This window comes from Variovorax sp. AC103 (assembly GCF_979254005.1).
In genome coordinates this window covers 53,909-109,202 of the sequence record NZ_CEEDFC010000004.1, presented here as the reverse complement: position 1 = coordinate 109,202, position 55,294 = coordinate 53,909, and the positions used below count along the sequence as shown (strand labels likewise).

Here is a 55,294-nt window from a genome sequence, read left to right as displayed (position 1 = left end):
GACGGCCTTGGGCAGGTCGTCGATCCACAGGCCCACATGGTTCAGCGGCGTCGTGTGAACGGCGGGCTTCTTTTCGGGGTCCAGCGGCTGCATCAGGTCGACCTCGACCTTGAACGGACCCACGCCCATCGTGCAGATGTCCTCGTCGACGTTCTCGCGCTCGCTCCTGAACGTGCCCGTCACCTCGAGCCCCAGCATGTCGACCCACAGCTTCTGCAGCCGCAGCTTGTCAGTACCGCCGATGGCGATCTGCTGAATGCCCAGCACCTTGAAAGGACGTGTGACGGCGGTCATGCGGCGCATCCCTCTTCGCTTGTTGCCTGAACCTGGCGGGCCTGCAGGCCAAGCCTGCGCAGCAGCACCGTGTCGGCCTCGACGTCGGGGTTGCCGGTGACCAGCAGCTTGTCGCCGTAGAAGATCGAGTTCGCGCCGGCCATGAAGCACAGCGCCTGCACCGCGTCGCCCATCTGCTGGCGCCCCGCCGACAGCCGCACGCGCGCGGTCGGCATGGTGATGCGCGCAACCGCGATCATGCGCACGAAGTCGAAGGGGTCGACCGGCTCCGAATCGGCCAGCGGCGTGCCCGGCACGCGCACCAGGCTGTTGATGGGCACCGACTCCGGGTAGGGGTTCAGGTTGGCCAGTTGCGCGATGAGCCCGGCGCGGTGCACCGGCGCCTCGCCCATGCCCACGATGCCGCCGCAGCACACGCTGATGCCGGCGCTGCGCACGTGGGCCAGCGTGTCGAGCCGGTCCTGGTAGGTGCGCGTGTCGACCACGTCGGTGTAGTACTCGGGCGCCGTGTCGAGGTTGTGGTTGTAGTAGTCCAGGCCCGCGGCCTTAAGCTGGTGCGCATGATGCGGCTCCAGCATGCCCAACGTGGCGCATGTCTGCAGGCCCAGGCCCTTGACGGCCTCGACCAGCACGGCGACCTTCTCCACGTCGCGGTCCTTGGGCGCGCGCCAGGCAGCGCCCATGCAGAAGCGCGTGGCGCCGGCGTCCTTGGCGGCCTGCGCGGCGCGCACCACCTCGTCGACCTCCATGAGTTTCTGCGCCTTCACGCCGGTGTCGAACTCGGCCGACTGCGGGCAGTAGCCGCAGTTCTCGGGGCAGCCGCCGGTCTTCACCGACAGCAGCGTGGCCAGCTCGATGTCGCCGGCGGGAAAGTGCGCGCGGTGCACGGTTTGCGCCTCGAACAGCAGGTCCATCAGCGGCTTGTCGAGCAGCGCCTGGATGGCCTCGACGGACCAGCGTACGTCAGCCATCGGTGCCGTGGCCTTCGACGGCCGGTGCAGCGTGATCGCCTGTTGCAGGTCGTTGGCACCCATCAGTTGAACTCCATGATGATCTGGTCTACCGCGAGCGACTCGCCCTTGTTCGCGGAAATCTTGCCCACCACGCCGTCCTGTGTGGCGAACAGCACGTTCTCCATCTTCATCGCCTCGATCACCGCGAGCTTCTCGCCGGCCTGCACCTGCTGCCCCGGCTGCACCGCCACCTCGACCAGCAGGCCCGGCATCGGCGACATCAGGAACTTGCTCAGGTCCGGCGGCGCCTTGTAGGGCATCAGTTCGAGCAGGCGCGCGCCCAGCGGCGACAGCACCATCGCCTCGATCTGCGTGCCGTCGTGCGACACGCGCAGTGCCAGCGGGTTCTTGCCAGCGCCGCGCTCCACCTGCGCGGTGAAGGGCTTGTCGTTGACGATGCCCGTCACGCGAATCGCACCCAGCGCAAAGCTGCTGTCGATCTTGTAGCTCTTGCCGGCCACGGACACCGCGCTCGCGCCGGTCTTGCCCTGGAAGTCGCTGACCGACACCGGGTGGTGCACGTGCTTGCCTTCGGGCCCCATTTCGACCACCACGAACTGCTCGCCCACCTTCACGCCATGGCCTTCGAGCTGACCGCTGATGCCCGAGGCACGCGCACGATAGCGGCGGTGCACGTAGGCAGCCAGCGCCACCAGGAACGAGGGATCGGTGTGCGGCACGTCTTCCGCATGGAAGCCCTTGCCGTAGTGCTCGGCGATGAAGCCGGTGTTGAAGTCGCCCGCCACGAACTTCGGATGCGCCAGCAGCGCCGCCTGGAACGGAATGTTGCTGCTCACGCCGCGGATCACGAAGCCGTTGAGCGCCTCGCGCATGCGGGCAATCGCATGCTGGCGGTCCTTGCCGTGCACGATGAGCTTGGCGATCATCGAGTCGTAGTACATCGGGATCTCACCGCCGTCGTACACGCCGGTGTCCACGCGCACGCCCTGCAGGTGTTCGGTGTCGCTGGCGAACATGGTCTGCGCCGGCGGCTGGAACTTCACCAAGCGCCCGGTCGAGGGCAGGAAGTTGCGGAACGGGTCTTCGGCGTTGATGCGGCACTCGATGGCCCAGCCGTCGCGCTTCACCTGCTCCTGCGCAAGCGGCAGCTTCTCGCCGGCCGCCACGCGGATCATCAACTCGACCAGGTCCAGCCCGGTGATGCATTCCGTCACCGGATGCTCCACCTGCAGCCGCGTGTTCATCTCCAGGAAGAAAAAGCTCTGGTCCTTGCCGACCACGAACTCCACCGTGCCCGCGCTCTGGTAGTTCACCGCCTTGGCCAGCTGAACGGCCTGTGCGCCCATCGCCTTGCGCGTCTCGTCGCTGATGAAGGGCGAAGGCGCCTCCTCGATCACCTTCTGGTGCCGCCGCTGGATGGAGCATTCGCGCTCGTTCAGATAAATGACGTTGCCGTGCGAATCGCCCAGCACCTGGATCTCGATGTGGCGCGGCTCCTCGACGAACTTCTCGACGAACACGCGGTCGTCGCCGAAGCTGTTGCGCGCCTCGTTGCGGCACGAGGTGAAGCCCTCGAAGGCCTCCTTGTCGTTGAAGGCCACGCGCAGGCCCTTGCCGCCGCCGCCGGCCGAGGCCTTGATCATCACCGGGTAGCCGATGCCCTGCGCAATTTCGACGGCGCGCTCGGCCGTCTCGATGGCGTCGTTCCAGCCCGGAATGGTGTTGACCTTGGCTTCATTGGCGAGCTTCTTCGAAGCGATCTTGTCGCCCATCGCCGCGATCGAGTGGTGCTTGGGCCCAATGAAGACGATGCCCTCTTCCTCGACCTTGCGCGCGAAGGCTTCGTTCTCCGACAGGAAGCCGTAGCCGGGGTGCACCGCCTCGGCGCCGGTCTGCTTGCAGGCCGCGATGATGCGGTCGGCCTGCAGATAGCTCTCGCGGCTGGGCGCGGCGCCGATGTGCACGGCCTCGTCGGCCATCTCGACGTGACGGGCTTCCTTGTCGGCGTCGGAGTACACGGCGACGGTGAGGATGCCCATCTTCTTGGCCGTCTGGATGACGCGGCAGGCGATTTCGCCGCGGTTGGCGATCAGGATCTTCTTGAACATGTTCTTCTTCTCCGCGCTCACAGGGGGATGTTGCCGTGCTTGCGCCACGGGTTCTCGAGCTTCTTCTCGCGCAGCATCACCAGCGAGCGGCAGATGCGCTTGCGCGTCTCGTGCGGCAGGATCACGTCGTCGATGTAGCCGCGTGCGCTCGCCACATACGGGTTGGCAAAACGCGCCTTGTATTCGGCTTCGCGCGCAGCCAGCTTCTCGGGGTCGTTCTTGTCCTCGCGGAAGATGATTTCCACCGCGCCCTTGGCGCCCATCACCGCGATCTCGGCGCGCGGCCAGGCCAGGTTGACGTCGCCGCGCAAATGCTTGGAGGCCATCACGTCGTAGGCGCCGCCGTAGGCCTTGCGCGTGATGACGGTGATCTTGGGCACCGTGCACTCCGCGTAGGCGTAGAGCAGCTTGGCGCCGTGCTTGATGATGCCGCCGTACTCCTGGCCGGTACCAGGCATGAAGCCGGGCACGTCGACGAAGGTGACCACCGGAATGTTGAAGGCGTCGCAGAAGCGCACGAAGCGCGCGGCCTTGATGCTGCTCTTGATGTCCAGGCAGCCCGCCAGCACCAGCGGCTGGTTGGCCACGATGCCGATGGTCTGGCCTTCCATGCGCGCAAAGCCGATCACGATGTTCTTCGCATAGTCGGGCTGCAGCTCGAAGAAGTCGCCGTCGTCCACCACCTTCAGGATCAGTTCCTTGATGTCGTAGGGCTTGTTCGGGTTGTCGGGCACCAGCGTATCGAGCGAATAGTCGGGCCGGTCGGCAGGGTCGCCCTGGCCGTTGTTGCCCAGCCGCACCGGCGGCTTCTCGCGGTTGTTCAGCGGCAGGTAGTTGTACAGGCGGCGCAGCATCATGAGCGCCTCGACGTCGTTCTCGAACGCCATGTCGGCTACGCCGCTGCGCGTGGTGTGGGTGACGGCGCCGCCGAGCTCTTCGGCGGTCACGCTCTCGTGCGTCACGGTCTTCACCACCTCGGGGCCGGTGACGAACATGTAGCTCGAGTCCTTCACCATGAAGATGAAGTCGGTCATGGCGGGCGAATACACCGCGCCGCCCGCGCACGGGCCCATCACCATGCTGATCTGCGGCACCACGCCCGAGGCCATCACGTTGCGCTGGAACACGTCGGCATAGCCGCCCAGCGACGCCACGCCTTCCTGGATGCGCGCGCCGCCCGAGTCGTTCAGGCCGATGACCGGTGCGCCGACCTTCATGGCCTGGTCCATCACCTTGCAGATCTTCTCGGCATGGGCTTCGCTGAGCGCGCCGCCGAACACGGTGAAGTCCTGGCTGAACACGAACACGAGGCGCCCGTTGATCATTCCGTAGCCCGTGACCACGCCGTCGCCGGGGATCTTCTGTTCGGCCATGCCGAAGTCGACCGAGCGGTGCTCGACGAACATGTCCCACTCTTCGAAGGTGTTGTCGTCCAGCAGCAGCTCGATGCGCTCGCGCGCGGTGAGCTTGCCCTTGGCATGCTGCGCGTCGATGCGCTTCTGCCCGCCGCCGAGGCGCGCCTTGGCGCGGCGCTGTTCGAGTTGTTCAATCAGTTCTTGCATGGTGTGTTCCGAAGCTGTGGTCCTGAATTTCTCTGCGATGTGCGATGTGATCTGCAGCCGTCAAAGGCGCGCAGTGATGGCCGCCGCCGCGAGCAGGCTGCGCGCCGCCGTGGAGGCCGGCAAGGTGCCCTGCGCCACCTGTTGTGTGAGTTGCGGCAGCAGCTCGCGCACCTGAGGGTGGTGTTTGAAAGCCTGCTTCAGCCCGGCGTCGATGCGCTCCCACATCCACGCAGTGGCCTGCTTTTCGCGGCGCCGGGCGAGCTTGCCGTTGGCGGTCTGCAGTTGCCTGAACTGGGCGACCGCGTCCCAGAACGCGTCGACGCCCGTGCCCGCGAGTGCGCTGAGCTGCAGCACCTTGGGCAGCCAGAAGCGCACTTCGGCGCCGCTGTGCGCGTCGTGCACCGCATGCGCGTGGTCCGGGTTGCCCTGGTGGCCGAAGAGGCGCAGCGCCGAGGTGATCTGCGCCTGCGCGCGCGTGGCGGCATCCTTGTCGATGTCGGCCTTGTTGATGACCACGAGGTCGGCGATTTCCATCACGCCCTTCTTGATCGCCTGCAGGTCGTCGCCGGCGTTGGGCAGTTGCATCAGCACGAACATGTCGGTCATGCCCGACACCGCCGTCTCGCTCTGGCCCACGCCCACGGTCTCGACGATGACCACGTCGTAGCCCGCGGCCTCGCACACCAGCATGGCCTCGCGCGTCTTCTCGGCCACGCCGCCCAGCGTGCCGCTCGACGGGCTGGGCCGGATGTACGCGCGCTCGTGCACCGACAGGCGCTCCATGCGCGTCTTGTCGCCGAGGATGGAGCCGCCCGACACGGTGGAAGAAGGATCGATGGTGAGCACCGCCACGCGGTGGCCCTTGTCGATCAGCAGCAGCCCCAGCGTTTCGATGAAGGTCGACTTGCCGACACCGGGCACGCCCGAAATGCCGAGGCGAAACGACTGCCCGGTGCGAGGCAGCAGCGCGGTGAGCAGTTCATCGGCCTGCGCGCGATGGTCGGTGCGCGTGGATTCGAGCAGCGTGATGGCCTTGGCGATGGCACGGCGTTGGGCCATGCCCGGCGAACCGGTGACGGCACCTTCCAGCGCCTGCACGGTGTTCAGCACGCCGCCTCCGACGCCACGCGCCAGCGGTAGTGCAGGTCGACGCCCTCCTCGCCTTCGAGCACGAAGCCGTGCCGCAGGTAGAAGCGGTTGGCGTCGCTCTCCACCAGCGCGGTGAGCGCGATGTCGCGCTGCTGTTCGCGCGCCTGCGACTTGGCCCAGTGCAGCACCCACTCGCCGATGCCCAGGCCCTGGAAACCGGTGCGCAGGTAGAGATGGTCCAGGCGCAGCGCATCGGCGCCTTCGGGCTTGAGCGTGACGAAGCCCACGCGCTGGTCGCCGTCGAGCACGATGTGGTGCATGAAAGGCACCACGAAGCCCGCGCTCAGGCGCTCGCGCGAACGCTCGGGGTCGAAGCGGCCCACGCGTTCCAGGCTGGGGCGCATCGCATCGACACGCAAGGCCAGCATGGCCTCGAAATCGCTGGAATCGACCGGCTGCAGCGACAGCCGCGACAAGAGATCGCTCACGTCGGTGCTTTTCTTCAGGCCGCGACGGCCGCGCGAATCTGCTCCAGCACGTCCTTCGCGCTGGCCGGAATGGGCGTGCCCGGTCCGTAGATGCCCTTGACGCCGGCCTCGTACAGAAAGTCGTAGTCCTGCCGCGGAATCACGCCGCCGACGAACACGATGATGTCGTCCGCGCCCTGCTTCTTCAGTTCTTCGATGATGGCCGGCACCAGCGTCTTGTGGCCGGCCGCGAGCGTGCTCACGCCCACGGCATGCACGTCGTTCTCGATGGCCTGGCGCGCGCATTCCTCGGGCGTCTGGAAGAGCGGGCCCATGTCCACGTCGAAGCCCAGGTCGGCGAACGCCGTGGCCACCACCTTGGCGCCGCGGTCGTGCCCGTCCTGGCCGAGCTTGGAGATCATCACGCGCGGGCGGCGGCCCTGTTCTTCTGCGAAGGCGTTGATCTCGGTCTTCAGTGCTTCCCAGCCTTCGGCCGAGTCGTAGGCGGCTGCGTACACACCGGTCACCTTCTGCGTGTCGGCCCGATGGCGGCCGAAGATCTTTTCGAGCGCGTCCGAAATCTCGCCCACCGTGGCGCGCAGGCGCACGGCGTCGATGCTCAGCGCCAGCAGGTTGCCGGTGCCGTTCTCGGCGGCGTCGGTCAGCGCATCGAGCGCGGCCTGCACCTTGGCGGTGTCGCGCGAGGCGCGAATGGTCTGCAGCCGCGCCACCTGCTGGTCGCGCACCTTCACGTTGTCGATCGACAGGCTGTCGATCGCGTCCTCGGTCTTCAGCTTGTACTTGTTGACGCCCACGATCACGTCCTTGCCGGAGTCGATGCGCGCCTGCTTCTCGGCCGCGGCCGCCTCGATCTTGAGCTTGGCCCAGCCGCTGTCGACCGCACGGGTCATGCCACCCATGGCCTCGACCTCTTCGATGATGGTCCAGGCCGCATCGGCCATGTCCTGCGTGAGCTTTTCCATCATGTAGCTGCCGGCCCAGGGGTCGATCACGTTGGTGATGTGGGTCTCTTCCTGGATGATCAGCTGCGTGTTGCGCGCGATGCGCGAGCTGAACTCGGTGGGCAGCGCAATGGCTTCGTCCAGCGCGTTGGTGTGCAGGCTCTGCGTGCCGCCGAACACCGCGGCCATCGCCTCGATGGTGGTACGCACCACGTTGTTGTACGGGTCCTGCTCGGTGAGGCTCCAGCCCGACGTCTGGCAGTGCGTGCGCAGCATCAGGCTCTTGGGGTTCTTGGGCTCGAACTCCTTCATGATCCGGCACCACAAGAGGCGCGCGGCGCGCATCTTGGCCACTTCGAGGTAGAAGTTCATGCCGATGGCCCAGAAGAAGCTCAGGCGCCCGGCGAAGCCGTCCACGTCGAGGCCCTTGGCCAGCGCGGTCTTCACGTACTCCTTGCCGTCGGCCAGCGTGAAGGCGAGTTCGAGCGCCTGGTTGGCGCCGGCTTCCTGCATGTGGTAGCCGCTGATGGAGATCGAGTTGAACTTGGGCATGTGCTGCGCCGTGTACTCGATGATGTCCCCGATGATCCGCATGCTCGGCGCCGGCGGAAAAATGTACGTGTTGCGGACCATGAACTCCTTGAGGATGTCGTTCTGGATGGTCCCGCTCAGCAGCTCCTGCGACACGCCCTGCTCTTCGGCCGCGACCACGTAGCCCGCCAGCACCGGCAGCACGGCGCCGTTCATCGTCATGGACACGCTCACCTTGTCCAGCGGAATCTGGTCGAAGAGGATCTTCATGTCCTCCACCGAATCGATCGCCACGCCGGCCTTGCCCACGTCGCCGGTCACGCGCGGATGGTCGCTGTCGTAGCCGCGGTGGGTGGCCAGGTCGAAGGCCACGCTCACGCCCTGCCCGCCGGCGGCCAGCGCCTTGCGGTAGAAGGCGTTCGATTCCTCGGCGGTGGAAAAACCCGCGTACTGCCGAATGGTCCAGGGGCGCACCGCATACATGGTGGCCTGCGGGCCGCGCAGGTAGGGTTCGAAGCCGGGCAGCGTGTCGGTGTACTTCAGGCCCTGCAGGTCGGCCGCGGTGTACAGCGGCTTGACGGTGATGCCGTCGGGCGTGATCCAGTTCAGCGCGTTCACGTCGCCACCCGGCGCGGACTTGGCGGCGGACTTGGCCCAAGCACCGAGGTCGGCGGGCTTGAAGGTGGGTTCGGGAGTGCTGCTCATGAGGGGGGCCGTTCGCAGTGTCTGCAGGGTATTCGCAAATTCGCCTGCACGGATTTGCAAGCCGGGCGCGAGTCTAACCCATCCATAATTATTAATTCAAACGTCTTTTTTGAAGTACAGTCCGGCCCATGTCCGCCGTCACCCTCACCCCCCGCGCCCTTTACGAAGAGGTGGCCGAGCTGCTGCGCCAGCGGATCTTTCGGCGCGAGCTGGAGCCCGGCAGCTGGATCGACGAACTCAAGCTGGCCGAGGAATACGGCATCAGCCGCACCCCGCTGCGCGAAGCGCTGAAGGTGCTGGCGGCCGAGGGCCTGGTGACGATGAAGGTGCGACGCGGCGCCTACGTCACCGAGGTGTCGGAGCAGGACCTGGCCGACGTGTACCACCTGCTCTCGCTGCTGGAGAGCGACGCCGCGGGCGTGGTGGCCGAGCGCGCCACCGACGCGCAGCGCGCCCAACTCAAGGCGCTGCATGCGGAACTCGAAGCCGCGGCCACGCCCGAAGACCGCGAGCACTTCTTCGCGGTGAACGAGCGCTTCCACATGCAGCTGCTGGCCATCGCCAACAACAAGTGGCGCGACCAGATGGTGGCCGACCTGCGCAAGGTGATGAAGCTCAACCGGCACAACTCGCTGCTGAAGGCCGGGCGCATCGGCGAATCGCTGGCGGAGCACCGCGCGGTGATGGCGGCCATCGAGGCGCGCGACGCCGAAGCCGCCATGGCCCGCATGCGGGAACACTTCCAGAACGGCCTCGAAGCCGCCGCATAGCCCTCCCCCAGGCTGCGCGGCACGGCGTGTCCGCTGCGTTGTGCTTCAGTCCAGGTTGAGGGTGCCGGCCTCGCCGGCAATGCGCTGGGCGGTTTCCAGCAGCAGCGGCACGATGCGCGCCACCATCGCGTCCTTGGGCAGCAGGTAGGCCGGGCCGCCGCAACTGACCGCGTAGCGCTCGCCGCCCGGGCCTTTGAGCGCAAAGCCCAGCGCGTGAATGTGCGGATTCCAGTCGCCGAAGGAGCCGCAGTAGCCGAACTGCATGTACTCGTCGAGGCCGGCCATCAGGCGCGGTTCGATGGCGCTCCAGTTCTCCCCGCTTTCCAGCCGGATCTGCTCCAGCAGCACCGACTGCTCGGGCTCGGGCAGCGAGGCCAGGTAGGCCCGGCCGGCAGCCGAAGTGGCGATGGTCATGCGCGTGCCCACCTCGATGCGCGAGCTGATGACCACCGAGCGGGGCCGCAGCGAATCGATGACCACGATGTCCACGTCGTCGCGCACGCCCAGGTGCACGCTCACGCCGGCCGACTCCGAGAGCTGCGCCAGGTAGGGCCGCGCCATCGTGCGCAGATCGAAATGCCGCAGGTAGCGGCTGCTCATGTCCAGCAGCGCCGGGCCCAGGCTGAAACGCTCGCTGTCCTGTGACTGTCGCAAGTACCCGGCGCTCACCAGCGTGGCGGTGAGCCGGGACACCGTGGCCTTGGGGATGCCGGTGGCATCCGCCAGTTCGCGATTGCCTGTGGGGGCCGCCGCCATGCCTATGACCTTCAGCAGGGCCAGGCCCCGGGCGAGCGCACTTACTTCTTCCTTGCCGCCAATCGCGTCCTTCATGTATCCGAACCTTTTTATTTCCCTGAACTCCTTATTTTTCAGCAAAAAACGGTTGACGCGCCACTTATCAAGAAGTAGCGTTTTTTGAAACGATGTTTCAGTCTGACGGAGTGCACGGCCGCAAGGGCCGTGGTTGGGCTGTTCGGGCTCAGGCGGCCTGGGCGACCGGCTCGTGCGCCAGGGCCATGACTTCGTGCGCCGGACGCGTCTTGAGCTTGTGGTCGCTCCAGACCTGGCGCCAGCGGCGCGCACCGGGCAGGCCGTTGCGCAGGCCCAGCATGTGGCGTGCGATCGACCACCAGTTGGTGCCGTGCGCGGCCGCTTCGCGGGCCATGTAGTCGCACATCAGCGACTCGACCTCTTCGCGCGTGAGCGGCTGCGGCGCAGCACCGTAGAACTCGGCGTCCCACTCGGCCAGCCACCAGGGGTTGTGGTACGCCTCGCGCCCCACCATCACGCCGTCGAGCAGGCGCAGGTGTTCATGCACTTGCGCGTTGACCGAGATGCCGCCGTTGATCGAAAACTTCAGCGCCGGAAAGTCGTGCTTCAGCCGGTGCACCAGCTCGTAGCGCAGCGGCGGAATCTCGCGGTTCTGCTTCGGGCTCAGGCCCTGCAGCCAGGCGTTGCGCGCATGCACGATGAAGGTCTGGCAACCCGCCTCGCTCACCGTGCCGACGAAGTCGCGCACGAACTCGTAGCTCTCGATCTTGTCGATGCCGATGCGGTGCTTCACGGTGACCGGAATGTCGACCACGTCGACCATCGCCTTCACGCAATCGGCCACCAGCTGCGGCTCGTTCATGAGGCAGGCACCGAAGGCGCCGCGCTGCACGCGCTCGCTCGGGCAGCCGCAGTTGAGGTTGACCTCGCCGTAGCCCCATTCCTCCCCGAGCTTGGCGCAGTGCGCCAGGTCGGCCGGCTCGCTGCCGCCGAGCTGCAGCGCCAGCGGGTGCTCTTCGGCGTTGAAGCGAAGATGCCGGGGCACGTCGCCGTGGATCAGCGCGCCGGTCGTCACCATCTCGGTGTAGAGCAGCGCGTGGCGCGACAGCAGGCGATGGAAGTACCGGCAATGCCTGTCGGTCCAGTCCATCATGGGTGCAACGGAGATGACCTTCTCTTCCAAAACGCGCGATCCTGTGGTTGTCTGCATGGGCCCGGACATCGGGCAGGCAAGCCCCGGAGTTTCTCACGCAGCCCTTTCCGTGCGCTGCCGCACGGCCATGCGATTCCCGCGTCAGCCGAAGCAGCGTCGGAACCAGCGCTTCAGGCCTTCACGGCTCGACCAGCGACTGCGACCGCTCCAGCACCGCCATCAGCTGCTCGACCGTGTAGGGCTTGCGCAGCCACACCGTGCCCTTCATGGCCGTGGCCGGCTCCGATTGCCCTGTCACGAAGATCACCGGCACCCGGTGGGCGCTCAGCAATCGCTCGGCGAAGTCATGCCCCGACAGCGCGGGCAGGCCGATGTCGACCAGCACCACGTCGAAGGCGCCGTCGAAGAAACGCGCAATGGCCGCTTCCGCGCTCTTCACGCCCGTGGCCCAGTGCCCCATGGCCTCGAGCAGTTTCAAGGTGGTGGCCAGCGTGTCGGCGTCGTCCTCGACAAGGAGCACACGAAGCTTTTTTTGTTCTTCCGAGGATGAAAGCGGTTCGGTTGTCATTGATTTGCATTTTTCCAGACAAACCGTCGCCGTGCCGCGCGCAGGGTGGGCTTCGCACAGGGATCTACGGCAGATGGCGGCGTTGTCCGACTCGCCACCCCGTCTCGAAGGAGACAATCGAGGCGTCGGCACGAGACAAGCCGAGCCATAACTCAAAGACCGAAGCGCTTTTTCGCCTCAAGATGACCCGCATCTACCTCATCGAAGACAACCCCCTGATCGCCGACACGCTGACCGACGGCCTGCAGCACTTTTGCGAATGCGACGTCATCGGCAACGCCACGACGTCCGACGACGCGATCCACTGGCTCAAGGAAAACCCCGAGGGCTGGGACGCGGCGGTCATCGACATCTTCCTGGCAGAGGGCAACGGCCTGACCGTGGCGCAGTACCTGAAGGAGCGCAAGCTGCCGGCCCAGCGCACGGTGGTGCTCATGAACTATGCGAGTTCCGAGGTGCGCGAAGGCGCGCTGTCCGCGGGGGTCGATGCGGTGTTCGACAAGTCGCTGGAGCTCGAGGCCTTCTACGCGTTCTGCAAGCAGCTGAACATTTCACCGCGCCGCTGAAGCAGACTCGGGGCATGACCACATCGCCCCCGCCCATGCTCGACGCCGCAGGGCTGAAACAACTCGCCCACCCGTCCGCGCCCGCGCCCGCGATGTCGCCCTGCCCTTGCCGGCTCGAAGGCGCCACGGCCTGGGAAAGCATCACCGAAGAACGCTGGCCCGATGCCTTGATGCAGCGCGTCGGCACGCTGCGCGATGCCGAGCTTCATGAGCCGACCTTCGAGGAATGGCACCCCGCCGGCACGCGCTACGACTCGCCCGACGCGCCGATTTCGGTGCGGCACTTTCCGTACAACCGCTGCGACGTCTACCGTTGCGCGTCGTGCACGCGGCTCGTGCTGCGCTACACCGAGTTCGGTGGCTACTACGTCGATCATCGCGTGCGCGTGGTCGATGCGACGCTCATCACCGACTGACGGGGCCGGTCAACCGCCCTCGCCCATGAGGTGCGCGGCCAGCGCGCGAAAGGCGGGCATCGACGTCGGCAGGTGGGCGTTCGCCGCCATCGGGTGCGAGGCGAAGCGCGCCACCACCATCTCGGCCACCGGGTCGATGTGCAGCACCTGCCCGTGGATGCCCTGCGCTGTGAACGTTCCGTGCGCGTCGTGCGCCACCCACCACATGTTGCGGTAGCTCCAGCCGGGCAGCCGCGTGTAGCCCGCGAGCGCGAAGCGCGCCGCATCGGCCCCGCGCCGGATGTCCGCGACCACCGCCTCCGGCACGATCTGCTTGCCGTTGAAGAAGCCGCCCAGGCGCATCGTCTCGCCCAGCCGCGCCAGGTCGCGCAGGCCCGTGCACAGCCCGCCGCCCGCGAAGTCCGCGCCCTGCCCGTCGACGGCGAAGGCGGCGTCCTGCTCGGCGCCCAGGCGCGACCAGATCAGCTCGCTCAGCACCTGCGCCAGCGGCTGCCCCGCCGCGCGGCCGATCAGCCAGCCCAGCACGTCGGTGTTGACGGTGCGGTATGCAAAGGCCCGGCCGTGGGCGCCCTGCCCCCGCACGGTCTGCAGGAACTGCCGGTAGCCCTCGGCACCCGCATAGCCCGCAGGGCGCGGCAGCAGCTCGCCGGCGCGCGCGTGTTTCCACACGCCGGCCTCGGGGTCGGCGTAGTCCTCCGAATAGTCGATGGCGGTCGTCATGTCCATCACCTGCCGCACCGTCGCGCTGCCGAAGGCGCTGGCGCCCAGCTCGGGGATGTAGTGCGTGACGAGCGCGTTCTCGTCGAGCGTGCCGTCGGCCGCGAGCATGGCGCCGAGCGTGCCGACCACCGACTTGGTGACCGACATCGCCATGTGCTGGCCGTGTTCGTCCAGCGCACCGAAGTAGCGCTCGTACACGATGCGCCCGCGGTGCAGCACCACCGCGCCATCGGCGCAGATCGCCTCGAGCGCGCCCGGCCAGTCGGTCGGTGCGCCGTCGCCGAAACGCGCGAAACGCAGCGCATCGAGCTCCGGCCGCAGCGAGCGCGGCAACACCGACACCGGCCCCGGTCCACGCGGCACGTTGCGCGTGGGCTGCAGCTCGCGCAGGTGCGAAAAGGCCCAGCGGTTCTGCGGCGCCTGGAAGACCGGGCGCTCGCGCGGGCGTTGCACTACAACGCCGGCCATGGGGAATCCGTCGCGCCAGCCGTCGGCCAGCGCGGTGTTGTCGTGGTGTGTCATGAAGTGGTGATGTTCAGTCGCCCAGCACGCCCCGCACGCGGCGTTCGAGCAGGTCGCTGGCGCGGCCCAGGTGCAGCCGCATGTGTTCAGACGCGGCGGCCAGGTCGTTGCGCTCCACCGCGTCCAGGATCTCCAGGTGCTCGTGACACGACTTGTGCAGCAGGTCGATGTTCACGAGCGGGTAGTCCGACAGGTCCGACATGCGGCGCAGCCGGTTTTGCTGGCGCACCGCGTCCAGGATGAAGCGGTTGCCCGAGGCGCTGGCCAGCAGCTCGTGGAACTGTGCGTTGGCCTCGAAGAAATCCATCCACGAATAGCGCGAGGCATGCGCCAGCAGCCCCTGCTGGCGTTCCCTGCAGGCCAGCAGCCGCTGCTGGTCGACCTCGAACCCGGGCTCGCGCAGGCCGGCGCATTCGACGGTCAGGCGAAACCGGTAGCTCTCGCGCTCGCTCTCGACCGAGTCCAGCGTTTCGGTGAACTCCCAGCGCTGGTAATGGCGCCCGCGCAGCACGCCGTCCTGCAGCAGCGTGGTGAGCACGGTGCGCAGCAAGGGGCGCGGCACGGCGTAGCTCTGCGCCAGCTCCAGCTCGTTGACGCGGGTGGGCAACTTGCCCGCGAGGCGGTCGCGCAGCAGCCGGTAGTAGAGCGTCTTCTCCTCGTCTTCGGGCATCTCGCGCCGCGCGCGGCCCAGCGTCTCGCGGTCGGCGACCAGGGTGTAGCCGCGGTTGGGCACATGGGCCAGCAGGGCGCGTTCATGCAGGAAGCGCAGCGCGGCGCGCACCGGCGTGCGCGAAATGCCCAGGCGCCCGGCCAGGTCGGCCTCGGTCATGTGGCGGCCGTTTTCGTAGCCGCCCGCCAGCGCCTGGTCGAGGATGTAGCGGCTCACGCGCTGGGTGAGCGGCGGGATCGGTCTGTCCATCTGTTCGGCCATCGAAGGGGTCTCCGGAATCGCGGGGGCTGGAGGCCGATCATCGCCGGGTCTTTGTATTTTTGACGGCAAAAAACCATGTACATCTCATGTCAAAAATACAATTTGAGTTTCAAGATCGGCCCCACGACGACCCGAGAGCCGGGTCGCTTCCCAACGGAGAAACCTCGTGGCCCCAGCCGACACCCTGTCTTCGCGCACCGCACCGCCGCACCCGACCGCATCGCCCGCATCCCTCGAGGCGTTCTGGATGCCCTTCACCCCCAACCGCAAGTTCAAGCAGGCGCCGCGCCTGATCGTCGGCAGCGAAGGCCTGTACTACGACCTGGCCGACGGCCGCCGCGTGCTCGACGCCATCGCCGGCCTGTGGTGCGTGAACGCCGGGCACCGCAATCCGCGCATCAGCGCGGCCATGAAGGCGCAGATCGACGTGCTCGACTACGCCTCGAACTTCCAGATCGGCCACCCCGGCGCCTTCGCGCTGGCCGAGCGCCTCGCGCAGATGGCGCCGGCGGGCATGGACCATGTGTTCTTCACCAACTCGGGCTCCGAATCGGTCGACACCGCATTGAAGATTGCCCTGGCCTACCACCGCGCACGCGGCGACGCGGGCCGCTACCGCCTCATCGGCCGCGAGCGGGCGTACCACGGCGTGGGCTTCGGCGGCATCTCGGTGGGCGGCATCGGACGCCAGCGCAGCACCTTCGGGCCGCTGCTCAACGGCGTGGACCACCTGCCGCACACGCTCGACCTGGCACGCAACGCCTTCTCGCGCGGCGAGCCCGGCCACGGCATCGACAAGGCCGATGCGCTGGAGGCGCTGCTCACGCTGCACGACGCGTCGACCGTGGCCGCCGTCATCGTCGAGCCCGTGGCCGGCTCCACCGGCGTGCTGCCGCCGCCGCGCGGCTACCTGAAGCGCCTGCGCGAGATCTGCGACAAGCACGGCGTGCTGTTGATCTTCGACGAGGTCATCACCGGCTTCGGCCGCCTGGGCACCAACTTCGCGGCCGACCTGTTCGGCGTGACGCCCGACCTCATCACCACCGCCAAGGGCCTGACCAACGGCGCGGTGCCCATGGGCGCGGTGCTGATGCGCGGCGCGGTGCACGATGCGTTCATGCAAGGCAGCGTCAGCGCCGTCGAGCTCTCGCACGGCTACACCTACTCGGGCCATCCGCTGGCCTGCGCGGCCGCCATGGCCACGCTCGACGCGTACACCGAGGACGGCCTCATCGCCCAGGCCGGCGCGCTGTCGCCCTACTTCGAGGAATGCCTGCACGCGCTGCGCGGCCTGCCCGGCGTGGCCGACGTGCGCAACGTGGGCCTGCTCGCCGGCGTCGAACTGCAGACCTGGGCCGCGGGCCCCGGCACCCACGCGCAGGCCGTGGCGCAGCATTGCCTGGACAGCGGCGTGCTGGTGCGCTCGGTGGGCGACACCATCGCGCTGTCGCCGCCCTTCACGCTGGAGCGCAAGCACATCGACCAGATCGTCGACAGCCTGCGCGCCGCCATCGCGCAGACCGCGCAAGCCACGGACACGGCCGCCTGAAACCCCTGAGAGAGCAATCCATGGACATCGAATCCTTCCCCCTCTACGACATCGAAGGCGACGCCCTGCAGTGCGGCCGGCAGTACGGCCGCGCCGCCGGCGACCGCATCGACCTGAGCCTGCGCACCTACCGCGCCGCCTTCGAGCGCGTGGGCCTGAGCTGGGACCGCACCCGCGCGCTGGCACGCCGCTTCATGCCGATAATCGAGGCCTTCGACGCCGGCATGCTGCGCGAAATCGAGGGCGTGGCCGAAGGCGCGGGCGTGCCGGCGGAAGACATCGTGGCGCTCAATGCGCGCAGCGAAATGCTCTACGCCTTCCAGCAGCTCGAAGCCACCGAGCCGCCCGACGGCTGCACCGGCGTGGTGGTCATGCCTTCGGCCTCGCGCGACGGCAAGCTCATCCACGCGCAGAACTGGGACTGGCGCGTCGAAAGCCTGGAGCTCGGCGTGGTGCTGCGCATCCAGCCGGCCAAGGGCCCGTCGATGCTGACCTTCGCCGAAGCGGGCACGCTGGCGCGCGCCGGCCTCAACAGCGCGGGCATCGCCGTCACCGGCAACTTCATCAAGGCCGACGGCGACGGCAGGCAGCAGGGCGTGCCGCTCGCGCTCATTCGCCGCGGCATCCTGCAGTCGGAGCTGTACGCCAACGCGCTGGGCGTGGTGTGCCGCACGGCGCGCTCCATCTCCAACAACATGATCCTCACGCACGCCGAAGGCGAAGCCGTGAGCCTGGAGACCTGCCCCGAGCAGGTGTTCTGGCAGCAGCCCGAGGCCGGCATCCTGGTGCATGCCAACCACTTCAAGACGCCGGCCGCGCTCGCACGCGTGGTCGACCGCAGCCTGGAGACCACGCCCGATTCGCTCTACCGCGACCGCCGCGTGACTGAAGCCCTGCACCTGCAACGCCAACGCGCCGGCGGCCTCACCGAGCAGGACGTGCTCGACGCGCTGCAGGACCGCTTCGGCGCCCCGCGCGCCGTGTGCCGCAGCCCGAGCGCGGGGCCCGGTGGCGCCTCGTCGGCCACCGTGGCGACCATCGTGATGGACCCGGCGGCACGAAAGATGCGCATCGCACCGGCGCCCTTCAGGGCCCACCGCTTCACCGAATATTCCCTCTGATCCGTTTCTGCCCAGCCCACGACAGGAGTGTTGCCATGAACCTACCCGTGCCCCCCTCTCGCCCACCCTCTGCATGGCGCACCGCGGCCCTGGCGCTGGGCCTGGGCGCCGCCGCTGCGGCCGCTGCCTCGGCATCGGCGCAACCCGCCGCCGGCCAGACGCTGCGCATCCAGATCAACTCCGACATCCGCACCACCGACCCCGGCGGCAACCGCGACGACAACACCGACAACGTGCTGCTGCACGTGGGCGAAGGGCTGGTCGCGCTGCGCGAGGACACCTCCGTGGGCCCGATGCTGGCCAGCAAGATCGACACCTCCGCCGACGGCCTGACCTACACCTTCACCCTGCGCGACGGCGTGAAGTTCCAGAACGGCGCCACGCTCGTGGCCGACGACGTGGTGTGGAACTGGCAGCGCTACCTGAAGCCCACCAGCGGCTGGCGCTGCCTGCCGGAGTTCGACGGCAAGGGCATGACCAAGGTGCTGGCCGTGGAGGCGCCGAACCCGAAGACGGTGGTCTTCAAGCTCGAACGCCCCAGCGCACTCTTCCTCACCATGATGGCGCGCCCCGACTGCGGCAGCGCGGCCATCGTGCACCGCAGCTCGGTCGGCTCCGACGGCGCGTGGAAGGAACCCGTGGGCACCGGCCCCTACAAGCTCAAGGAATGGAAGCGCGGCCAGTACGTCGAGCTCACGCGCTTCGACGGCTACACCTCGCGCGCCGAGCCGCGCGACGGCCTCACGGGGGGCAAGAAGGCCGAAGTCGAGAACCTGCGCTTCGTCGTCATTCCCGACTCGGCCGCCGCCAAGGCCGCGCTCTACAGCGGCGGCATCGACGCCTTCATCAGCCCCAGCCCGTCGGACGTGATCGAGATGCGCAAGCGCACCGACGTGCTGGTCGACACCACGCCGGTCATGACCATGGTCGCGCTGCTGCTTCAGACCAACGACCCGGTGCTGAAGGATGTGCGCGTGCGCCGCGCACTGGCGCTGTCGCTCGACACCCCCGAAATTGCGCGCACCGTGACCGAAGGCCTCTCGGCCGTCAACAACTCGGTGGTGCCCTCGTCCAGCCCCTACTACGACGCGGCGCAGGCCGGCGGCTTCAAGCGCGACCTCGCGGCCGCCAAGAAGCTGCTCGCCGAGGCCGGCTACCGCGGCCAGCCGATCCGCCTGATCGCCAACAAGCGCTACGAGGCGCTGTACTCGGCCGCCGTGCTGGTGCAGGCCATGGCGTCGGAGGCGGGCATCAACGTCGAGCTCGAGGTGCTCGACTGGGCCACCCAGCTCGACCGCTACACCAAGGGCCAGTACCAGAGCATGGCCTTCATCTACTCCGCGCGCATCGACCCCTCGCTCAACTACGAGATGGTGTCCGGCGACAAGGCCAGCCAGCCGCGCAAGGTGTGGGACAGCCCCTATGCGCAGGCGCGCCTGACCGAATCGATGGTGTCGCGCGACAAGGCGCGCCGCCAGGCGCTGTTCGACGAGATGCACAAGCAGATGCTGCAGGACGTGCCGATGATCGTGCTGTTCAACGCCAGCGACGCCACCGCCATGCGCAAGAACGTGGTCGGCTTCAAGGGCTGGGCGCCGGCCAAGCCGCGCTTCTGGAACGTGCGGCTGGCAGCCGCCGGCTGATCGAGGGACCGCATCTTCATGCTCGCCTACCTCCTGCGCCGGATCGCGATGACGGTCCCGACGCTGCTGCTGGTCTCCATCGCGGTGTTCGCCCTGATGCGGCTGATTCCGGGCGACCCGGTGCTGCTGATGCTCGGCGAAGGCGCCGACCCCTCGCAGCTCGCGCTCATGCGCCACCAGATGGGGCTGGACCAGCCCCTGCCCGTGCAGTACGTCGTGTGGCTGCGCCATGCGCTCACCGGCGACCTCGGTGTGTCGACCACCAACGGACTGGCGGTGCTGCCGCTGATCTGGGAGCGCTTTCACGTGAGCGCCTTCATCGTGCTGGTCGCGGTGGCGCTCGCCTCGCTGATCGCCGTGCCCGCCGGCCTCGTCGCCGCCTGGCGCAAGGACCGGCCGACCGACCTGGCCATCATCGGCGCGGCCACGCTGATGCTGTCGGTGCCCAGCTTCTGGCTCGGCCTGCTGCTCCTGATGTTCTTCGGCCAGTACCTGGGCTGGCTGCCGGTGGTGGGCTACGTGCCGCTGTCGGAGAACTTCTCGCAGGGCGTGCTCTACGTGATTCTTCCGATCGTCACGCTGCTGCTGGTGGAGACCGGCGTGCTCACGCGCATGTCGCGCGCCAGCACCATCGAGATCCTGCGGCTCGAATACGTGACGCATGCGCGCGCCAAGGGCGTGCCCGAGTCGCAGGTGCTGCGCCGCCACGTGCTGCCCAACGCCTTCAACCCCACGCTCACCATGATCGGCCTGATCCTGGGCCACCTGCTCAGCGGCATCGCGGTGCTGGAAACGGTGTTCACCCTGCCCGGCCTGGGCCGCCTGATGATCGATTCGATCTTCGCGCGCGACTACCCGGTGCTGCAGGGCTGCCTGCTGTTCACCGCCTGCATCTACGTGGTGATCAACCTGATCGTGGACATGTGCTATCCCCTCTTCGACCCCCGGGTCTCGGTGCAGTGAAGAAGCTCAAGACCCATACCCTCATCGGCGGCGTGCTCATTGCGGTGCTGCTGGTCCTGGCCGTGCTGGCGGCCGTGTGGACGCCCTACAACCCGCTGGGCATCGACCTGCGTTCCAAGCTGCAGCCGCCTTCCATGGCGCACTGGCTGGGCACCGACGAATTCGGCCGCGACGTGGCAAGCCGCGCCATGCAGGGGGCCGCCACCAGTTGCCTGGTCGCATTGCTCACGGTCACGCTGGCCACCGCCATCGGGCTGGTGGTGGGCGTGGTCGCGGGCTTCGTGCGCGGCTGGACCGACCGCGTGCTCATGGCCTTCAACGACACGCTGCTGGCATTCCCGGGCCTGCTGCTGGCGCTGGGCGTGATGGTGATCGTGGGCGCCAACAAGTGGGGCATCGTGCTGGCGCTCAGCATGGCCTATGCGCCCTCGGTGGTGCGCGTGGTGCGCGGCACCGTGCTGTCGCTGCGCGAGCGCGAATACGTGGAGGCCTCGCGCATGATCGGCAACAGCGAGCTCTACACCATGTGGCGCCACATCCTGCCCAACTGCGTGGCGCCCGTCGCGGTGCTGGCCACCAGCATGTTCGGCTGGGTGCTGCTGTCGGAAAGCGCGCTGAGCTTTCTCGGCCTGGGCGTGCCGCCGCCCGCGCCCACCTGGGGCAACATGCTCGCGAGCGCGCGGCCCTACATGGCCTCGGCCGTGTGGCTGTGCGTGGTGCCGGGCCTGTGCATCGCGCTCACGCTGCTGGGCATCAACCTGTTGGGCGAGTCGCTGCGCGACCGGCTCGACCCGCGCACGGAGAAGGCATGAACATTCCATCCAACCCACCCGTGCTGTCGGTCGAGCACCTGAAGATCGAACTGCGCCACGGCACCCAGCCGCTGGTGCACGAGCTGAGCTTCGACGTGAAGCCCGGCGAGTTCCTTGCCGTGGTCGGCGAATCGGGCAGCGGCAAGACCATGGCCGCGCGCGCCATCCTGCAACTGCTGCCACCGGGCATTGCGCAGACCGGCGGGCGCATCGTGTTCGACGGCGAAGACCTGAGCACACGTGACGTGAAAGCGATGCGCCCCATTCGCGGCCCCGGCATCGGCATGGTGTTCCAGGAGCCGATGGTCTCGCTCAACCCCGTGCACCGCATCGGCGAGCAGATGGCCGAGGGGCTGCGCATGCACACCAAGCTCTCGGCCGCGGAGATTCGCGCGCGCATTCTGGACATGCTGCACCGCGTGCAGATTGCCGACCCCGAGCGCTGCATGCACGCCTACCCGCACGAGTTCTCGGGCGGCATGCGCCAGCGCATCATGCTGGCCAGCGTGATGCTGCTGAAGCCGCGCCTGCTGATCGCCGACGAGCCGACCACCGCGCTCGACACGCTGAGCCAGCGCGAGGTGCTCGACCTGATGGTGGGCCTGGCGCGCGACAACGGCACGGCCGTGCTGCTCATCACGCACAACCTCGGGCTGGTGGGCCGCTATGCGCAGCGCGCCATCGTGCTGGAGAAGGGCCGGCTGGTGGAGACCGGCGACGTGCCCGCCATCCTCGTCGAACCGAAGCAGGCCTACACCCGCAAGCTGGTCGATGCGCTGCCGCGCCGCCAGGCTGCCAAGGCGCAAAGCGCGGCGCAACAGCAGCCGCTGGTGCAGGTGCGCGGCCTGTGCGTGAGCTACCCCGGCGCGCGCGCCGGCCTGTTCAAGCGCCATGCGCCGCAACGCGTGATAGACACGCTCGACCTCGACATCCACCCCGGCGAGATGGTCGCGCTGGTCGGCGGCAGCGGCTCGGGCAAGACCACGCTGGGCCGCGCCATCCTGCGGCTGGCGCCGTCGCAGAGCGGCCAGATCCTGTTCCGCGGCGAAGACGTGCGCACGGCCGACCGCGCCGCGCTGCACCGCTTCCGGCTGGCCTGCCAGCTGGTGTTTCAAGACCCGTTCTCCTCGCTGGACCCGCGCATGCGCGTGCAGGACATCGTGGCCGAGCCGCTGCGCCACCTGCCCTTGCTCGATGCGGCGGCACGCGTGCGGCGCATGAAGGAAACGCTGGACGAAGTCGGTCTGGACGGCCTGGGCGCGCGCTACCCGCACGAGCTGTCGGGCGGGCAACGCCAGCGCGTGGCGATTGCGCGTGCGCTGGTGCGCCGGCCTGCCTTCGTGGTGGCCGACGAGCCCGTGTCCGCGCTGGACATGACCATCCAGGCGCAGGTGCTGCGCCTGTTCCAGAGCCTGCAGGCGCACCACGGCTTCGCCTGCCTCTTCATCAGCCACGACCTTGCGGCCGTCGAGCAGATCGCCGACCGCGTGATCGTGATGGAGCGCGGGCGCATCGTGGAACAAGGCCCGCGCGACGCGGTGTTCGACGAGCCGCGCCATGCCTACACGCAGGCGCTGCTCGCGGCCACGCCGCGGCCTCTTGCCACCTTGGCCACCCTTGCCGCCCTGAACCCCGCCGACACCCCCGTTCCCGAGAAAGCCTTCGCGTGACGTCTCCTTCGCCGTACTCCTGGCTCGAACCTTCAGCGCCGCCGCCGCTCGACCCGCAGATCGTCGAGTTCATGCGCCTCATGGCCGCCGAGGGCAGCCGCTACCCGAAGCGCCACACCATTCCCATTGCCGAGGGCCGCGCCAACGCGGAGAAGGTGCGCGCACCATGGACGCAAGGCGGCCCGCAGATGGCGCGCACCGTCGAGCACCATGTGCCGACCCGCCATGGCAACGTGCGCATCCGCGTGCACTACCCCGAGGCCCGCGCGCTGCAAGGCGCGCTGATCTACATCCACGGCGGCGGCTTCGTGCTGTTCAGCCTGGACACCCACGACCGCGTGATGCGCGAGTACGCGGGCCGCGCGGGCATCGCGGTCGTCGGCATCGACTACACGCGCGCACCCAAGGCGCAGTTTCCGCAGCCGCACGACGAATGCGTGGACGTGATGCGCTGGCTGCGGGCAAACGCGCGCACGCTCGACATCGACCCCGCGCAGCTCTTCATCGGCGGCGACTCGGCAGGCGCCAACCTGTCGGTGGGCGCCTGCCTGGTGCTGCGCGACAGCGGCGATGCGCTGCCGCTGGGCATGCTGCTGAACTACGGCGCCTACAGCACCGAGCTGTACCGCGAGTCGGCGGTGCGCTACGGCGCGGGCGAGTACGGCCTGTCGCTGCACATGATGGTGTGGTTCTACGGCCTTTACCTGCGCAAGCCCGACGACTTCCGCGACCCGCGGCTTCACAGCCTGACGGCCCGACTCGACGGCCTGCCGCCCGCGTGCATGGTCGTCGCGGAGTGCGATCCGCTGTACGACGACAACGTGCTGATGGCACGCGCCCTGCGCGCCGCCGGGGTGGCGGTGACCGACACGCTCTACCCCGGCACCATCCACGGGTTTCTGGAAGCGGTGTCCGTCGCCGACGTGGCCGGCCGCGCCTTCGACGATTCGGTGCGCTGGCTGCGCACGCTGACCCGGGGCTGAGCGCGCATGTACACACCCAAGCCCTACATCGAGGCCGACCTCGCCACGCTGCATGCCGGCATGCGCGCATGGAGCTTCGCCACGCTGGTCACCGTCGGCGCGCAAGGCGTCAATGCCACGCACCTGCCCTTTCTGCTCGATGCGCAAGACGACACGGCGGGCGGTGGCCCCGGCCTGCTGACCACGCACCTGTCGAAGAAGAACCCGCAGTACGCCGACCTGTGCGCGGGCGGTGAGGCACTGGCCATCTTCCAGGGCCCGCATGCCTTCGTCACCCCCAGCTGGTACGTGAAGCAGAGCACCTTCCCCACCTGGAACTACACCGCCATCCATGCACGCGGCACGCCCCGCGTGGTCGAGGACCGCCTGGCCGTGCATGCGGTGCTGCGCCGCACGGTGGCGGTGTACGACACACCGCTGGGTGGGGAATGGGACTACGACGCGATGCCCTTCGACTTCGTGGCGCCGCGGCTGGACATGATCGCGGCGGTGGAGATTCCGGTGCGCGTGCTCGAGGGCAAGTACAAGCTCAACCAGGACCGATCCGAAGAAGACCGCCGGGGCGTTATCGCGGCGCTGGAGCAGCTGGGCGACGCGCAAGGCGTGGCCGTGGCCGGCCTGATGCGCCGGCAGATGGAACAGACCCGGGCGGTGTGAAGCAGCGCGGCACAATCGTCCGCGTGCCTTTTTCCAAACACCTGGCCGCCGGCCTTGCGCTGGCCCTCGCCCTCACGCTCGCCCTCACGCTTTCCCTCGCCGCGCCGGCGATCCACGCCGCGGAGCCGGTGCTCCTCGTCACTTCGCCCACCGCGCTGCAGGCCGCAGAAAAATCCGGTGCCGGTTTCTCTCACTGGGCCGCTGATGCGCCAGCCTCCGCAGACGGCATCGCGACCAACCAGGCGCTGATGCGCTCACCCGCGTGGCGCTCCATCGCCGAGCCGATCGGCCAGAGCCTTGCGGGCATCCAGCGTCGTGACAGGCAGGCCGGCGTCGGCATTTCGAAATACCCCCACCGCCTGTTCGACGCGCGCTGGCTCGCGAGCCCCGATGCCTGGTTCGAACTGGTCGGCGTGGCCAACCGCATGGACCGCCGGCCCTTCCAGAGCGGCGCCTGCGGCGAGACGCGGCTGGTGTACCGGCTGGCCTACAGCACGGCCGCGATGCAGTCGCGCCTGCCGATGACCGTCAACGTGGAGCTGCGCGGCGACGCGCCCGATGCAAGCGGCAGTTGCGCCAGCGCCGCGAAACGCTGGCAGCCGCCTGCGGCTTCGATGAGCGGCGAGGCGCTGGGCCGCTGGCTCGTGTCGGCAGACGGCCCGCTCGCGCCGCAACGCCTGGCACCGGCGCGCATCGCGCAGATCACCACCAACCTGCAGAGCGTGCGCTGGCCGTCGGCGGTGCGGCCCGACCTGGGCGGGCATGCCGAGTACATGCTGCGCGCCTTCCGCTGGAACGCGGTCGCCAGGCGCTTCGACGTGGCGCCGCTGGAGAACACGCCCGACGTCGCGAAGCTGAAGGCCGATGCGCCGCTGCGCAAGGAACTGCAGCAATGGATTGCGCAGCCGGCCAACCTGCGCGCGCTCGACGAAGCCACGCTGCAGATTCCCGAGAAGTTCCTGGCGACAGAAGCCACCTCGGTGGCGCCGCGCGGGCTCGAACGGCTTGCCAACCAACCCTTCGCGCAGGTCTTCCCGGCGGGCGAGTGGCAGGCCGTCGAAGGCAGCCGCACGCTGAAGTCGCCGCAGGCCGTGTTGCGCCGGCTCGACGACCTGAGCTGCGCGGGCTGCCACCAGAGCCGCGCGGTCGCGGGCTTTCATTTGCTGGGCGTGGACCGGCGCGGCGCATCGCGCACCTTCACGCCGGGCAATGCGCTCGCCGTGCCGCACTCGCCGCATCTGCAGGACGAGCTGGCGCGCCGTGCCACATACGTGAAGGCGTCGCTATCGACGCCGCGGCCCGATCCGTTCCGTCCGCTCGCCGAGCCCGACGAACCTGGCGCGCCGAACGCCGCGCCCGAGAAAGCCACGGTCGGCGCACGCTGCGAGCCCACGCGCATCACGCAGTCGGCCAACCCCTGGCTGGACCGCGCGCAGAAGCTGCCGCGCGTCGCCTGCGAAGGCGCGGCCTCGGTGTGCGAGACCACGTCGGTCGGTTTCCCCGGCGGCATGTGCTCCGGCCCCTGCGACCCGAACGACAAGAACGGCACCTGCGGCGGAATCGCGGTCCTCAGCGACTTCAACAGCTGTCTCGCCGCGAAGAAGCCGTTCGGCGAATGCCTGGCCAGGCACACAAGGCCCGGCAACCTGCGCAGCTGTTCGGCGCAACAGGCCTGCCGCGACGACTACATCTGCGCGCAGGCTGAGGGCCAAGCCGAGGGGAACGGCGCGTGCATTCCGCCCTACTTCCTGTTCCAGATGCGGGTGGACGGGCACTCTTGATCTTCCGCGGAACACCGCAAGAAGCCCCGTCCCGCCTTGCTCCCTCTCCCCTTGGGGAGAGGGGCTGGGGTGAGGGCATCGGCTTCAACGCACGAGCCGTGCCCTATCGAAGGCACAGAGCCCTCACCCTAGCCCTCTCCCGCTTGCGGGAGAGGGGACAACACAAAACTCAGGCCTCTTCGTACCAGCGGTCCTTCGCCAACATCACCCGGTGGTGCCCGTGCCCCGACGGCATCATCGGAAAGCAGTTCTCCTGCGCCGCGACCTGCACGTCGAGAAAGAACGGACCGTCGCTCGCCAGGCACTCGTCCAGCGCGGCTTGCAGCTCGGCCGGGTCGCTCACCCGCCGCGCGCCCCAGCCGAAGGCCTTGGCCAGCGCCACGAAATCGGGCAATGCCTCGTTCCAGCTGTGGCTCAGGCGGTTGCCGTGGTTCAGCTCCTGCCACTGGCGCACCATGCCCATGTAGCCGTTATTGCACAGCACCAGCTTCACCGCCGCGCGGTGCTGCACGGCCGTCGACAGTTCCTGGATGTTCATGAGCACCGACGCATCGCCGCTCACGCACACCGCCAGCGCCTCCGGGTGGCCGATCTGCGCGCCGATGGCGGCCGGCAGGCCGTAGCCCATCGTCCCCGCCCCACCCGAGGTGAGCCAATGCCGCGGGCTGTCGAAGCGCAGGTACTGCGCGGCCCACATCTGGTGTTGGCCCACGTCGGTCGACACGATGGTGTCGCGCCCCGTCGCCTCGATGGCCTGCTGCAGGCTCGACATCAGCTGCTGCGGCAGGATCGCGTCTTCCCGCGCCTCGAAGGCCAGGCAGTCTTCGCCACGCCAGCGCTCGATGCGCGCCCACCACGGCGCGAGCCGCTCGGGCGCGAAATGTGCGGGCAGCAGCGCCAGCAGGCCGTCGAGCACAGCGCCGCAGTCGCCTACCATCGGCACGTCGACCTGCACCACCTTGTTGATGCTGCCGGGGTCGATGTCGATGTGGATCTTTCGCGCATGCGGGCAGAACTCGTCGAGCTTGCCGGTCACGCGGTCGTCGAAGCGCGCGCCGACGCACACCACCAGGTCGGCCTCGTGCATCGCCAGGTTGGCCTCGAGCATGCCGTGCATGCCCAGCATGCCGATGAACTTCGGGTCGGACGCGGGGAACGCGCCCAGCCCCATCAGCGTGAGCGTGCACGGTGCATGCAGCAGGTTCACCAACCTGGCAAAGGCCTCGCACGCCGCCGGGCCCGAGTTCACCAGCCCGCCGCCGCCGTAGATCACCGGGCGGCGCGCGGTCGAGAGCAGGTCGGCGGCGCGCTGCATCATGGCCTTGGGCGGCAGCGGCGTGCGGTGGGTGCGCAAGGCGCGCAAGGGCCTCGACGGCGTGGCCTCGGGCTGGCGGCCCAGGCGGTCGAGCTGGATGTCCTTCGGCACGTCGAGCAGCACCGGGCCCGGCCGGCCGGTGGTGGCGATCTCCAGCGCGCGGCGCACCAGCGCGGGCACGTCGTCGGCCGAGCGAACCTGCTTGTTCCACTTGGTCACCGAGCGCGACATGCCCAGCGCGTCGCTCTCCTGGAAGGCCTGCGTGCCGATGACGGCGGTGGCCACCTGCCCGCTGATGCACAGCACCGGCACCGAGTCGCTCATGGCGTCGAGCAGCCCGGTGATGGTGTTGCCCACGCCCGGCCCCGAGGTGACCAGCACAACGCCCACGCGGCCGGTGCTGCGCGCATAGCCCTCGGCCGCGTGCACCGCCGCCTGCTCGTGGCGCACCAGCACATGGCGCAGCCGCGGCTCCCCATGCAGCGCGTCGTACAGCGGCAGCGCGGCACCGCCGGGGTAGCCGAAGATGGTGTCCACGCCGCACTCGACCAAGGTGTCGAGCAATGCTTCGGCGCCATTGCGGATACGGGCTGGCGCCTCGGCGTGAAGGGACAGGGTGGGCGTGAGGGGTAGGTCGAGCAGTCGCATGCCGTCAATTCTTCCGGTTTGAGCGCAAAATAAGCATCTTTCTTTTGGCTCTTTGGACGCGATTCATGAAAATCAATCGGCAAATCCCCGGCGATGGCGAAGGATCTTTCGACAAGACCGACCTGGCGATCCTGCGCGTGCTGCTGCTCGACTCGCGCAAGACGCTGCAGGACATCGGCAACGAGGTGGGTCTGTCGCCCACCAGCTGCTGGACGCGCATCAAGAAACTCGAGGCCACGGGGGTCATCAAGCGCTACACGGTGGACATCGACCCGGCCAAGCTCGGCTACCACGACTCGGTAATCGTGCAGGTCACGCTGGAGAGCCACACCGACGAAACCCTGTACGACTTCGGCCGCACGCTGGCCACCATTCCAGAGATCCAGGAGGCCTACCTGGTGTCGGGCGACTACGACTATTACATTCGCATCGCAGTGCGCGACACGCGCGACTACGAACGGCTGCTGCGCGAAAAGCTCTACAAGATTCCTGGCATCCGGCACAGCAAGTCGCACTTCGTGCTGCGCGTGCTGAAGGAGGCCAGCGTGCCCATCATTTGACGGGAAGGTGGTGCGAACGCGCGGGCCGCGGAATCAGAGCCTTACCAGCTCCACCCGCCGGTTCTTCGCGCGCCCCGCCTCGTTGTCGTTGGGCGCCACCGGCTCCGACGCACCGGCACCGCGCGTGGTGAAGCGGCGCGGGTCCACCCCCGCCTTCACCAGCACCGCAATCACCGCCAGCGCACGGCGCTTGGACAGGTCGTCGTTGTGCTTCGCCTCGCCCTGCGCATCGGTGTGGCCCACCACCGACAGCTTGAGCGGCGGGTTGCCGCGCATGAGCTTGGTCATCTCGTCGAGCGTGGGTTGAGACTCGGGCTTGATGACGTCCTTGTCCAGGTCGAACAGGATGCCGTAGAGATTGATGCGCCCGGTTTCGGCCAGGCTCTTCTGCATGGCCGTGGCGTCGACGAACACGATCTTGTTGTCTTCCATCGCCTTGGTTTCCACTACGCGCACCAAGGCGTGGTTGCCGACATCGGCGTTGTGCTCGGCCAGCGCGATGCTGGCGTACACGGTGCCGGTGGGCCCGGCCTTCTTCGCGAGCAGGTAGCGCCCGCTCACACCGAAGTAGTTGCGCGCGTAGTCGCCACGGCTGCCCAGGCGCGGCCATTCGGGGTTGTCGAAGGCCAGCGCAAAGTCGTAGGGCGTGTTGGTGTCCACGCTGTTGGGGCGCGGCTTGTAGCAGGAGGCGTTGGCCGTGCCGCAGCTGAACAGCACCTCGAAGCCCTTGGCCTTCAGGCTGGACTCGTAGTTGCGCTGTACCTCGAGCAGCGAGCGCTCCTTGGGCAGCCTGTAGAGGTAGAGCGTGACCTTGCCTTCGACCTGCAGCAGGTCGGGCTTGCCGCCGGCCCAGTTCTGGAAAGGCTCCTTGATGAGGCCGACCTCGTCGTAGGCGGCGGCCTTGTAGCCGTCGAGCACCGCGCCTTCATACCGGCCGACCAGGGGGTGGTCCTTGGCGGGCTCGGCGGCGAATGCGCCCCAGCAGAGCAAGGCTGTGGCGGCGAAGAAGGCGAGCTGTTTCATCGGAGACGTTGGAAGAGCGGCAACGTGTCGAATGCTAGGGCGACCATCGGCTGTTGGGCACTCGACGGATGGTCTATGCCGTGGCGGATGCTGGTGTCCTGATCTGCGCGCGGGCTCGATGGCGACATTGGGAAACCATTGAATCGCGCGATCTGAGACTTACTAGCGCATTCAGTTGGCCCGCCTGCGATTTGCCTCTTTAAAGTGGATGCCCCTGTCACTCAAAGCCCCACCTAGCGGGCAAGGAAGGCGTCACACACAAGACTTCGGATGAACGAGCCGCTGGCTTCGCGGCGGGCCTTCGGTGCAGCATGCATCGGGGCGAATGCGAGGCAAACAAGAAAGAAGGCGACGGCCGGGGTGCGCAAACACCCCGACCGTCTGACCACCTGAAGTGCATCACCTTGGAAATAAGGCACAACAAATGGCTAAACGAATTATGGCCCGGCGTCGCACGCCGGCATCTCCCGCAGCAACCACCACCAACGCGGGCACCAGCGGCCCCAGCGCCGCGGACCTCCTCGAAAACAAACTGGAGCAGTTGAGATCGCTGCTGTGGTGCTGCCGCGGCGAGGGGATCGAATGGACGGCTGGCGACGGGCCGACGCATCTGGAGAACATGCTCTGGATCGCGACGGATCTTGTGCACGAGGCGAGGGAGTTGTTTCAGCAGTGCGCGGGCGAGTGGGAGCCGGAGGCCTGATGCGGGCTGGCCCTGGCTGACGGCGGCGCGTGCGGCGGGGTCGGTGCATGGGCCAAGCCGCCAAGAGCAGCGGTGCGTGCGGTGCGGCATCGCTGAACTCAAACGGCGCATCTGCCGCTCGGACACGTTGAGGTGAATGATGGCCTTCTGTTGGCTGTTCAACTCAGCGTTGATAGTCGGCTTTGCCAGCGGAAGCGGGCTGTCGTTGGCCGAGGCTAGACTTCCGGGTTCGGCCAAGACCGGTCATTCCACGCTGCGGCAAAATTCGGCATGAATCACACGCTAGAGAACCTGTTTGCGAACGTCAGGAAGCAGAATCCATTTCGACCAGCAGTGAGGTCGGTTGCTCTTCTTGGTATGCGGGGGGATGACCAGCCGTGGTACATGCAAGTCCGGTTTTACGATTTCGCCACGATGGACATCGAAGGAGACCACCTGATGTTCAGCCTCCAAGAGGCGATCAACCGTGCTCAAGCGGATTATGGAATTTTGGAGTCCGACTGGCGGCCGTTGCAGCCGGGCGAAGTTGACTCAATTCCGAGCTTCATCGCCGGGGAGCGAATTCAACGAAAGGGCTTCTGAAGCAGCCAGCAACCGGCCACAACCGGTGGCCGCTTCGTCAGGCAAACTTCGGCCACGACCGGTCATTCGCGAGAGGCGCCGAATCTGCCTGTCTCTGCACTCAGCGGCTCGTGCAGCGAAATTGGTCCGGAGCGCACCTTTGCTGACCGCCTCGCTTCTTCTCGTTCTAGATGAATCCTCCACCAACTCACGTACCCGGAAAGCCATATCATTTCTTCTCTATCCCGCTGATGATTCAACCGAACCTGTGGGATGAGAAGACATCAGTAATATTTCGTGGTGTCCAGTTTTCCGTGCTCTACATGATTCCTGTGCTGATCATGTCCGTCATCATCCCGCTTGTAGTGTTGTTCCCCGCCATGGACTTCAGAGAGATCGGAGCACTCCTCGCTGCGGCCCCCTTCTGGATTCTTGCTGGCTACTTCCTACTAGCTCTCGCCGTCGGATTATTTGTTGGTCTCTATCATTATTCCGATTTCTTGAAATTCACTGGTCACCGGTCTATTCATTGAGATCGACGGCGCTCGGCCAGAACCGGACATTTCCCGGAGGCGGGCGGCCTGTCTTCGCCGCAAACAATGGAGGACTGGCATGTGGAAACGGTCTGAGGTTGACCCGAGCAAGAAGTACCAGGTCGCGCTTTGCGCGTCGCCAAGTGGCAGTAGGTCACATGCACTGCATCCTCTCGAGCATGGCGTACCCCCGGAGAACACGGTTTTTCTAACTGAAGTTGTGCCCACAGACTTGCTGCTGCGTCGCGATTTCAATGGCATCTCGAAATCGGTTCGCATTGTTGGTGGCAAGCAATACTGGGTGGACGCCCACGGCGTGTGGTTCACCATGGAAGAAGTGAGTGCCTTGGAGGAAGAGCTCGAGGTGCCCTGGGTTAACGGCGTTCCTCCCCACGTTGCGCCCAAGTGATTCAAGCCTGGGCTGCTGAGTTCGTAGCAATCGGCGTCCGCTTTGGAGTGGGGCCACAGACGGCTTTGGGCCCGAAAGAGACATTCACCAGACCCGGCCTAACGACTGCAATGAATCTGAAGCCGACTCCAATTGCGTGATCCTCACATCGCCTCTTGCCCACGGTGGCGCCAGGCGTATCGCTCGAGAATTTGTTCCACCAGAACACCCCTCCAACGCCTTCAACGACTCCCCGCAATCCACTCCCGCAACCATCGATGCCCCGAGTCCCGATGCCGTCGCTCATGCCACAGCATTGCCATCTCATACCCCGGCACCTCCAGCGGTGCCTCCACCACCCTGAGTCCCGGCGCGCCGCGCGCCAGCCGCTCCGGCAGCATCGCCACCATGTCTGTCTGCGCCAGCACCGACATCATGAAAAGAAAGTGCGGCACCGACAGCGCCACGCGCCGGCTCAGGCCTTGTTCGGCCAGCGCTTCATCGGTCGGCCCGGCAAAGCCGCCGCCGCCGGGCGACACCACCACGTGCTCCAGCACACAGAACTGCGCGAGCGTCGGGCGCCGCTTCAGGCGCGGGTGCCCTGCCCGCCCTGCAAGCACATAGCGCTCGTGGAACAACACCCGCCGGTGCAGGCCGGGCGGTGCACCCACGCTGGTGTGAAAGAACAGGTCGATCTCCCCTTGCTCCAGCTGCCGCGCCATGCGTGACGGCACGGCCTCCACCACGGCCAGCCGCGTGCGCGGCGCCGCGGCGCGCAACCCGGCCAGTGCCGGCAGCAGGATGGCCGACTCGGCATAGTCGGCGGCGGCCACGCGCCAGGTGGTGGTGGCTTGGGCGGGGTCGAAGGGCTTCGTGGGCGCCACCGCGCGGCCCAGCGATTCGAGCGCTTCGCGCAGCGGCTCCCGCAGCTCGTCGGCGCGCGCCGTGGGTCGCATGCCGCGTTGCGCGGGCACCAGCAGCGGGTCGTCGAACACCTCGCGCAGCCTGGCAAGCTGCACGCTCACCGAGGGTTGCGACAGGTTCAGGCGCTCGGCGGCGCGTGTCACGTTGCGCTCGGCCAGCAGGGTGTCGAGCGTGACGAGCAGGTTCAGGTCAAGGCGGCTGAAATTGTTCATGGCAATACCTGGAATTCAAACTATTCATTTCCAATATAGCGCCACGCTGCCTAACCTGAGGGCTCATTCATTCGAAAGCCTCAGACACCGTGAACATCCTGCTCGTTCTTGCCCACCCCGAAGCCGCCTCGCTCAACGGCTCGCTCCATCGCTTCACGGCCAAGCGCCTTGCCGCCGCGGGCCATGCCGTGCGCGTGTCCGACCTGTACGCCATGCGCTGGAAGCCCGCGCTCGACGCCGACGACTTTCCCGCGCGCGACAGCGCCGCGCGCTTCGACCCCTCGCTGGAGTCGCTGCGCGCCTTCGAAACCGGAACCCAGGCGGCCGACATCGCCGCCGAGCAGCAGAAGTTGCTGTGGGCCGACGCGGTGATCCTGCAGTTTCCGCTGTGGTGGTATTCGATGCCCGCCATCCTCAAGGGCTGGGTCGAGCGCATCTATGCCTATGGCTTCGCCTACGGCGTGGGCGAGCACTCCGACACGCACTGGGGCGACCGCTTCGGCGAAGGCACCCTGGCCGGCAAGCGCGCGATGCTGGTGGTGACGGCGGGCGGCTGGGAGTCGCACTACGCGCCGCGCGGCGTCAACGGGCCGATGGACGACCTGCTGTTTCCGATCCAGCACGGCATCCTCTACTACCCGGGCTTCGACGTGCTGCCGCCGTACCTGGTGTATCGCACGCACAAGGTCGACGCGGCGGCCTACGCGCGCATCACCGAAGAACTGGGCCAGCGGCTCGACACGCTGTTCACGACCGAGCCGATTCCGTTCCGCCCGCAGAACGCCGGCGACTACGACATTCCCGCCCTCACCCTGCGGCCCGACATTGCGCCGGGCCAGGCAGGGTTCGCGGTGCACAGCGCACCGCGTGCGGACTAGTCAAGGCAGCACCGGGTTGGCGACCGCGTTCGCGATGGCCGCATCGGCATCGACGCGCAGCATGAAGCGCCTGGCCACCAGGTCATTGGCGGCGGCGGTGACGGCCGCGACGTAGCCCGCCTGGTCCACGTAGCGTTCCTGCAGCGACAGGCGCGGGTCGCCCGCACGCAGCGCCGGGGTCTTGGCGAACGCGAAGTACGAGCCGAACAGCCCCGCCTGGTCGATGCGCCCGGGCACGTTGGTGGTGTTCCACCCGGTGTTGGTGCCCAGCGGCACGGCCACGTCCACGCTTCGGATGCCTGCGACGTCGTTGCCGTCCGCGTCCACCTGCGGCACCAGGATCGCGTAGTCGCGCCCCAGCCTGGCCGGTGGCACTTGCGTGGCGATGCCGCTCTCGTCCTGCGGGCGGTAGTTGGGACCCCAGTCGAGCAGCGAATAGGTGTTGACCAGCCCGGTGTAGCTCGCGCCCGGAATGGCCGGAAACCTGACCTGCTGCGGTCGCACCAGCGTCGCATCGGCCAGCCTGGGCACCTGGCTGTCGGGCGGCGTGGTGCCGTTGACGACCCAGTCGTCGAGGTTCTGGTACAGCGCACGCACCACCGGAATCACGCCCGTGTTCGCATTGGTCGCATACAGCGCACCGGCGCTTGCGCCCGGCAGCGAGGCCAGGCCCAGCAGGTGATGCGAGCTCGCGTAGTAGTAGATGCGCGCGTTGCCGGGCTGCACCAGGTCGGCGCTGCCCCACGCATCGGTCAGCAGCGGCGAACCCTGCAGGGTCCAGAACTCGGTACCGCTGAAGCCGATGAAGAGCTTGGGGCAGGTGCCACTCGCCTCACAGCGCGACAGAATGCCGCCTCGGCGCTGCGCCACGTCGTCCACGTAGTCCTTCGACAGGCCGCGCGCACCGGCCTGGCCGAAGGCGCTGTGGTCGGCGCGCACGCCACCGCCGCCGCCCGGCACCGAGAAGCGCATGTTGATGTTGGTTTGCCGCGCCGCAATCTGCGCGAACACGCCGTCGAACACCTTGCCGCCCGCGCTGTCCTCGTTGAAGCCAAGATGAACGAAGGTCTTCATGAAGTTGCCGCACTGCGACACGCCCGAGGCAATGGTGTTCCTGATGGCGGCGGCCACCGGGTTGGCGGTGCCTGCGGCGTCGCTCGCGCTGCGATGGAAGAAGCCGATCATGTCGCGCAGCGCGGCCAGGCCCAGGCCCATGACCTTCGGGTCCTTCGCGACGTAGACCAGCTCGTACAGGTACGCCGGATCCCACTTGTCCTTCAGGCACACGTTCGTCTCGTCGGGCGTGCCGGGGAACGGCGTGGCAGCACCGCACTTCGCGAACTTCCATTCGCTCGCGGGAATGAGCTGGCGCGCATCGCCTTCGTTGACGCGGCGCGTGAGCACGTAGCCGGGCTGCGTGTTGTCCAGGCTTGCCGTGGCATAGGCCTGCATGGCCGCGTTGAACGGGCCGCCGGGCAGCGGCAGCGAATCGTTGGTGGCCGTGGTCGGCAGCAGTTCGGCACGGTAGGTGCCGGTGATCGAACTGCCGTCGGCATTCTTCGCGACCGGCACCTTCAGCGTGAGCTTGCCCGGCGCGGCCGGCACGTCGCCCTGCCACGCGGCCGTGAGGAACACATGGCCGCGCGAGGCGAAGTACGGGTCGAGGTTGACGATGTTGCCGCGGTTCGGCGCGTCGTAGCGCAGCACGCCGCTGGCCTTGCGCATGTCCTTGGGCTTGAAGAGCACGAAGTCCGACGCGTACTCGACCTTGCCGTTGGCGTTGAGCGGCGCGAGTTGCAGGTCCTGGATGATGGCGTTGCGCGGGTCCTTCGGGTCGACCTCGCCGGTGAAGGTGCCGCTGATCTTCTCGTAGGCGCCCACGCTGCCGAAGGTGCCGGGCACGTCTTCGGTGGCGGTGATGGCGAGCTTGTACCTGGGGGCGGCCGCAGCCACGGGTGGCGTGGCCGCGGGCGATGTCGTGGTGGCGGCCGGGGGCGGCAACAAACCGCCCCCTCCTTCACCGCTGCCGCCGCATGCACTCAGAAAAAGGGCGGCCGAAGCCACCGTGGCAGCCAAAGGGCTCCAGCGTTTCATGGTTTGTCTCCTGTTGTATGTCTTGTGTCGTCGCGGCGCCGATGCGCGTTACGGCGTGCCTGCTACTCGGCTTCGATGCCCGCAGCCTTCACGATCCGGCCCCACTTCTGCGACTCGGCGGTCTGGAACTTGCCCAGCTCTTCCGGCGAGGTCGTGAACACCTCGGTGCCGGTCGGCTCGTAGAAGGCGGTCTTTGCGGCGTCGCTCTTCGCGGCCTTCACCAGCAGTTCGTTCAGGCGCTTGACCACGGCGGGCGGGGTCTTCGCGGGCGCGTAAGCCGCGAACCAGTAGCCCATTTCGTAGCCCTTCACGCCGGCCTCGGAAATGGTGGGCACGTCGGGCGCCAGCGGCGAGCGCGCGGCGCTGGAAATGCCCAGCGCGCGCAGCTTGCCCGCCTTTACCTGCGGCAGGCCGGTGGCCGTGTCGGTGATCATCATGTTGATCTGGCTGCCCAACAGGTCGGTCACGGCCAGCGTGTTGCTCTTGTAGGGCACGTGCAGCAGCTTGATGCCGGCCATCTGCTGCAGCAACTCGCCCGCCATGCGGCTGGACGAACTGCCGCTGCCGAAGCTGTACTTGCCCGGGTCCTTCTTCGCGAGCGCGATGAACTCCGCCACGCTCTTCGCGGGAAATGCAGGGTTCACCACCATGATCTGCCCGCCCTTGCCCAGCGCGGCGACGGGCGAAAAGTCTTTCACCGGGTCGTAGGGCAGCTTCTTGAACAGGTGCTCGTTGGCCGCGTGCGTGGTGTTGGTGGTGATGAGCACGGTGTAGCCGTCGGCGGGCGCCTTGGCCACGGCCTGCGAGGCGATGAAGCCGCTGGCGCCGGCCTTGTTGTCGATGATGACGGCCTGCTTGGTCTCGGTGGCGATCTGGTTGCCGAGCGCGCGCGCGATCTGGTCGGTGGCGGTGCCGGCCGCAAAGGGCACGACAAAGGTGATGGCCTTTTCGGGGAAGGCCTGCGCATGGCCGAGCAAGGGCACCATGGCGAGGGCGACGGTCAGTGCGGCAAGGGGAAATCGTTTCATTGTTTTGTCTCCGGATGGAATGGGTGAGTGAGGGAAAAAGGGAACGTGTGTCGCTACGGCCCGGCCAGCAAGGGCACGAGCGCGCGCGGCACGCGAACGGGCATGTCGAGCAGCAGGAAGGACAGCGCCTTGCCGTGCGCATCGAGGTTCAGCGCATCGTTCACGCCGCCGTCGAGCACGGCGTCGAGCACGAAGTTCATCGCGTGCAGTTTCGGCAGCACGAAGCGCTGCACCTGCGAGGGCGCGCGGTGGCGAAACTGCGCGGCCACGCGCTCGGGCGTGAGCTGCGCAACCAGCAGCTCGAACAGGTCCGCGTGCCAGGCGATGACGCTGATGTTCGAGCGGTCGCCCTTGTCGCCCGTGCGGCCATGGGCGGCGCGGTACAGGGGCACTTCGACCGTGTCTTGCTCAGGGGTGTTCATGCGAGCGCCTCCGCGTCCAGCAGTTCGAAGCGAACCGGAATGGCGTCGCGCGGCAGCAGGCACGACAGCGTGTTGAGCCGCGGCGTGAGCGCGGTGCGCACGCCGCCGCCGCCCGCGGGGCCGCAGGTGTAGAGCGCCATGACTTCGCGCGCCAGGCGCTCGGCCTGCGCGCGATCGGTGTGCGTGGCGGCCACGCGCAGGCGCACGTCGCGCAGGCCGGCGTCGGGCGTGTCGGCCAGCACGCGGCCGGCGTCGTCGCCCAGGATGCTCAGCGCGCCGATCAGGTCCACGCGCAGCGCGAGCCCTGCCAGGCGCTTTTTCAGCACGTCGGCCGCGAGCCGCGCACGCGCTTCGGCGCGCGGGCCCGCATAAGAGATTTCTCCCTCGGCCAGCCAGCCGCCTTCGTGGCAGACGTTGACCTTGTAGCGGCCGGGCCGTTCATGGCCGCGCACGCCGGAAAGTTCGACGCGGTCGGCGCCCGGCAGCGCGCGCACTTCGGCATCGGCGATGTCGGCCACCACGTCGGGCGTCAGGTAGGCGGCGGGGTCGTGCACTTCGTAGAGCAATTGCTCCTTCACGGTCGCTTCGCTCACGAGGCCGCCGGTGGCGTCGGCCTTGCCGATGGTGCAGCGGCCCTCGGCGTCGATCTCGGCGATGGGGAAGCCCACGTTTTCGAGCCCCGGCACGTGCTTGTAGCCGGGGTCGGCGAAGTAGCCGCCGCACACCTGCGCGCCGCATTCGAGCAGGTGGCCTGCCATGGTGGCGCGGCCCAGGCGGTTCCAGTCGTCGGCGCGCCAGCCGAAGTGCGACATGGCCGGCCCGACGGTGAGCGAAGGGTCGGCCACGCGGCCGCACACCACGATCTGCGCGCCCGCGTCGAGCGCGGCGGCAATCGGCTCGGCGCCGATGTAGGCGTTGGCACTGACCACGCGCAGCCCCTGCATCTGTGCGCCGAGCGCTTCGTTCAGCAGCGCGCGGTGCTCGGGGCCCGACAGGTCGTCGCCCTCGACCACCGCGATGCGTGGCGCGCTCGCACCGAGCTCGCGCGCCATGCGGGCGATGTGCCGCGCAGCCGCGCGCGGGTTGGCGGCGCCGAAGTTGCTCACGATGCGGATGCCGTGCGCCAGGCAGCGCGCCAGCACGGGCCGCAGCATGTCGTCGAGCAGCGGCTCGTAGCCCGCGTCGGGGTTGGCGCGGCGGCGCAACTGGGCCAGCGCCAGCGTGCGCTCGGCCAGGGTTTCGAAGATCAGGAAGGCGCGCTGGCCTTCGGGCCCGCTGGCCAGCCGCGCGATCAGCGTATCGACCACGGGCCCCGCGGCGTCGGTGCGGTCGCCCGAGAAGCCGGCGGCGCAGCCGATCAACAGCGTGGGCGTTTCTGTAGCGTTCATTGCCGTGCACTGTAGGCAGCGCCCCGTCATCCGTAAAATCGAAACTTCGGATCAATTGATCTGCTTTTCAAATGACTGCTCCATGCCCCTGAGAAAGACGCCCGACCTCTCCACGCGGCAGCTGCGCGCCTTTCTCGCGCTGGCCGAGCACCGCAACTTCACGCGCGCGGCGCAGACCAGCCACCTGTCGCAGCCGGCGTTCAGCGCGCTCATTCGCACGCTCGAAGACGCGGTGGGCACGCGCCTGTTCGACCGCGACACGCGCAGCGTGCAGCTCACGCCCGAAGGCCAGCTGTTCGAAGGCTCGGCGCGCCGGCTGCTCGACGACATGGGCAGCGCCATGAGCGACCTGGCCGACCACGTGGAGCGCCGCAAGGGCCGCGTGCGCGTGGCCGCCCTGCCCTCGCTCGCGGCGGGTTGGCTGCCGGCGGTGTTCGCGGAGTTCATGCAGGCGTGGCCCGGCATTCGCGTCGACCTGGACGATGCGCTGTCCGACGCCTGCATTGCGCTGGTGCGCAGCGGCCAGGCCGACTTTGCGCTCGCGGCCTCGGGCGCCGGTGGCACGGCCGGCAGCGACCTGCGCGCGCGCAAGCTGTGCAGCGACCGCTTTCACCTGGTGTGCCGCGCCGACCATCCGCTGGCGCGGGAGGCGCGCCTCACGGTGAAGAAGATCGCGCCCTACCCCTTCATCCAGATGGCGCGCAACAGCAGCGTGCGGCAGGGGCTCGACGTGGCGCTGCACCCGCAGCGGCTGAACGCGGTGTTCGAGGTGGAGCACCTGGCCACCGTCATGGGCCTGGTCGAGGCGGGTCTGGGTGTCAGCGTGGTGCCGGCCCTCACGCTGTTCCACTTCCAGCGCCAGACGCTGGTGACAAGGCCGCTGCCGGTGGCGGGCCTTACCCGCACGCTGTACCTGGTGCAGCGGCGCGAGGGCAGCCTGTCGGTGGCGGCGCAGACGCTGCACGACCTGATCGTGCAGCGCCTGGGGTCACTGAAGCTGGACTGAAGCGGGCAGCACCGGCGCCCTGCGTGCATCGAGCGAGTACACGTACTGGTCGTGAACGACGTCGCCGATCTTCTCGGCCTTGCTCAGCACCCCCTCGCGAACGAAGCCCAGGCGCTCGGCGAGCTTCTTGCTGCGTTCGTTGCCGGTGGCGCACTTGATGATGCAGTGGTGAACCAGGTCGGCATCGGAAAACGCGCGAATCATCGCCGCCACCGCCGTACTTGCCACGCCCTTTCCTCGTGCGGCGCTGCCTAGCCAGTAGCCGATGTCGCCGCTCTGGCTGGCATGGTGAACGACGTTGAAAGACACCACCCCCTGCAGCGCCACGCCGCGCCAGACGCCGTAAGTGGCGCTCTTGCGGTCCTGCCGCGCGGCTTCGCTGGCCGCGCAGAACGCGTGCGTGTCCGCCTGCGTGCGCACAAAACGCGGCCAGTCGAGCGCGGCAAGCAGGCCCTCCCTGTTGAGCTCGACGAGCTGGTGCAGCGTCGGCACGTCTTCCACGCCGATGTGCCGCAGCGCAAGGCCGCCAGGGGCGGCCACGTGCAATGGAAATTCGTTCATTGGTACTCCCTGTCTTTTTTTGTGAAAGCCGGTTGCCCGGCCGCGCGATGCTAGCGCCGTACATTCGGGCGCGACCGCGGGCAGGCCGATTCAGGCGCTGCCGAAGACAAGGAAGTCACAGAGCTGCCGGGAACCAGAACGTGGTGTCGTTCTGGCTGGCTCAGGTCACTGAGCCCCTACCGGTTCAGGCCACGGCATCGGGCACGCCGGGCACGCCAGGCACGCCGGACGCGCCGGCCACGCCCGCGGCACTCGCAGCGACGGCCGAGACGACCTGTGCCGCCGCCGCGCCCGCGGATTGCGCGGCCGCCTCGGCCAGCGCAGCCTGGGCCGTCGGGTTGGGCGTGGCCTCGCCGATCTTGCGCAGCGTGTTGCGGTCGGTGTGCCTGAAGGGCTCGGCCTGGCCGCGCACGCTCAGCACCGTCTCCAGCACGTAAGACCAGCCGCCGTCGTCATGCACAGTCACCTCGATGCTGTAGCTCTGCGTCTTGAACGCATGCTCGAGGAACGGGTTGGCCAGGATGCCGTTGGTTTCGCCGCCGCGCACCGCCTCGAGGCGGAAGCTGCGCGCATCGGCCTGCGCGTGGCCGGTGGCCATGGCGGTCAGCCCGCGCGGAATCGACAGCGTCTGGATCAGCGCGCCGGTGGCGGGCTCCCAGAGCCAGTAGCCGACCTGGTCGTGAAAGCTCTCGACCTCGTTCGGCTTGACGATGCGCAGGTGGTAGCGCAGCCCGTAGAAAATTTGCGGCCCGTTGGTTTGCGCGTCGATGGGCTGGAACTCCGCGTGCTCGATGTAGCCCTCGGCCTCGGGGCCGTCGGCCTTCGGGCTCACGTCGTGGCCGTGCCCGCCGACCCACAGCCCGGCCAGCGCCGCCAGCGGGCCCAGGTTGGCGAGCGTGTGCGGATCGGGCTCGGGTTCGGTGTAGATGTCGTCGGGGTAGTTGGCCATGTTGTTCTTCCTCGTGGTTTTTTGATGGATGTCTTCGCAGGTTCGTCGCTGTGCAGGCAGCCTGCCAGTCACTGGTCGAGCCGAATGCCCACCCTTGCAATGATCGCGCCCCACTTGCGCCCCTCGCTGTCGATGAAGGCCGCGAATTCCTCGGGCGAGCCACCGCCCGCCGCCAGCCCCTGGTTGGCCAGCAGCTCGCGCACGGCGGGCGCGCGCAGCACGGCGTTGACGTCGGCGTTGATGCGGCGCACCACCTCGGGTGGCGTGCCGCTGGCGGTGAAGAAACCGTTCCACGCGAGCGACTCGAAACCCGGGTAGCCCGACTCGGCCACCGTGGGCAGGTCTTTCATGAGCTCGGAGCGCCGGGCGCTGGTCACCGCGATGAGCTTCACGCGCTGCCCCTGGATCAGCGGCAGCAGCGCGGGCGCCACGGTGAACAGCGCCTGCGTGTCGCCCGCGGCCAGCGACAGGCCCGCGGGCGGCGAACCCGCGTACGGCACATGCACGGCCTCGATGTGCGCCACGCTGCGAAACAGCTCCATCGTGAGGTGCGACGAACTGCCCGCGCCCACCGACGCATAGCTGAACCGGTTGCCCCGCTTCTTCGCCCACTCGACGAATTCCGCCAGCGTGTTCGCCGGGTTGTTCGCCTGCACCGCCAGCACGTTGGGCTGCGAGGTCGTGAGCACGATGGGCACCAGGTCGCGCGCCGGCGCATAGGGCATGCGCGCGTACATGTAGGGGCCGAAGGCGATCGGTCCGTTGAAGCCGATACCCAGCGTGTAGCCGTCGTGCGGCGCCTTGGCCACCGTGTCCATGCCGATCAGGCCGCCCGCGCCGGCCTTGGTCTCGATGACCACGGGCTGCTTCCACATCACGCGCAGGCGGTCTGCCAGGGTGCGCGCAATGAGGTCGAGCGAACTGCCGGCGGGCGCGGGGACGACGATGCGCACGGGCTTGCCCGGCCAGTCCTGCGCGCAGGCACCGGCGGCCAGCAGGCCGGCAAGCAGGAAAGTGGCGAGCTTGTTTTTCTTCACTTCGGTCATTCGATGGCGGGGTGGGATCGCGCGAAGTTTTATCACCGAAAGTGCTTGCATCGCCCGTGCCAGCAGGCACAAGCCGATTCCCGCATGATCTGGCGATGACCTCATCCAACGTGTTTTCCTCCCGGCGCCGCGGCCTCGTGGCCGCCGCCGCGCTGCTGCCGCTGGCGGGCGCCACCGGCCTCGTGAAAGCCCAGACGGGCAACGCCACCACCTTGCCGCCCAAAGCCGTCGAAGCCTTGCGGGCGGCGGTCGACGGCCCGCAGCGCAGCCCCGCCAACCGGGCCCGCGACGGCGCGCGGCACCCGCTCGAAACGCTGGCCTTCTTCGGCATCCGCCCCGACGCGACGGTCATCGAGATTGCGCCCGGCGGCGGCTGGTACACGGAGATCCTCGCGCCCTACCTGCACGACCACGGACGCCTGTATGCCGCCCATGAACCGGCCGGCGGCACGCCCGGCCAGCAGCGCGCACGCGCCGCCTTTCGCGACAAGCTCGCGCGCGAGCCGAAGGTGTACGGCCGCGTCGTGCTCGGCACGCTGCCCACCGCGGCCTTCACGGACATCCGCCCGCCCGGCGGCGCCGATGCGGTGCTGACGTTCCGCAACATCCACAACTGGATCGAGGACGGGCACTTCGACGAGAGCCTGCGTGCCTTCTTCGACGTGCTCAAGCCCGGCGGCGTGCTGGGCGTGGAAGAGCACCGCGCGGCGCCGGGAACGAGCTTGGCGCGCGTGATCGCGAGCGGCTACGTGCCGCAGGACCTGGTGATCGAGCGCGCGAAAGCTGCAGGCTTCGAATTCGCGGGCAGCAGCGAGGTCAACGCCAACCCGCGCGACACCAGGGACCATGCGAACGGCGTGTGGTCGCTGCCGCCCACGCTGCGCGGCGGCGAGGTCGACCGGGCGAAGTACCTGGCGATCGGGGAGTCGGACCGGATGACGCTGAAGTTCGTCAAGCCGCGCGCGTCCGGCAAATAGCCGGGAGCTTTGACCACGCTGCCGGCAGGCAGATTCGCGGGGGGCTTCAAACCGGCGCGACATCGCGGCAAGATGCGCATCCGCCGATTCCTGCGTCACCCTGACCCGAGAGAAGGAGCAAGCCATGTTCGCCACCCCCGAACGCACCATCAAGACCCCCGGCCCCGACCATCCGATTGCCATCGCGAAGAACCCGCTTCGCGTGGTGGTGTCGGTCGATGGCCACGTCATTGCCGACACGCGGGACGCGCTGACGCTGCGCGAAGCGCACTTCGGCACCGTGCACTACATCCCGCGCAAGGACGTGCGCATGTCGCTGCTGGAGCGCACCTCGCACGCGACCTACTGCCCCTACAAGGGCGAAGCCGCCTACTACAGCATTCCGGCCGGCGGCGAGCGCTCGGTGAATGCGGTGTGGACCTACGAGGCACCTTACGAGCACGTCGAACAGATCAAGGACCACGTGGCGTTCTATGCGGACCGCGTGGGGCCTATCGAAGAGCGCGCCGCTTAGACATCTCACAGGCGGGCGCAACCCCGCCTGCCCACCCCACCCTCGAACGGCAAAAAGCCGGGCCCCGCTTTCGCAGGGCCCGGCTTTTGCACATGTGCCCTCGCCAGCGGCGGGGCAACGTCGTTCAGTCGATTACAGCGGCAGTGCGTCGCCGCGTGCTGCTGCGCGGGCTGCGGCACGCACGGTGGAGCGGTCGATGCCGCTGGCCAGCACCGGTGCCACACGCGAGCTCACGCCTTCTGCATACGGGTTCTCGCTGTGTGCGGCGGCCACGGCTTCGGCGCGGACGGCGGCGCGGCTGGTGGTCGATGCGATCAGTTGCACGGGGCCTTGGTTGGCGCCGTCGGCATAGGGGTTGGCGCTGTGCGCGGCCACCACGGCCTGGCTGGCGACGTCGGCACGGCTCACGGCCGAGGTGATTTGATGCACGCCGTCATAGCTCTCGGCATGGGCAGCACCGGCGGCGGCCAGAAGAGCGATGGAGATGGCGGAGAGGAGCTTCGAGGCGGTCATTTGGATTTCCTTCAATTGGTTTCGGTTTTGGTTCCCTGGATCAGCTGAAGGGCTGGTCCATGGGAAGAATTGTGCGCCGATACCCAAGGGAAAACCCTGGTCAAAAAGAACCGCGGTGTTCATGTGATGGAAACAATCGCGGCGTGCCGAGGCCGCGATCGGTCAGTCGATCAGCACACCGCCGAGCACCGTGCCCACGATGCTTTCCAGCGCCTGGTCGTAGTGCGCGGCGGTGAGCTTCTTCACCTGCAGCACGGCATTCACGATGGGCTCGTAGTCGGCATAGAACTGGGTCGCGGCCCACAGCATGAAGAGAAAGTGCCGCGGGTCGATCTGGCGGATCTTCTTGGCGGCCATCCAGGCCTCGAACACCTCGATGCTGGCGGCCGTGCTCTTGGCGATGTGCGCACGGTCGGCCGCCGACAGGAACGCACCGCCGCGCACCACCTCGTTGGCGAACAGGCGCGCCTCCAGCGGGTTCTTGCGGCCCAGCTTGAGCTTGGCCTGCACATAGGCACGCAGGGCCACGGCGGGCTCGGCGTCCGCCTGCAGGATCTGCAGTGCGCTGTCCCACTCTTCGAGCAGCGGCGCGAAGGTGGCGCTGTAGAGCTCTTCCTTGGTGGCGTAGTAGTAGTAGACGTTGGCCTTGGGCAGGCCCGCGACGGTGGCAATTTCCGCGATGCGCGCGCCGTCGAAGCCCTTGGCGGCAAACACCTCGCTGGCGGCCTTGAGGATCTTGCGTTTGTTGGCCGCCCTGATCTCCCGATCCGCGGGGTTGTCCGGCAGGGGGGATCGGGGAGTTTTGGTGTCGCGCATGGGCAATGGTGTCGCTGGTGAGCGGGCTCAAATTCTAGAGGGCGCCCCGAAACGGAGCACGGGCAGGCACCAAAAAAATTCTGACCAACTCGTCAATTTATTCCTTAGAATTTCCTGACGAACTGGTCAGCTTTTTGAAGTTTGAATGTAACCCATGCCCCAAGCCCTGCGCACCGCACTGCAAGAAACGCTCGCGAACTGGCCCGACGACCTGCCCGATGCGTGGCGGGCGGTGCTGGGCGATGTGAAGCTCGATTTCGAAGGCGTCGACGCGGCGCTCGAACTGCAGGCCTGGGAGCCGATCTTTCCGGCGCGCAAGGGCCGGCAGCTGGCCGGCAGCCCCAAGGGCGCGCACATGCTCAAGGCCTTCGACAGCGTGCCGCCCACGCAGGTGCGCTGCGTGGTGCTGGGGCAAGACCCGTATCCGTCCATCGACATCGCCACGGGCCGTGCCTTCGAAGTGGGCAACGTGGCCGAGTGGCGCGAGCTGGACAAGATGTTCACCCGAAGCATCCGCGCCTGGGTGCAGATGCTGGCCGAGGCACGCACCGGTGACGCGGCCTACGGCGGCAGCTTTGCCAACTGGCCGCGCACGCTGCAGGCGATCGAATCGGGCGCGCTGCCCTTCGAGACGCCCGCCACGCTGAGCGACCGCTGGATCGACAGCGGCGTGTTGCTGCTCAACACCTCCTTCACGCTCAGCCGCTTCCAGGTGGGCATCGACCCGCACCAGTCGCGCGGCCACCTGGTGGTGTGGAAGCCGCTCATCCGGGCCGTGCTGTCGTACCTGCGCAAGCGCGGCGAGCCGGTGGTCTTCATGGCCTTCGGCGTCGCTGCCGTCGAGGCCTTCCAGGCGGCCGGCATCGCGCAGGACCGGCATGGCAACGTCGCCTGCATCCTGCGCGAACACCCCGCCTACGCGGAGGCGGTGCTGGGCCTGCCCAACCCCTTCGTCCTGTGCAACGCCCATCTCGCCGAGATGGCATGCGACCCCATTTCCTGGTGACGGCTGGAAACCCCATGAACGACAAGAACGACTACGACTACATCATCGTGGGCGCCGGCTCCGCGGGCTGCGCGCTCGCCGCCCGGCTCAGCGCCCGCCCCGCCACCCGCGTGCTGCTGCTGGAGGCCGGCGGGAAAGACTCGAACCCCCTCTTCCGCCTGCCGATGCTCATGGGCAAGCTGTTTCAGTCAGGCATCTACAACTGGCACTTCCACTCCGAGCCCGAGGCCAACCTCAACGGCCGCAAGATCTACTGGCCGCGCGGCAAGGTGCTCGGCGGCACCTCGACCATCAACGGCATGATCTACGTGCGCGGCGGCAAGCAGGACTACGACGGCTGGGCCGCCATGGGCAACCTGGGCTGGTCCTACAAGGACGTGCTGCCCGCCTTCAAGCGCTCCGAAGGCCACATCCAGCGCGACGGCGTGTTCCACAGCGCCAAGGGCGAACTCACGGTGTGCCGCGCGCGCGGCTGGAACGCATTGCTCGACGTGTTCTGCCTGGCGGGCCAGCAGGCCGGCTACCCGCTGAACGACGACTTCAACGGTGCCAGCCAGCTGGGCTTCGGGCGCTACGACTTCACCATCAGGAACGGCAAGCGCTGGTCCACGTCCTTCGCGTTCCTGCGCCCGGCATTGAAGCGCAGCAACCTCAAGGTCGTGACGCGCGCGCTCACGCACAAGGTGCTGGTCGAGAAAGGCCGTGCCGTGGGCGTGGCCTACGAAGTGCTCGGCCAGTTGCGCACCGTGCGCGCCCGCAAGGAAGTGATTCTTTGCGCGGGCGTGGTCGGCTCGCCGCACCTGCTGATGCTCTCGGGCATCGGCCCGCAGGAGGAACTGGCCAGGCACGACATTCCCGTGCTCAAGGCATTGCCCGGCGTGGGCGGCAACCTGCAGGACCACGTCGACTGCGTCATGTCGTACGAGTGCAAGCAGCCCGTCACGCTCTACAAGGACCTGCGCGCCGACAAGATCGCGTTCTCGGTGGTGCGCGGCATGCTGTTCGGCGAAGGCATCACCACCACCTTTCCGTACGAGGCCGGTGCCTTCATCAAGACCCGGCCCGAGCTCGAGCACCCCGACGTGCAGCTGCACTTCATGCCCGCGCTGGAGAAAACGGCCAACCTGTATTTTCCCAACCCGTTCAAGAAATCGACGGTGGAGGCCAAGCACGGCTTCACGCTGCGCGTGGGCCCGGTCAACCCGAGCAGCAAGGGCCGCATCCGCCTGCGCTCGGGCCGCCCGACCGATGCGCCGCTGATCCAGCCCAACTACCTGGACACCGAGTTCGACCGCCAGACCATGGTCGACGCCATCCGCGCCACGCGCCAGGTCATCGACCAGCCCGCGTTCGACGCCTACCGCGGCAAGGAACTCGCGCCCGGTCCCGACAAGCAGAGCGACGAAGACCTGGTCGCCTGGCTGCGCGCCACCGCCATGACCACCTTCCACCCGGTGGGCACCTGCAAGATGGGCAACGACGCCATGGCCGTGGTGGACCACCGGCTCAAGGTGCATGGCATTGGCAACCTGCGCGTGGCCGACGCTTCCATCATGCCGGTCATCTCGAGCGGCAACACCAATGCCCCGGCCATCATGATCGGCGAGAAGTGCGCCGAATTCATCCTGGCCGGGCAGTGACACCCCGCACCCACAGGAGCACTTGATGATCGTCGAACACCGCCTCTACACCTTCCGCCCCGGCACCATCGACCAATGGCGCAAGAAGTACGAACGCGAAGGCCTGCCCGTGCAGCAGCGCCACCTGAACAGGTTCGTGGGCCTGTACATCTCCGAGATCGGCCGGCTGCACACCTCGGTGCTGATGTGGGCCTACGACAGCCTGGCCGACCGCGAGGCGCGCCGCGCCGCGATGTACGCCGACCCCGAGTGGCAGTCGTTCATCAAGAGCGTGTGGGCGCTGGACGCCATCCAGAGCCAGGACGTGATGATCATGAACCCCGCGCCCAGCTCCCCCACGCCCTGAGTCCGCCTGCTCGGCCGTTTCTCCCTTCGCCCCTTCCTCAACCCCAGAGATATCCGCATGACACACCACGCATCCTCCAGCGCCAGGCCCGCTCGCCGGCAGATCCTCAAGGCCGTCGCCGGCATGGGCGGCGTCGCCATGGCCAGCGCCCTGTATCCGCTGATCGCCAATGCCAAGGGCGGCCTCATCGCGCTGGTGCACACGCAGGCCGCGGGCGACGCCAGCGCGGTCGACGCGATGATCGCGCGCCTCAAGCTGCTGGGCACGGAAACGGGCATGCAGACCCGCGCCATCTACGCGAAGGACCCGTCGACCTACGAGACCATCTTTCGCACGCTGGCCGACGCGGGCGCGGCCATCATCGTGTCGACCTTCAACGAGGTGAGCGAGCCCTTCAAGGCGCTGGCGCCCAAGTACCCGAAGACGCAGTGGCTGCAGCTGTTCGGCGACGAGATGAAGCCCGCCATCGCCAACGTGACCACCGTGTCCTACGACTACTACCTGGGCACTTACCTGGCCGGCATCTTCGCGGGGCGCATGTCGACCACGGGCAAGATCGGCTTCATCGGCGGCATGTCGATTCCGCCGCTCAACGCCGACTACAACGCCTTCAAGGCCGGCGTGCTGTCGGTGCGCAAGAACGCGGCCGTCACGGTCGCCTTCGCGGGCTCGTTCCAGGACCCGGTGAAGGGCCGCGAGATTGCCACGCAGATGTTCAACGGCGGCATCGACTTCATCCAGACCGACGCGGCCGCCACCGACGCGGGCATCATCGCCGCGGCCAACGACAAGCCCGGGCGCCTGGTGAGCTGCCTCGACCCGGCGCAGTACCCGCAAGGCCCGAAGTCGCTCATTTCCATCGTCAGCCTGCACTTCGGCAAGTCGCTGTACGACGAGGCCTCGAAGATCCTGAAGACCGGCAAGGGCGGCGCGCACCTGAACACCGGGCTGGGCACCGGCGTGGTCGGCCTCGAACTCTCGCCCGTGTTCCAGAAGGAGGGCGACAAGGCCGTGGCCGCCAAGGCCGAGCAGGTGATGGCAGAGATTCGCACCACGCAGGCGGCCATCCTGAACGGCTCCGTCAAGGTCGCGTTCAACACCGTTCTCTGACCCTTCAGCCGTTCGCGACGTACCCATGAACCCCAGTTCCCCGAGCAGCGAGACCTCCCCGGCGCCCCCCGCGCTGGTGCTGGACGGAGTCACCGTGCAATACGACACCGTGAAGGCGCTGTCGGACGTGTCCATCGCTTTCGCGCAAGGGCAGATTCATGCGGTCGTCGGCCAGAACGGCGCGGGCAAGACCACGTTCGCCCGCGTGTGTTCGGGGCTGGTGAAGCCCACGCAAGGCCGGGTGCGCATCAACGAACACGAGATCCGCACCGGCCACGTCAACGCCGCGCGCGCGGCCGGCGTGGAGCTGGTGCACCAGAGCTTTGCGCTGCCGGCGTCGTTCACCGTGGCGCAGGCGATGGAGTTCGGCTCCAACCGGCACCGCGGCGTTTTCACCTCGCGCCAGCTGGCGCAGCGCTGGCAGGCGCACCTCGACGGGCTGGGCCTGTCGGTGAGCCCGCGCGAGGTCATTCGCAACCTGCCGATCGAGACGCAGCAAGGCATCGAGATTGCGCGCGCGCTGGTGACCGATGCCAAGGTGCTCATCCTCGACGAGCCCACCGCCGTGCTCGCGCCGGCCGGCGTGGAAACCCTGTTCGAGCGCATCCGCATATTGAAGAAGCGCGGCGTGACCGTCGTGCTCATCCTGCACAAGATCCGCGAAATGATGGCCATCGCCGACACCGTGAGCGTGCTGCGCCGCGGCGAGCACGTGACCGGCCCCGTGCCGTGCAGCAGCATCGGCGCCGCCGAGCTGAGCCAGTGGATCATGGGCGACGCCAAGGTGTCGCTGCAGGCCGAGGCCCAGGCCCAGGCAGCACCACCACCGCGGCGCGAGCTCACCGCGCCCACCGTGCTGCGGCTGAAGAACCTGTCGACCAGGCCGGACGCCGAAGGCGCCGCGCTGGAAGACGTGAGCATGGAAATCCGCGCCGGAGAAATCATCGGCATCGCCGGCGTCGAGGGCAACGGCCAGCGCACGCTGGTGCGCGCCATTGCCGCACTTGCACAGACCGCCAGCGGCAGCATCGAGCTGGCGGGCCGCGACGTGACGCACAGCGACCTGGCCACGCGGCGCGCGGCGGGCCTGCGCATCATCCCGTTCGAGCGCAACGTGGAAGGCCTCTCCCTGAACAGCAGCCTGTGGGAGAACTGGTCGATGGGCCAGCTGCTGCAGGGCGGCCTGCTCTCTTTCGTTCGCCCCCGCAAGCTGCAGGCCGAATGCGACGCCGCGCTCACCCGATGGGACGTGCGCTACGCCCACTGCGGCCAGCCGGCCGGCTCGCTCTCGGGCGGCAATGCGCAAAAGGTGATCTTCGCGCGCGAGGTGGACGCGAGCGCGCGGCTGATCATTGCGGCGCAGCCCACGCGCGGCCTGGACATCGGCGCCACCGCCTCCGTGTGGAAGGCGCTGCGCGAGGCGCGAGCCCGGGGCGCCGCGATCATCCTGATTTCTTCCGACCTCGACGAGCTCTTCGACATCAGCGACCGCGTGCTGGTCATGCTGCGCGGCAAGGTGGTGGGCGACTACAGCGGCCCCTTCGACCTGCGCGAAATCGGCCAGGCGATGGTAGGAGCGCACGCATGATGGCTCACCTGTTTTCCCCCGCGCGCATGCTGCCGGTGCTGCGCGTCGTTCTGTTCGTGTGCTTTGCGCTGGTGTTGTGCGCGCTGGCGTTCTACAGCGCCGGGCTGGACGTGGGCGAACTCTTCACCGGCATCCTCGACGGCGCGTTCCTGCGCGACGGCGCCCTCCGCCAGGGCCTGCGCTGGGCCATGCCGCTGTTCATCACCGCCACGGGCGTGGCCATCGCGTTTCGCGCGGGCTTCTTCAACATCGGCGCGCAGGGCCAGTTCTACGTCGGCTCCATCCTCGCCGCATTCACCGCCGAATGGCTGGGCGGCGCGCCCGCGTGGGTGGTCGTGTCGGGCTGCCTGCTCGCGGGCATGGCGGGCGGCGCGCTGTGGGCCATGTGGCCCGGGCTGCTGCGGCTGCGCTCGGGCACCGACGAGGTCATCACCACGCTGATGGGCAACTTCCTTGCGGGCCTGCTGCTGGTGTACGTCACCTCCGGTCCGCTGAAAGACCCTTCGGGCTCGGGCCAGCAGGCGTCGAGCCGGCCCATTGCGGACGCCTACCGCATCTCCGATTCGCTGGGCGTGTCGCCGCTCATCTGCGCGCTCACGCTGGCGGTGTTCGTGCTGTCGTGGCTGCTGGCCAACCGCACGGCGCTGGGCATCGTGGCCAACCTGGCGGGGCGCAACCCGACGATGGTGGCCTGGCAGGGCGCGCGGGTGAGCCGCATCGGGCTCTTCAGCTTTCTGGTGAGCGGCGCGCTCGCGGGGCTGGCCGGCAGCATCGAGCTGCTGGGGCCCAACGGCCGGCTGGCCAGCGGCTTCCTGCCGGCGCACGGTTTCACGGCCATCCTCATCGCGCTGGTGGCGCAGCTGTCCATCGTGGGCACGGCCGTGTCCGCCCTCTTCTTCGGCGCGCTGGCCTCGGCGGCGCTGTACCTGCCGGTGATGGTCGGCATGCCCGCGGCGGCCATCGAGGTCATCAACGCGACCATCGCGCTCTTCATCACGTCGCGCGCCAGGTGGCTCGACAAGCTCCTTACCCGAAAGCCCGCATGACCGACACGCTGGTATCCATCCTGATCTCGGGCACGCCGCTCGTCTACGTCACGCTGGCGGGGGTGCTGGCGCAGCGCGCGGGCATCTGGAACCTGGGCCTGGAGGGGCTGATGATCATCGGCAGCTGCGCGCTCATCGTGGGCATCGTGCAGACCGGCTCTTTCGTGCAGGCCATGCTCATCGCGGCCGCGCTGTGCATGGCGGCTTCGGCGCTGCTGTGGTACGTGGTCGAGAAGCTCAAGGCCAACCCGATCATCGCGGGCCTGGGGCTCACCGGGCTGGGCCTGGGCGGCACGTCGCTCGCCATCCAGGCGCTGTACGACAGCGAAGCCACGGTCACCGCGCCCTTCGGCATTCCCAAGCTCAACAGCCTGTTCGATGCCGACCTGGGCCACCTGGGCGGCCTGTCGGTGTTCGTGCTGTTCATGCCCGTGGCCGTGTGGCTGGTGTGGCTGCTGCTGGAGCGCACGCGGCTGGGCCTGCGCATGTCGGCCTCCGGCGAGCACCCCTTCGCCGCGCGCAGCGTGGGCGTGAACCCCGCCCGCATGCGCCTGCTGGCGCTGGCGCTGGGCGGCGTGCTGTGCGCCATCGGCGGGGCGGAGCTGGCCGGCGGCAGCCTGCAGATCTTTTCGCAGAACATGACGGCGGGCCGCGGCTTCATGGCGTTCGCGGCCGTCATCTTCGGCGCCGGCAGCGCGCTGGGCGCCACGGCGGCGGCGCTGTTCTTCGCGGTGGTGTCGGCCCTGGGCATTCGCGCGCAGCTGGCATACGGCGGCGCCATTTCCAACGACCTGCTGCAGGCCCTGCCCTACCTGGCGACCATCTTCGGCGTGTGGCTCAGCACCAAGCTGCGCGGCGGGCTGGGCTCGATCCGGGGCACGGTGGAGATGCGGGATTGAAAGCGCACGTGAACGCCACGCTCATCCGCGGCGCCGAAGTGCTGGCCGTCGGCGGCCCGCAGGGCGACCGGCCGGTGCACGCCGACGTGCTGCTGCAGCACGGCAAGATCGCCGCCATCGGCACCAACCTGCCGCTGCCCGATGCGTTCGACGTCATCGACGGGCGCGGCAAGCTGCTGATGCCCGGCCTCGTCAACGCGCACACCCATTCCAGCGAGACCTTCTTCAAGGGCCGCTACGAGCGCATGCCGCTCGAGCTGTGGCTGCTGTACGCGTACACCTACCTCTCGGGCAGCCCCATCGGCGACCGCCTGCTGTACCTGCGCACCCAAGTGCTTGCCATGCAATCGCTGAAGAACGGCGTGACCACCCTGTGCGACGACCTCTTCGACCCGATGGCCCATAGCATCGACCGGCTGGGCATCGTCTTCCAGGCCTACCGGGACGCGGGCATTCGCGCCAACGTGTCGAGCGCCGTGCTCGACACCGCCGTGCTCGACTCCACCCCCTTCGGCCACGAGGTGTTTCCCGAGCACCTGCGCGTGCAACTGAAGTTCGGCGCGCCCACCACGGTGGCCGGCTACACCGCCTATTGCCAGGAAGCCTTTCGCCAGTTCCACGGGCAGGCCGAAGGCCGCATGCGCTTCGCCATCACGCCGTCGGCGCCGCAGCGCTGCACCACCGACATGCTGCAGGCCTGCCACGCGCTGGCCGTGCAGCACGGCGTGCCGCTGCACACCCACCTGCTCGAAACCAGGGTGCAGGCCGTGGCCGGCCAGATGTTCTACGGCAAGACGCTGCTCGCGCACATGCACGACATCGGCGTGCTGGACCGCCACGCCACACTGGCGCACGCCATCTGGATCACCGACGCCGACATCGCGCGCATGGGCGAGGCGACGTGCTCGGTGGTGCACAACCCGCTGAGCAACCTCAAGCTGGGCTCGGGCCTGGCGCCGGTGCGCAAGCTGCTGCGCGCGGGCGTGGCCATCGGCCTGGGCACCGACGGACTTTCGTCCAACGACAGCGCGCGCGTGTTCGACCTGATGCGCTTCGCGGCGCTGATGCACAACGTGAACGGCACGCCGCCCTCGCAATGGCTCACCGCCTTCGAGGTGCTGAAGATGGCCACGCTGGCCGGCGCGCGCACCGCGATGCTCGACGACACCACAGGCTCCGTCGAAGTGGGCAAGGCCGCCGACCTGGTGCTGCTGGACCTGGCCAACGACAACTTCCGCCCGCGCAACGACCTCGTGAAACAGCTGGCCTACTGCGAGAACGGCAGCGCCATCGATCTGGTGATGGTCGGCGGGCATGTCGTGTGCCGCAATGGCCAGCTCACGACCGTGCGCGAACAGGACGTGTGGGCCGAGCTCGGCGAACTGCTGCCCGCGTACCTGGAAGAACACGGCCGGTGGGAGGTGAAGAACCAGGTGTTCGAGCCGTACTTCGCCGAGGTCATTCGCCGGTGCAACGAGGTCGACGTGGGCCTTCATCGCCACGCCTGAATCCGCCGGCGCGGGCGATGGGCTCTGCGTTCGCGGGGGCATCGTGCGGAACGGTCATGCGGCTGAGTAGAGTGCGGTCCCCCGGGCATCGACCCGATTTCCCCTTTTTTACCGCATCCCCTCCATCGACCATGAAGTTCGGCTACACCATCGCCTACGTTCCCGACGTCGCACAGTCATTGCAATTCTTCGCGCAGGCCTTCGGCTTTGCCACCCGCTTCCTTCACGAGTCGGGCACCTACGGCGAGCTGGAAACGGGCGCAACCGCCCTCGCCTTTGCGTCGCACGAACTCGCCGCATCGAACTTTGCGCAGGGCCACGTGGCTGCATCCGAATCGGCCAAGCCACTGGGCATGGAGCTCGGCTTTGTGACCGACGACGTGGCAGCGGCGCATGCGCGGGCCGTGGCGGCGGGCGCAGCGGAACTGTCTGCGCCTGTCACCAAGCCGTGGGGCCAAGTGGTGTCTTATGTGCGCTGCCCGGATGGACTGCTGGTCGAGTTGTGTTCGCCTGTGGGCGGTTGAGCGCGGGGCGGTACGCGTACCGTTTGTCAATGCGCTTGGTTTTGGCTGCGCATACCTGAGGGCAGCAGCAGGGCTCAGTACGCGTACGGCGAGACCTGAACGAACGGGTCCACCTGCACCCTGAAGCCATAGGGTGCAGCCACAGTTTGATCGAAGCGGCCGGCAAACAGGCTTGCAGCCGCAAACTCGATGAACCTTCCGCGCTTGTCCTCGATCACTCTGGCGCCGGGACAGTCCAGCAGGTTCAAGTCGATCACTGGCTGGCGCTGCGTCGGACCAT

Annotated in this window: 55 protein-coding genes (2 of these 55 cut by a window edge); 30 read left to right on the top strand and 25 right to left on the bottom strand. The window is 68.0% G+C overall.

The features are described from left to right. The 7 genes in view from AC0IYU_RS07145 to scpA are tightly spaced (at most 60 nt apart) and all read right to left on the bottom strand, a layout consistent with a single transcriptional unit that may run on beyond the window. On the bottom strand, window positions 1-294 hold the 5' portion of the coding sequence (locus AC0IYU_RS07145; protein ID WP_472114613.1) for a VOC family protein. It extends 195 nt beyond the left edge of the window; 294 of the gene's 489 nt are visible here — the first part of the coding sequence; it begins with the start codon at window positions 292-294; its stop codon lies beyond the left edge, outside the window. Next, entirely contained in the window at window positions 291-1,328 is a 1,038-nt protein-coding gene (bioB, locus tag AC0IYU_RS07140; protein WP_472114610.1) for a biotin synthase BioB, read from the bottom strand. The genes AC0IYU_RS07145 and bioB overlap by 4 nt, the downstream gene beginning before the upstream one ends. Continuing rightward, on the bottom strand, window positions 1,328-3,376 hold the full coding sequence (gene accC / locus AC0IYU_RS07135; protein ID WP_472114607.1) for an acetyl-CoA carboxylase biotin carboxylase subunit: 2,049 nt from the start codon (window positions 3,374-3,376) through the stop codon (window positions 1,328-1,330). Before accC ends, bioB begins: the two co-directional genes overlap by 1 nt. Before the next feature lie 17 nt (window positions 3,377-3,393). Then, window positions 3,394-4,938, bottom strand: coding sequence for an acyl-CoA carboxylase subunit beta (locus AC0IYU_RS07130; RefSeq protein ID WP_472114604.1), 1,545 nt, complete (start codon window positions 4,936-4,938; stop codon window positions 3,394-3,396). Window positions 4,939-4,998: 60 nt separating this feature from the next. Further along, the gene (gene meaB, locus AC0IYU_RS07125) at window positions 4,999-5,997 is read right to left on the bottom strand and encodes a methylmalonyl Co-A mutase-associated GTPase MeaB (protein ID WP_435484782.1); all 999 of its coding nucleotides are present in this window, start codon (window positions 5,995-5,997) and stop codon (window positions 4,999-5,001) included. Window positions 5,998-6,041: 44 nt separating this feature from the next. After that, window positions 6,042-6,515: a GNAT family N-acetyltransferase gene (locus AC0IYU_RS07120; RefSeq protein ID WP_435484065.1), complete on the bottom strand. Its 474-nt coding sequence runs from the start codon at window positions 6,513-6,515 to the stop codon at window positions 6,042-6,044. A 14-nt stretch (window positions 6,516-6,529) separates the two neighbouring features. Further along, window positions 6,530-8,692 (bottom strand): methylmalonyl-CoA mutase, encoded by a 2,163-nt coding sequence (scpA, locus tag AC0IYU_RS07115; protein WP_435484066.1) that lies wholly within the window; start codon window positions 8,690-8,692, stop codon window positions 6,530-6,532. A 128-nt stretch (window positions 8,693-8,820) separates the two neighbouring features. Between scpA and AC0IYU_RS07110 the strand changes: the two genes are divergently transcribed. Then, window positions 8,821-9,462: a GntR family transcriptional regulator gene (locus AC0IYU_RS07110; RefSeq protein ID WP_472114601.1), complete on the top strand. Its 642-nt coding sequence runs from the start codon at window positions 8,821-8,823 to the stop codon at window positions 9,460-9,462. A gap of 45 nt (window positions 9,463-9,507) precedes the next feature. On the opposite strand, the gene AC0IYU_RS07105 is transcribed toward AC0IYU_RS07110, so the two are convergent. The 3 genes from AC0IYU_RS07105 to AC0IYU_RS07095 all read right to left on the bottom strand — a co-directional run bounded on the left by AC0IYU_RS07105 (window position 9,508) and on the right by AC0IYU_RS07095 (window position 11,906). After that, window positions 9,508-10,293, bottom strand: a complete 786-nt coding sequence (locus AC0IYU_RS07105) for an IclR family transcriptional regulator (protein ID WP_472114598.1) — start codon at window positions 10,291-10,293, stop codon at window positions 9,508-9,510. 148 nt (window positions 10,294-10,441) lie between these two features. Beyond that, entirely contained in the window at window positions 10,442-11,443 is a 1,002-nt protein-coding gene (dusA, locus tag AC0IYU_RS07100) for a tRNA dihydrouridine(20/20a) synthase DusA (protein WP_472114595.1), read from the bottom strand. A 121-nt stretch (window positions 11,444-11,564) separates the two neighbouring features. Further along, entirely contained in the window at window positions 11,565-11,906 is a 342-nt protein-coding gene (locus tag AC0IYU_RS07095) for a response regulator (protein ID WP_435438555.1), read from the bottom strand. A gap of 230 nt (window positions 11,907-12,136) precedes the next feature. On the opposite strand from AC0IYU_RS07095, the gene AC0IYU_RS07090 reads away from it, so the two are divergent. Beyond that, window positions 12,137-12,520, top strand: a complete 384-nt coding sequence (locus tag AC0IYU_RS07090) for a response regulator (protein ID WP_472114592.1) — start codon at window positions 12,137-12,139, stop codon at window positions 12,518-12,520. Between the two features lie 14 nt (window positions 12,521-12,534). Further along, window positions 12,535-12,936 (top strand): hypothetical protein, encoded by a 402-nt coding sequence (locus AC0IYU_RS07085; RefSeq protein WP_472114589.1) that lies wholly within the window; start codon window positions 12,535-12,537, stop codon window positions 12,934-12,936. Window positions 12,937-12,945: 9 nt separating this feature from the next. Here AC0IYU_RS07085 and AC0IYU_RS07080 read toward each other — a convergent pair whose 3' ends face one another. After that, a complete protein-coding gene (locus tag AC0IYU_RS07080; protein ID WP_472115226.1) occupies window positions 12,946-14,124 on the bottom strand; it encodes a serine hydrolase domain-containing protein in 1,179 nt (392 codons plus the stop codon). 67 nt (window positions 14,125-14,191) lie between these two features. Continuing rightward, window positions 14,192-15,097 carry a GntR family transcriptional regulator gene (locus AC0IYU_RS07075; protein ID WP_472114586.1) on the bottom strand — a complete coding sequence of 302 codons (906 nt, stop codon included), beginning with the start codon at window positions 15,095-15,097 and terminating at the stop codon, window positions 14,192-14,194. A gap of 178 nt (window positions 15,098-15,275) precedes the next feature. Between AC0IYU_RS07075 and aptA the strand changes: the two genes are divergently transcribed. From aptA to AC0IYU_RS07030, 9 genes are read left to right on the top strand one after another with little or no spacing between them, the layout of a single operon-like run. Further along, window positions 15,276-16,658, top strand: a complete 1,383-nt coding sequence (gene aptA, locus AC0IYU_RS07070; RefSeq protein ID WP_472114583.1) for an omega-aminotransferase AptA — start codon at window positions 15,276-15,278, stop codon at window positions 16,656-16,658. Between the two features lie 20 nt (window positions 16,659-16,678). Next, on the top strand, window positions 16,679-17,779 hold the full coding sequence (locus tag AC0IYU_RS07065; protein ID WP_472114580.1) for a C45 family autoproteolytic acyltransferase/hydolase: 1,101 nt from the start codon (window positions 16,679-16,681) through the stop codon (window positions 17,777-17,779). Between the two features lie 35 nt (window positions 17,780-17,814). Beyond that, the gene (locus AC0IYU_RS07060) at window positions 17,815-19,422 is read left to right on the top strand and encodes an ABC transporter substrate-binding protein (protein WP_472114577.1); all 1,608 of its coding nucleotides are present in this window, start codon (window positions 17,815-17,817) and stop codon (window positions 19,420-19,422) included. 18 nt (window positions 19,423-19,440) lie between these two features. Next, complete coding sequence (locus AC0IYU_RS07055; protein WP_472114574.1) at window positions 19,441-20,385, top strand: ABC transporter permease; 945 nt, start codon at window positions 19,441-19,443, stop codon at window positions 20,383-20,385. Next, window positions 20,382-21,197: an ABC transporter permease gene (locus AC0IYU_RS07050; protein WP_472114571.1), complete on the top strand. Its 816-nt coding sequence runs from the start codon at window positions 20,382-20,384 to the stop codon at window positions 21,195-21,197. The genes AC0IYU_RS07055 and AC0IYU_RS07050 overlap by 4 nt, the downstream gene beginning before the upstream one ends. Next, window positions 21,194-22,867, top strand: a complete 1,674-nt coding sequence (locus AC0IYU_RS07045) for an ABC transporter ATP-binding protein (protein ID WP_472114568.1) — start codon at window positions 21,194-21,196, stop codon at window positions 22,865-22,867. Before AC0IYU_RS07050 ends, AC0IYU_RS07045 begins: the two co-directional genes overlap by 4 nt. Further along, the gene (locus AC0IYU_RS07040) at window positions 22,864-23,850 is read left to right on the top strand and encodes an alpha/beta hydrolase fold domain-containing protein (protein ID WP_472114565.1); all 987 of its coding nucleotides are present in this window, start codon (window positions 22,864-22,866) and stop codon (window positions 23,848-23,850) included. The genes AC0IYU_RS07045 and AC0IYU_RS07040 overlap by 4 nt, the downstream gene beginning before the upstream one ends. A gap of 6 nt (window positions 23,851-23,856) precedes the next feature. After that, window positions 23,857-24,507, top strand: a complete 651-nt coding sequence (locus AC0IYU_RS07035; RefSeq protein ID WP_472114561.1) for an FMN-binding negative transcriptional regulator — start codon at window positions 23,857-23,859, stop codon at window positions 24,505-24,507. Window positions 24,508-24,530: 23 nt separating this feature from the next. Beyond that, window positions 24,531-26,288: a hypothetical protein gene (locus AC0IYU_RS07030; RefSeq protein ID WP_472114558.1), complete on the top strand. Its 1,758-nt coding sequence runs from the start codon at window positions 24,531-24,533 to the stop codon at window positions 26,286-26,288. 169 nt (window positions 26,289-26,457) lie between these two features. Here AC0IYU_RS07030 and ilvB read toward each other — a convergent pair whose 3' ends face one another. Beyond that, complete coding sequence (gene ilvB, locus AC0IYU_RS07025) at window positions 26,458-28,251, bottom strand: biosynthetic-type acetolactate synthase large subunit (RefSeq protein ID WP_472114556.1); 1,794 nt, start codon at window positions 28,249-28,251, stop codon at window positions 26,458-26,460. 65 nt (window positions 28,252-28,316) lie between these two features. Between ilvB and AC0IYU_RS07020 the strand changes: the two genes are divergently transcribed. Further along, a complete protein-coding gene (locus tag AC0IYU_RS07020; RefSeq protein WP_472114553.1) occupies window positions 28,317-28,811 on the top strand; it encodes an Lrp/AsnC family transcriptional regulator in 495 nt (164 codons plus the stop codon). Window positions 28,812-28,844: 33 nt separating this feature from the next. Here AC0IYU_RS07020 and AC0IYU_RS07015 read toward each other — a convergent pair whose 3' ends face one another. After that, window positions 28,845-29,834 (bottom strand): OmpA family protein, encoded by a 990-nt coding sequence (locus AC0IYU_RS07015; RefSeq protein ID WP_472114550.1) that lies wholly within the window; start codon window positions 29,832-29,834, stop codon window positions 28,845-28,847. 424 nt (window positions 29,835-30,258) lie between these two features. Here AC0IYU_RS07015 and AC0IYU_RS07010 point away from each other — a divergent pair, with 424 nt between their 5' ends. From AC0IYU_RS07010 to AC0IYU_RS06995, 4 genes are all read left to right on the top strand, one after another. Next, entirely contained in the window at window positions 30,259-30,537 is a 279-nt protein-coding gene (locus tag AC0IYU_RS07010) for a hypothetical protein (RefSeq protein ID WP_472114547.1), read from the top strand. A gap of 270 nt (window positions 30,538-30,807) precedes the next feature. Beyond that, window positions 30,808-31,119, top strand: a complete 312-nt coding sequence (locus tag AC0IYU_RS07005) for a hypothetical protein (protein WP_472114544.1) — start codon at window positions 30,808-30,810, stop codon at window positions 31,117-31,119. A 170-nt stretch (window positions 31,120-31,289) separates the two neighbouring features. Then, window positions 31,290-31,631, top strand: coding sequence for a hypothetical protein (locus AC0IYU_RS07000; RefSeq protein WP_472114541.1), 342 nt, complete (start codon window positions 31,290-31,292; stop codon window positions 31,629-31,631). A gap of 79 nt (window positions 31,632-31,710) precedes the next feature. Continuing rightward, on the top strand, window positions 31,711-32,040 hold the full coding sequence (locus AC0IYU_RS06995) for a hypothetical protein (protein ID WP_307644159.1): 330 nt from the start codon (window positions 31,711-31,713) through the stop codon (window positions 32,038-32,040). Between the two features lie 221 nt (window positions 32,041-32,261). On the opposite strand, the gene AC0IYU_RS06990 is transcribed toward AC0IYU_RS06995, so the two are convergent. Further along, window positions 32,262-33,155 carry a LysR family transcriptional regulator gene (locus tag AC0IYU_RS06990; protein WP_472114539.1) on the bottom strand — a complete coding sequence of 298 codons (894 nt, stop codon included), beginning with the start codon at window positions 33,153-33,155 and terminating at the stop codon, window positions 32,262-32,264. Window positions 33,156-33,244: 89 nt separating this feature from the next. On the opposite strand from AC0IYU_RS06990, the gene AC0IYU_RS06985 reads away from it, so the two are divergent. After that, window positions 33,245-34,033, top strand: a complete 789-nt coding sequence (locus AC0IYU_RS06985) for an NAD(P)H-dependent oxidoreductase (RefSeq protein ID WP_472114536.1) — start codon at window positions 33,245-33,247, stop codon at window positions 34,031-34,033. Here the strand turns inward: AC0IYU_RS06985 and AC0IYU_RS06980 are convergent, their stop codons facing one another. The 4 genes from AC0IYU_RS06980 to AC0IYU_RS06965 form a co-directional block, all read right to left on the bottom strand. Next, window positions 34,034-36,127, bottom strand: a complete 2,094-nt coding sequence (locus AC0IYU_RS06980) for an alpha/beta hydrolase domain-containing protein (protein ID WP_472114534.1) — start codon at window positions 36,125-36,127, stop codon at window positions 34,034-34,036. 62 nt (window positions 36,128-36,189) lie between these two features. After that, window positions 36,190-37,155 carry a Bug family tripartite tricarboxylate transporter substrate binding protein gene (locus AC0IYU_RS06975; RefSeq protein WP_472114531.1) on the bottom strand — a complete coding sequence of 322 codons (966 nt, stop codon included), beginning with the start codon at window positions 37,153-37,155 and terminating at the stop codon, window positions 36,190-36,192. Window positions 37,156-37,208: 53 nt separating this feature from the next. Further along, window positions 37,209-37,577, bottom strand: coding sequence for an AtuA-related protein (locus tag AC0IYU_RS06970; RefSeq protein WP_472114529.1), 369 nt, complete (start codon window positions 37,575-37,577; stop codon window positions 37,209-37,211). Further along, entirely contained in the window at window positions 37,574-38,965 is a 1,392-nt protein-coding gene (locus AC0IYU_RS06965; RefSeq protein WP_472114527.1) for an acyclic terpene utilization AtuA family protein, read from the bottom strand. The genes AC0IYU_RS06970 and AC0IYU_RS06965 overlap by 4 nt, the downstream gene beginning before the upstream one ends. 88 nt (window positions 38,966-39,053) lie before the next feature. Between AC0IYU_RS06965 and AC0IYU_RS06960 the strand changes: the two genes are divergently transcribed. Then, window positions 39,054-39,971 carry a LysR family transcriptional regulator gene (locus tag AC0IYU_RS06960; RefSeq protein WP_472115223.1) on the top strand — a complete coding sequence of 306 codons (918 nt, stop codon included), beginning with the start codon at window positions 39,054-39,056 and terminating at the stop codon, window positions 39,969-39,971. On the opposite strand, the gene AC0IYU_RS06955 is transcribed toward AC0IYU_RS06960, so the two are convergent. The 3 genes from AC0IYU_RS06955 to AC0IYU_RS06945 form a co-directional block, all read right to left on the bottom strand. Continuing rightward, window positions 39,954-40,532 carry a GNAT family N-acetyltransferase gene (locus AC0IYU_RS06955; protein ID WP_472114524.1) on the bottom strand — a complete coding sequence of 193 codons (579 nt, stop codon included), beginning with the start codon at window positions 40,530-40,532 and terminating at the stop codon, window positions 39,954-39,956. The genes AC0IYU_RS06960 and AC0IYU_RS06955 overlap by 18 nt on opposite strands. Before the next feature lie 184 nt (window positions 40,533-40,716). Further along, window positions 40,717-41,481: an FABP family protein gene (locus AC0IYU_RS06950; RefSeq protein ID WP_472114521.1), complete on the bottom strand. Its 765-nt coding sequence runs from the start codon at window positions 41,479-41,481 to the stop codon at window positions 40,717-40,719. Between the two features lie 68 nt (window positions 41,482-41,549). Then, window positions 41,550-42,518 carry a Bug family tripartite tricarboxylate transporter substrate binding protein gene (locus AC0IYU_RS06945; RefSeq protein ID WP_472115220.1) on the bottom strand — a complete coding sequence of 323 codons (969 nt, stop codon included), beginning with the start codon at window positions 42,516-42,518 and terminating at the stop codon, window positions 41,550-41,552. 104 nt (window positions 42,519-42,622) lie between these two features. On the opposite strand from AC0IYU_RS06945, the gene AC0IYU_RS06940 reads away from it, so the two are divergent. Then, window positions 42,623-43,504, top strand: coding sequence for a class I SAM-dependent methyltransferase (locus AC0IYU_RS06940; RefSeq protein WP_472114519.1), 882 nt, complete (start codon window positions 42,623-42,625; stop codon window positions 43,502-43,504). 124 nt (window positions 43,505-43,628) lie between these two features. Further along, window positions 43,629-44,018 carry a DUF427 domain-containing protein gene (locus AC0IYU_RS06935; protein ID WP_472114517.1) on the top strand — a complete coding sequence of 130 codons (390 nt, stop codon included), beginning with the start codon at window positions 43,629-43,631 and terminating at the stop codon, window positions 44,016-44,018. 132 nt (window positions 44,019-44,150) lie between these two features. Here AC0IYU_RS06935 and AC0IYU_RS06930 read toward each other — a convergent pair whose 3' ends face one another. Further along, entirely contained in the window at window positions 44,151-44,531 is a 381-nt protein-coding gene (locus AC0IYU_RS06930; protein ID WP_435484097.1) for a helicase SNF2, read from the bottom strand. Window positions 44,532-44,693: 162 nt separating this feature from the next. Then, entirely contained in the window at window positions 44,694-45,347 is a 654-nt protein-coding gene (locus AC0IYU_RS06925) for a TetR family transcriptional regulator C-terminal domain-containing protein (protein ID WP_435438533.1), read from the bottom strand. A gap of 154 nt (window positions 45,348-45,501) precedes the next feature. On the opposite strand from AC0IYU_RS06925, the gene AC0IYU_RS06920 reads away from it, so the two are divergent. From AC0IYU_RS06920 to AC0IYU_RS06880, 9 genes are all read left to right on the top strand, one after another. Further along, window positions 45,502-46,353, top strand: coding sequence for a uracil-DNA glycosylase family protein (locus tag AC0IYU_RS06920; RefSeq protein WP_472114514.1), 852 nt, complete (start codon window positions 45,502-45,504; stop codon window positions 46,351-46,353). Window positions 46,354-46,367: 14 nt separating this feature from the next. After that, window positions 46,368-47,993: a GMC family oxidoreductase gene (locus AC0IYU_RS06915; protein WP_472114511.1), complete on the top strand. Its 1,626-nt coding sequence runs from the start codon at window positions 46,368-46,370 to the stop codon at window positions 47,991-47,993. A gap of 25 nt (window positions 47,994-48,018) precedes the next feature. Continuing rightward, on the top strand, window positions 48,019-48,339 hold the full coding sequence (locus AC0IYU_RS06910) for an NIPSNAP family protein (RefSeq protein ID WP_472114508.1): 321 nt from the start codon (window positions 48,019-48,021) through the stop codon (window positions 48,337-48,339). Between the two features lie 57 nt (window positions 48,340-48,396). Beyond that, window positions 48,397-49,449 carry a BMP family ABC transporter substrate-binding protein gene (locus AC0IYU_RS06905; protein ID WP_472114505.1) on the top strand — a complete coding sequence of 351 codons (1,053 nt, stop codon included), beginning with the start codon at window positions 48,397-48,399 and terminating at the stop codon, window positions 49,447-49,449. Between the two features lie 25 nt (window positions 49,450-49,474). Beyond that, window positions 49,475-51,037, top strand: a complete 1,563-nt coding sequence (locus AC0IYU_RS06900) for an ABC transporter ATP-binding protein (RefSeq protein ID WP_472114502.1) — start codon at window positions 49,475-49,477, stop codon at window positions 51,035-51,037. Next, complete coding sequence (locus AC0IYU_RS06895) at window positions 51,034-52,083, top strand: ABC transporter permease (RefSeq protein WP_472114499.1); 1,050 nt, start codon at window positions 51,034-51,036, stop codon at window positions 52,081-52,083. The genes AC0IYU_RS06900 and AC0IYU_RS06895 overlap by 4 nt, the downstream gene beginning before the upstream one ends. Further along, on the top strand, window positions 52,080-52,982 hold the full coding sequence (locus AC0IYU_RS06890) for an ABC transporter permease (protein WP_472114495.1): 903 nt from the start codon (window positions 52,080-52,082) through the stop codon (window positions 52,980-52,982). The genes AC0IYU_RS06895 and AC0IYU_RS06890 overlap by 4 nt, the downstream gene beginning before the upstream one ends. Before the next feature lie 8 nt (window positions 52,983-52,990). Next, window positions 52,991-54,490 carry an amidohydrolase family protein gene (locus AC0IYU_RS06885; protein WP_472114493.1) on the top strand — a complete coding sequence of 500 codons (1,500 nt, stop codon included), beginning with the start codon at window positions 52,991-52,993 and terminating at the stop codon, window positions 54,488-54,490. A gap of 131 nt (window positions 54,491-54,621) precedes the next feature. Next, complete coding sequence (locus AC0IYU_RS06880; RefSeq protein WP_472114491.1) at window positions 54,622-55,014, top strand: VOC family protein; 393 nt, start codon at window positions 54,622-54,624, stop codon at window positions 55,012-55,014. A gap of 74 nt (window positions 55,015-55,088) precedes the next feature. Here AC0IYU_RS06880 and AC0IYU_RS06875 read toward each other — a convergent pair whose 3' ends face one another. Beyond that, a protein-coding gene (locus AC0IYU_RS06875; protein WP_472114488.1) for a hypothetical protein crosses the window boundary here: on the bottom strand, window positions 55,089-55,294 show its 3' portion. The gene runs 163 nt beyond the window's last position; 206 of the gene's 369 nt are visible here — the last part of the coding sequence; the start codon falls outside the window, past its right edge; it ends in the stop codon at window positions 55,089-55,091.

Bases quoted from the DNA above. Each gene is read 5' to 3' on its own strand.
- bioB (WP_472114610.1), bottom strand. From the start codon at position 1,328: ATGGGTGCCAACGACCTGCAACAGGCGATCACGCTGCACCGGCCGTCG.
- accC (WP_472114607.1), bottom strand. From the start codon at position 3,376: ATGTTCAAGAAGATCCTGATCGCCAACCGCGGCGAAATCGCCTGCCGC.
- AC0IYU_RS07130 (WP_472114604.1), bottom strand. From the start codon at position 4,938: ATGCAAGAACTGATTGAACAACTCGAACAGCGCCGCGCCAAGGCGCGC.
- meaB (WP_435484782.1), bottom strand. From the start codon at position 5,997: ATGGCCCAACGCCGTGCCATCGCCAAGGCCATCACGCTGCTCGAATCC.
- scpA (WP_435484066.1), bottom strand. From the start codon at position 8,692: ATGAGCAGCACTCCCGAACCCACCTTCAAGCCCGCCGACCTCGGTGCT.
- AC0IYU_RS07110 (WP_472114601.1), top strand. From the start codon at position 8,821: ATGTCCGCCGTCACCCTCACCCCCCGCGCCCTTTACGAAGAGGTGGCC.
- AC0IYU_RS07105 (WP_472114598.1), bottom strand. From the start codon at position 10,293: ATGAAGGACGCGATTGGCGGCAAGGAAGAAGTAAGTGCGCTCGCCCGG.
- dusA (WP_472114595.1), bottom strand. From the start codon at position 11,443: ATGCAGACAACCACAGGATCGCGCGTTTTGGAAGAGAAGGTCATCTCC.
- AC0IYU_RS07090 (WP_472114592.1), top strand. From the start codon at position 12,137: ATGACCCGCATCTACCTCATCGAAGACAACCCCCTGATCGCCGACACG.
- AC0IYU_RS07085 (WP_472114589.1), top strand. From the start codon at position 12,535: ATGACCACATCGCCCCCGCCCATGCTCGACGCCGCAGGGCTGAAACAA.
- AC0IYU_RS07080 (WP_472115226.1), bottom strand. From the start codon at position 14,124: ATGGCCGGCGTTGTAGTGCAACGCCCGCGCGAGCGCCCGGTCTTCCAG.
- AC0IYU_RS07075 (WP_472114586.1), bottom strand. From the start codon at position 15,097: ATGGACAGACCGATCCCGCCGCTCACCCAGCGCGTGAGCCGCTACATC.
- AC0IYU_RS07065 (WP_472114580.1), top strand. From the start codon at position 16,679: ATGGACATCGAATCCTTCCCCCTCTACGACATCGAAGGCGACGCCCTG.
- AC0IYU_RS07060 (WP_472114577.1), top strand. From the start codon at position 17,815: ATGAACCTACCCGTGCCCCCCTCTCGCCCACCCTCTGCATGGCGCACC.
- AC0IYU_RS07055 (WP_472114574.1), top strand. From the start codon at position 19,441: ATGCTCGCCTACCTCCTGCGCCGGATCGCGATGACGGTCCCGACGCTG.
- AC0IYU_RS07045 (WP_472114568.1), top strand. From the start codon at position 21,194: ATGAACATTCCATCCAACCCACCCGTGCTGTCGGTCGAGCACCTGAAG.
- AC0IYU_RS07035 (WP_472114561.1), top strand. From the start codon at position 23,857: ATGTACACACCCAAGCCCTACATCGAGGCCGACCTCGCCACGCTGCAT.
- ilvB (WP_472114556.1), bottom strand. From the start codon at position 28,251: ATGCGACTGCTCGACCTACCCCTCACGCCCACCCTGTCCCTTCACGCC.
- AC0IYU_RS07020 (WP_472114553.1), top strand. From the start codon at position 28,317: ATGAAAATCAATCGGCAAATCCCCGGCGATGGCGAAGGATCTTTCGAC.
- AC0IYU_RS07015 (WP_472114550.1), bottom strand. From the start codon at position 29,834: ATGAAACAGCTCGCCTTCTTCGCCGCCACAGCCTTGCTCTGCTGGGGC.
- AC0IYU_RS07010 (WP_472114547.1), top strand. From the start codon at position 30,259: ATGGCTAAACGAATTATGGCCCGGCGTCGCACGCCGGCATCTCCCGCA.
- AC0IYU_RS07005 (WP_472114544.1), top strand. From the start codon at position 30,808: ATGAATCACACGCTAGAGAACCTGTTTGCGAACGTCAGGAAGCAGAAT.
- AC0IYU_RS07000 (WP_472114541.1), top strand. From the start codon at position 31,290: ATGAATCCTCCACCAACTCACGTACCCGGAAAGCCATATCATTTCTTC.
- AC0IYU_RS06995 (WP_307644159.1), top strand. From the start codon at position 31,711: ATGTGGAAACGGTCTGAGGTTGACCCGAGCAAGAAGTACCAGGTCGCG.
- AC0IYU_RS06990 (WP_472114539.1), bottom strand. From the start codon at position 33,155: ATGAACAATTTCAGCCGCCTTGACCTGAACCTGCTCGTCACGCTCGAC.
- AC0IYU_RS06980 (WP_472114534.1), bottom strand. From the start codon at position 36,127: ATGAAACGCTGGAGCCCTTTGGCTGCCACGGTGGCTTCGGCCGCCCTT.
- AC0IYU_RS06975 (WP_472114531.1), bottom strand. From the start codon at position 37,155: ATGAAACGATTTCCCCTTGCCGCACTGACCGTCGCCCTCGCCATGGTG.
- AC0IYU_RS06970 (WP_472114529.1), bottom strand. From the start codon at position 37,577: ATGAACACCCCTGAGCAAGACACGGTCGAAGTGCCCCTGTACCGCGCC.
- AC0IYU_RS06965 (WP_472114527.1), bottom strand. From the start codon at position 38,965: ATGAACGCTACAGAAACGCCCACGCTGTTGATCGGCTGCGCCGCCGGC.
- AC0IYU_RS06955 (WP_472114524.1), bottom strand. From the start codon at position 40,532: ATGAACGAATTTCCATTGCACGTGGCCGCCCCTGGCGGCCTTGCGCTG.
- AC0IYU_RS06950 (WP_472114521.1), bottom strand. From the start codon at position 41,481: ATGGCCAACTACCCCGACGACATCTACACCGAACCCGAGCCCGATCCG.
- AC0IYU_RS06940 (WP_472114519.1), top strand. From the start codon at position 42,623: ATGACCTCATCCAACGTGTTTTCCTCCCGGCGCCGCGGCCTCGTGGCC.
- AC0IYU_RS06935 (WP_472114517.1), top strand. From the start codon at position 43,629: ATGTTCGCCACCCCCGAACGCACCATCAAGACCCCCGGCCCCGACCAT.
- AC0IYU_RS06930 (WP_435484097.1), bottom strand. From the start codon at position 44,531: ATGACCGCCTCGAAGCTCCTCTCCGCCATCTCCATCGCTCTTCTGGCC.
- AC0IYU_RS06925 (WP_435438533.1), bottom strand. From the start codon at position 45,347: ATGCGCGACACCAAAACTCCCCGATCCCCCCTGCCGGACAACCCCGCG.
- AC0IYU_RS06920 (WP_472114514.1), top strand. From the start codon at position 45,502: ATGCCCCAAGCCCTGCGCACCGCACTGCAAGAAACGCTCGCGAACTGG.
- AC0IYU_RS06915 (WP_472114511.1), top strand. From the start codon at position 46,368: ATGAACGACAAGAACGACTACGACTACATCATCGTGGGCGCCGGCTCC.
- AC0IYU_RS06910 (WP_472114508.1), top strand. From the start codon at position 48,019: ATGATCGTCGAACACCGCCTCTACACCTTCCGCCCCGGCACCATCGAC.
- AC0IYU_RS06905 (WP_472114505.1), top strand. From the start codon at position 48,397: ATGACACACCACGCATCCTCCAGCGCCAGGCCCGCTCGCCGGCAGATC.
- AC0IYU_RS06900 (WP_472114502.1), top strand. From the start codon at position 49,475: ATGAACCCCAGTTCCCCGAGCAGCGAGACCTCCCCGGCGCCCCCCGCG.
- AC0IYU_RS06895 (WP_472114499.1), top strand. From the start codon at position 51,034: ATGATGGCTCACCTGTTTTCCCCCGCGCGCATGCTGCCGGTGCTGCGC.
- AC0IYU_RS06890 (WP_472114495.1), top strand. From the start codon at position 52,080: ATGACCGACACGCTGGTATCCATCCTGATCTCGGGCACGCCGCTCGTC.
- AC0IYU_RS06880 (WP_472114491.1), top strand. From the start codon at position 54,622: ATGAAGTTCGGCTACACCATCGCCTACGTTCCCGACGTCGCACAGTCA.